Here is a 45,189-nt window from a genome sequence, read left to right as displayed (position 1 = left end):
ATTTTATTGCTATAATTTTAAAGGGACTTATACTAAAAAAAGAATATAATAAAGCAGAGAATATTCTTTTTGAAGAAATAGAAAAAAATAAATCAGATCAAATGTACAAAATTGCTCTTGATTTTTACGAAACATTATCAGAAAAAAGTAATGAAGAATTACTAGCAGGAAATTTTTCAAAAGATGAAATTTTTCAAGGACTAAAAGATATAGAAGCTATTTTTAAAAAATAGAATAAAATATAGTTATGAAAATACCGTATTATTCTAAATAGGATATACGGTATTTAGTATTTTTATAACAAAATAAATTTGATTTATATATTTTTTGCATTTTAATTAAATATAATTTATATTTAATTATATAAATGAATTAAGAAGAGGTAAATTATGAGATACTAAGCAGCAATGAAATACATAACAGAGGTTGGGAATTTTGGGTCTAATTATGGATTAGAAAGAACTCATAAATTATTAGAATATCTAGGTAATCCAGAAAAAGATTTAAAGCTTATACATATTGCAGGTACAAATGGTAAGGGTTCTACAACCTCAATGATAACAGAAATTTTAATGGGGGCAGGATATAAGGTTGGAATGTATACATCTCCATTTATTGAAGAATTTGAAGAGAGAATTCAAATAAATAGACGAAATATTCCTAAAGAAACTTTAGCTAATTTAATAGATGAAGTTAAAGTTGCTGTAGATAGAGTTATAGAAGAGGGATATAATCATCCTACAGAATTTGAAATAATAACTGTTTTAATGCTTTTATACTTTAAAAAAGAAAAAATAGATTTTGGAGTAATAGAAGTAGGATTAGGAGGAAGACTTGATTCAACTAATGTTATTATACCAATACTTCAAGTTATAACATCTATAAGTTTTGATCACACTAATTTATTAGGAAATACTTTAGAAGAAATAGCAGGAGAAAAAGCCGGAATTATTAAGAAGAATATTCCTACAGTAATATACCCACAAGAAGAAGAGGCTTTAAAAGTAATAAAAAATAAATGCGTAGCTATGGAATCAGACCTTTACACTGCAGATAAAGATAATATGAAATTTGTTAAGGTAGTAAATGAGGATAAGCCATATCAGTTATTAAAATATAAAGAAGAATTTGATATATTTCTTCCTTTATTAGGAGAACATCAAATACTTAACTTAAGTGTTGCAATGAAAGTTATTGAAGTTTTAAATAATAGGAAAATAGTTAATATAACTACTGAAAGTATTATAAAAAGTATAAAAAATGTTACTTGGAAAGGAAGATTAGAAGTTTTATTAAATAATCCTTATGTTGTTATTGATGGTGCACATAATATACAAGGAATAAAAACATTAAGTAGAAATATAAAGAAATATTTTAAATATGAAAATTTACATTTAATTTTAGGAATTTTAGCTGATAAAGATGTTGAAGAAATGGTTAAAATAATAACACCTATGGCAAAACAAGTATATGCAGTTACTCCAAATTCAATAAGAGCCGAACTAGCTGATGACTTAAAAAATGAAATAGTTAAATATAATGCAAATTGTAGAGCATTTGATGAATATGAAGAAGCTTATTTAGAAGCCCTAAAAAATGCCAAAGAGAATGATATTATATTGGCTAGTGGTTCATTATATATGATTGGAGATATGAGAAAAATAATTAATAAACTTTTAATTAAGTAAAGAGTCGCTTTAGCGGCTCTTTTATTTTTAAGTGATTAGAAAATATTTTAAAAAATATACACTAAAATAAAATACTCTTAAATGATGATAAAACAAAAAAACTAAAATTTTAGACTTATTGAAAAACTGATTATTTACTATTATTAAAGAATATACTATACTAATAAATAATAAAATAAAGGAGGTAATGTTTATGTCAAAGCATTTACATATTATGGCACCAGAGGGAGCTATAGCAGAAACAGTATTATTGCCAGGAGATCCATTAAGAGCTAAGTTCATAGCAGAAAACTTTTTAGAAGATGCAGTTTGCTATAATGAAGTTAGAGGTATGTATGGATATACTGGAACTTATAAAGGGAAAAGAGTTTCTATACAAGGAACTGGAATGGGATTACCTTCACATTCAATTTATGTAAATGAATTAATTCAATTCTATGGAGCTAAAAGACTTATAAGAATAGGTTCAGCAGGTTCTTGTAATGATAATGTTAATGTTAGAGATATAGTTCTTGCTCAAAGTGCTTCTACTAATTCAGGAATTAATAAAAGAAGATTTAATGGTCTTGACTATGCACCAAGTGCTAATTTTGATTTATTATATAATGCATATAATGTAGCAAAATCAAAAGGAGCTAATGTTAAGGTAGGAAATGTTTTATCAAGTGATTTATTCTATGATGATACAAATCATTTTTCATTAAAGACTTGGGCTGATTATGGAGTTTTAGCGGTGGAAATGGAAACTGCAGAATTATATACATTAGCAGCGAAAAATGGTGTTGAAGCATTATCTATATTAACAATATCAGATCATATTTTTAAAGGTGAAGAAACATCACCAGAGGAAAGACAAAATACTTTTACAGAGATGATGGAAATAGCATTAGAATTAATTAAATAGATTTAAAAATGACAAGCAAAAGCTTGTCATTTTTTTAGAATAATATTAATTATTATTGTTTTTATATTCTATTAAAGCTTTTGATAATTGATCAGGGCAAGAAGTTCCTTTTCCTCTGCAATCAATACCTTGTAATTTTTGAATTGCATCATCAATATTCATACCTTTTACAAGCATTGAAATACCAAATAAATTACCTGGACATCCTCTCACAAATTCAACATTTTCAATAACGTTATCTTTAATTTCTACATGTATCTCTGTAGAACAGACTCCTGCAGTTTTATAAACAAACATTTTTACTCCTCCTAATAAGTAATAATTTACTTTTTAATTATATATTGAGTTTGTAGAAAAATAAAGAAAAACAAGAAATAATGCAATAGTAGCCAATTTATTGAAAGCTGCATATATTAAAATACATAGAAGTTTTAAGGGGGTGTAGTTAATGAGTTCTATTGTTTTATGCAATACAGGTGCAGATTCACTTTCTAAAATTGATTTAGATACATTTGAGGTAAAAAAAATACTATTTAAATTTTCTGAAAGACCAGTTGGACCTCATGGTATAAGAAAATATGGTAATGAGATTATAACTGCAAATAATTACAGTGATTCTATATCTATTTTTTCAGGTGTAATTTTTGAAGAAATAAGAAATATCAAGATCGGACCTAAACCTAATGATTTAGTTAAAGTGGGGAATACAATTTATACAATTTGTGGAGAATCAAATGCTATAGTTGCTTATGATTTAAATCAAAATAGGGTGTTATGGGAGCTTAATATAGGTAATTGGCCTCATAGTATTGATTATTTTGATGAAAAAGGATTATTATTTGTATCAAATTTAGAAGAAAATTGCACTAAAATTATAAACTTAGAAAATTATCAAATTGTTAAAACCCTCTTAACTCCGGAGTACCCTACAAAAGTAAAAATATCAAATGATAAAAAATACATTTATATATGTGAGAGCTATTTAGGTAGTGATGATAATGGATATTTAGATGTTTTTTCTATAGAAACATTTAATAGAATAGCAAGAATTGAAGTGGGAACATCTCCAATTGATATGTATGAAGATGATAAAAATATTTATGTTTCAAATTTTACAGAGGGTAGTATAAGTATAATTGATAAAAATTCATTTAAAGCTGTTAAAACATTATATATAGGTGGAATGCCAAAAGGTATTTTAAAAAAAGATAATAAAATTTATATAGGGGATTATTTAAAGGGAAGATTGATTGTTGTTGAGGGAGAAAAGGTGAAAAAAATCATAGCAATCGAGTCAGAACCCAATGCTATGATTTTATTTTAGTTTTCATCAGAAAAAAGTACTTGAACTATTTTAGTATAAATATCTGAAGGATTTTCTTTCCATCTATTGCAAAGTGATGTTGCTTGCTTTTTAGTTGGAACAGAAATTTTTAGATCTATAAGTAGTGTTTCATCCTCAAGAGCTTTTAAATCAACAATAAAAGAATTGTTCTTTTCTATAGTGTAATCACTATGAATAGTTAATTCTTTTTTTATACTGTCTATTGTTTTGGAGATATAATTATCGATTATATCTCTTTTTATTGGAGAAATTCTATCATTAAATATTGAAAGAACATTTTCTCCTTTTGTAGTTATAGTTATTAATTTTTTATCATTCTTTTCAATATATTCAACAAATTTAGCTGTTTCTAATTCGCTAATATATTGTTGAAGAGTAAAGTAATTAATAAAATTATTTTCAAGAATTATTTCAGTAAGTTGTGTTTTAGAAATCGCTTGTCTTAAGGATTTTATAACGTATAATACTAAAAGTTTATTTTCTGCTAGTTCAGCTGAATTTTCGTACATATTAAACCTCCAATATGAAAGTGTCTATTTAATTATAACATAAAATTTGTTAGATGGAATATTGTAGTCATAATATTATAAATTAAGAATATAAATTAATAAAAATTAAGTTTAGGAGCAATGCAATGAAATTAAGTAAAAGAATTAATATTAATATTTTTATAATGTTTATGGTTATTATTGTATCTATAATTTATAGTGGTAAAATTCAAAATACAATAGCAAGTCAATCTAAAAAGGTTCCCATATATAGAGTCTCAACTGAAGAAAAGAAAATAGCATTAACTTTTGATGTGAATTGGGCGGAAAATGAATACATATACGATATATTAGATGTACTGAATGAAAATAATGCAAAAGGAACTTTTTTTATTATGGGTGGATGGGTAAATTATTCTGATGAGAATAGGGAAAAACTAATGAAAATAAATGAAGGTGGACATGAAATAGGAAATCATAGCTATATACATCCTAGTTTTACTAAAATTAGTCATGAAAGAATGGCTGATGAGATAAAGAAAACTGAAGACATTGTTTATGCTGCAACAGGTAGTAAAATTAAGTTATTTAGATTTCCAAGTGGAGATTATAATGAAGATGCTTTAGAGTATGTCCGAAGTTTAGGTTATGAATGTATTCAATGGGATGTTGATTCAATAGATTATAAGCAATCAGGGGCAGAAGTTGAATACAATAGAGTAATGAAAAATATTAAAGAAGGATCAATAGTTCTTTTTCATAATAATGCAAAATATACACCTCAAAATTTAAAAAAAATTATCACTAAATTAACTGAAGAAGGATATGAATTTGTTACTGTAAGTGAGTTAATTTATGATGATAATTACTATGTAGATGAAAAAGGTGAACAAATAAAAAAATAAATATTAGAAAAATATTGAAAGTTATGAGGTATTTGTATTATAATGGAAATAAATCCTTGATATTTTTATAACAGCAATAAGAATTTTTATTAATTACTAAGGGAGAGAGGGGTAAAGATGGACAATTTGATGTTAAATAACAAGATTTATCTTGAAGGAAAAATTGTAAGTGGTATGGAGTTTAGTCATGAGATGTATGGGGAAGGTTTTTATACTTTCTTAATGGAGGTAACAAGATTAAGTGATTCTGTAGATTTATTAAACATCACAGTATCTGAAAGACTTATTAGTAATATGGATTTATCAATAGGTAAAGAAATAGTAGTATTAGGTCAACTAAGATCTTATAATAAGTTTGTAGATGGAGCAAATAAGTTAATATTAACAGTTTTTGCTAGAAACATAGAACCATGCATAGAAAAGAGTAAAAATCCTAATGAAATATTCTTAGATGGTTATATATGCAAAGAGCCAGTATATAGAAAAACACCATTTGGAAGAGAAATTGCAGATGTATTATTAGCTGTAAATAGAGCTTACAATAAGTCAGATTACATTCCAACAATCGCGTGGGGAAGAAATTCAAGATTCTGCCAAACATTGGAAGTTGGTGATAATATTAGAGTATGGGGAAGACTACAAAGTAGAGAATATCAAAAGAAGATAAGCGAAACTGAAGTAGTTAAAAAAGTCGCTTATGAAGTATCAATTTCTAAGATGGAAAAAGTATCTGCAGAAGAAACATCACAAAACACTAATACTAACCATGAAGAAGGTGCAGTATAAAAAAAAGGACTCCCAATTGGGAGTCTTTTTTTATTTTCTTAAATCATCTAAGATTTGAGTTTTATCTTTTGTCTTATCATCAACATTTTTAATTATTCTTGCAGGTGAACCGGCAACAACAACACCAGCTGGAACATCTTCAGTAACAACAGAACCAGCAGCAACAACAGCACCAGCTCCAATTTTAACACCTTCTAAGATAACAGCGTTAGCTCCTATCATAGCGTCATCTCCAATTTGGCAAGGTTCTTTACTAGGTGGTTCTAAAACACCAGCAACAACAGCACCAGCACCTAAGTGAACTCTTTTACCTAATTGTCCTCTTGCTCCAATTACAGCATTCATATCAACCATAGTACCTTCACCAATTTCTGCACCTATATTTATTACGGCACCCATCATGATTACAGCATTTTTACCGATAGAAACTCTATCTCTAATTATTGCACCAGGTTCAATTCTTGCATCTATTGATAAAAGATCTAACATTGGTATAGCAGAATTTCTTCTATCATTTTCAACTCTGAAAGAATTTATTTTGTGCTTGTTTTCTAATATTATTTCAGTAATTACATCACTTTCTCCAAATAATATGTAAAAATTATTGTTTCCATAATGTTCAATATTATCTAGTGAAGCATCGCTTAGGTCTCCATTAACATATACTTTTACTGGAGTTGTTTTTTTTGATTCTTTAATAAATCTTGCGATTTCATATGGATCAGTTAAATTATAATTCATAAAATCATCCTTTCTTCATTAGCCCCAATATTTTTATTTAAGCATTTATATTATAATAGAATTGAAGGGTATTTTAAAGAGACATTAGTAAAATAGTAGAAAAAACTTTACTGAATAGTATATTTGCTATAAAATTACTTGAGAGTAAATTGAGGTTTTATAATATTTGTTAAGGGGGCAATAAAATATGAATAAAAATCTAAATAGTGTTAAAATATCAGGAATTAGAAAATTTTACAATGAAGTTCAAAAGGTAGATGGAGCAATCTCATTAACATTAGGTCAACCAGATTTTAAATTACCTGTATCCATTGAAGAAGGATTAATAAATGCAATAAAAGAAAATAAGACTACATATACAAGTAATCTAGGCATAGTTGAATTAAGAGAAGAAATAAGCAATTATCTTTTAAATAAGGATATTAGTTATGAAGCCGATGAAATTTGTATAACAGTTGGTGGTAGTGAGGCCTTATTTAATATATTTACAGCATTATTAAATAAGGGGGAGAAAGTTTTAATACCAACACCTGCTTATCCAGCATATGAAAGTATAGTTACAATATTGGGTGGAACTGTAGTAAATTATTCTTTGGACGATGAATTTAAAATTGATGTAGAGGATATAAAAAGAAAAATAAAAGATATGAATATAAAATATTTGGTATTATCATTACCAAGTAATCCTACAGGAGCAATATTATCAAAAGAAGAGAAGGAACAGTTAGTAGAATTAATTAAAGAAAATGATATATTAGTAATTACAGATGAGATATATGAATCTTTATGTTATGATAAATATTACAGTGTTGCACAATGTAGAGATATTAAAGATAAAGTGATTTATGTAGGTGGATTTTCAAAGATGTTTTCAATGACTGGTTTGAGAATTGGATATTATGCTTGTTCACAGGCATTAATGAATGAAATTATAAAAATTCATCAATATAATGTGTCTTGTGCTCCATCTATTTGTCAATGGGCGGTTTATAATGGATTAAAGTATGGTTTAAAAGATGTAAGTCATATGAAGGAAGTCTTTAATAATAGAAAAGAGCTAGTTGTAAATAAGCTTAAGGATATGGGGTTAGATGTTGTTATACCAAAAGGTGCATTTTATGTATTTCCATCAATAAAGAAATTCAATATTCCTTCTGAAGAGTTTGCTTTAAGATTATTATATGAAGAAAAAGTCGCTTGTGTACCAGGAACTGCATTTGGTATTGGTGGTGAAGGATATCTAAGAATATCATATTGTTATTCAGATGAAGAATTAATAGAAGCATTAAAAAGGATAGAAAAATTTATTAATAAAATTTAAAAAGATTTTATAAGAAATATATATTATTAAATTTCAATAATGTATATTTCTTTTTTTATGTAAATTTTATACATTAATGTCCGTATATGATAATACAAAAAATGAAAAGTGTTCGTTTGCTAAGTTAAAAGTAAAATTATTTATTTAACAAATTGTTAAAATATTCATAATAATAAATTGGAAAAAATACTATACCTTAAAGAGGAGGAACTGGCTAAATTAGTAAATGTAAACGTTGCCTATAAAAATAATATAATATTAACATATTAAAAAAAATACATATAATTAATTAATAATATACTAAATATAAAGTGTTAATATTAACGATATCTTTTGACAAAACAATTCAATGTATTATAATTAATATAAATTATTAAGATTTAGCTTTAAAAATTTAGATGGGGGTTGTACACAAATGTTAAAGTATGTTGGAAAAAGAATTTTAACTAGTATAGTTACAATTTGGGCAGTTATTACAATTGTGTTCTTTCTTGTAAGAATAATGCCAGGAGGACCTTTTGAAGGAGAAAAAATTACTGCTGAGATGAAAGAAGTATTAAATGAAAAATATGGATTAGATAAACCAGTAGGTGAACAATATGTTATTTACATGAAAGGTTTATTAAAAGGTGATTTTGGACAATCTATGAAATATAAAGGTAGACAAGTTATTGATACTATAAAAAATGGATTCCCTAAATCAGCACAAGTTGGGGCGGTAGCTATTGTTGCTTCTGTAGTAATTGGTATTTTATTAGGAGTAGTTGCAGCATTAAATGCAGATAAATGGCCAGATAGAATATGTATGATTATTGCAACATTAGGAATTACCATACCAAGTTTCGTAATAGGATCCTTGTTAATATTCATATTTACAGTGAAATTAAGGGTGTTAGGAGCTACAGGTCTTAGCAAACCTTCAAATTATATAATGCCAGTTATTGCATTATCAGGAAGTTCTATGGCATTTATAACAAGATTAACAAGAAATAAATTAATCGATGTATTAAAATCAGATTATATAAGAACAGCAAGAGCTAAAGGGTTAAGTGGTGGAAAGGTAATATTTAAACATGCACTAAGAAACTCATTAATTCCTGTTGTAACATATTTAGGACCTTTAACAGCAGGTGTACTTACAGGTTCATTTGTTGTTGAAAAAATATTCGCAATTGCTGGTCTTGGTAATGAGTTTACATTAACTATAACTAATAGAGACTATACAGCATTATTAGGAGTTTTAGCATTCTATTGTACATTTATAGTAATTTGTAATCTGATTGTTGACTTATTATATGTTGTAGTAGATCCAAGAATTAAACTAGAAGGATAAAAGGAGGAGAGTTAATTGAAAAATATAGTTGTAGAAAATTTAGATTTAGATATAGATAGCGAATTATTTTCTCCTTTAAGTTCAGAAGAGAAAAAGGCTAATGAGATAGTAAGGCCTAGTGTAGGTTATTGGGCTAATGCATGGAGAAGGTTAAAAGCAAATAAAGTTGCATTATTTTCATTAGTATTGATAATTGTGATAATTGCTTTTGCAATATTAGGTCCGATTGTAGTTGAAAAACTTTTTGGTTTTACATATAAATCTACGGACAAAACAGCTTCAAATTTATGGCCAACTGCACAACACTGGTTTGGAACTGATAACTTAGGTAGAGATTTGTTTGTAAGAGTTATGTATGGAGCAAGATATTCACTTATTATTGCATTTGCTGCATCAGTATTAAATCTTGTAATTGGGGTTTTATATGGAGGAATTGCAGGATTTTTAGGTGGAAAAGTAGATAATATAATGATGAGAATAGTAGATATATTATATTCTATTCCTACATTAATATATGTTGTTTTATTAATGAATGTATTAAAGAAGGATGGTTCAAGTGGAATGTTTGCTATTATAGTAGCAATGGCAATTTCTTCTTGGGTTGGTATGGCTAGAATAGTTAGAGGAGATATTCTTCAATTAAAACAACAAGAGTTTGTTTTAGCAGCAAAGACTTTAGGAGCTTCTAAAACAAGAATTTTATTAAGACATTTAATTCCTAACTGTTTAGGATCAATCATAGTAACAATGACATTATTTGTGCCTTCTGCAATATTTACTGAAGCGTTTTTAAGTTATATTGGTTTAGGATTAAATGCACCGCTTGCTTCTTTAGGAACATTAGCAAATGATGCAAAAGGATTATTAACAACACAACCTTATCAGTTATTATTCCCTGCTGCTATGATTTGTTTAATCATTTTAGCATTTAACTTATTTGGTGATGGATTAACTGAAGCTTTAGATCCTAAGCATCAAAAATAGGAGGAGAAACATATGAGTAAATTATTAGAAGTTAAAAATTTAAAAACATCATTTAAGACTCATATTGGAGATGTTCAATCTGTTAGAGGGGTATCTTTTCATTTAAATAAAGGAGAAGCTCTTGGAGTTGTTGGTGAATCTGGATGTGGTAAGTCAGTTACAATGATGACAATAATGAGATTATTAGGTGAAAATGCAAAAATAGAAGCAGAAACTATTACATTTGATGATAAAGATATAACTAAACCTACTGAAAAATTAATGCAAACTATAAGAGGAAATGATATGTCAATGATTTTCCAAGATCCAATGACATCATTAAATCCTTTATTTACAATAGGAGACCAATTAACAGAGCATTTAATTAAGCATAAAAAAATCTCTAAAAAAGAGGCGAAAGAAAAGGCTATTAAGATGCTTGATATGGTTGGAATACCAAGTCCTGAAAAAAGATTAAAACAATATCCACATGAATTTTCAGGTGGTATGAGACAAAGAGTTATGATTGCAATGAGTTTAATATGTGAGCCTAAACTTATAATTGCAGACGAGCCAACTACGGCATTAGATGTTACTATTCAAGCACAAATTTTAGATTTAATGAAAGATTTAAAAGAAAAATTAGATACATCAATTATATTAATTACACATGATCTTGGAGTTGTTGCAGATCTATGTTCAAGAATTAATGTTATGTATGGTGGTCTTATTGTTGAAGAAGGTACAACAGAGGATATATTCTATAGAGGAAGACATCCTTACACATGGGGATTATTAAGAAGTGTACCTAATCCAAAAAGTGAATTAAAAGAAAAATTAATTCCAATTGAAGGTCAACCGCCAGATTTATTAAAACCACCAGTTGGATGTCCATTTACAGCAAGATGTGATTATGCAATGAAAATTTGTAAGGAAAAGCAACCGCCATTATTTGAAATTGCAGAAGGACATAGAGCAGCATGTTGGTTATGTCATAAAAATGCGCCAAAAGTTGAATCACCAATAAGGAGGGAAGAATAATGGAGAATAAAAATGACGTTATTTTAGAGGTTAAGAACCTTTGTAAATACTTCCCTGCAAACAAAGGATTATTTGCTAAGAAGAGCTTTGTTAAAGCAGTAGATAATGTTTCTTTTTCTATTAGAAGAGGAGAAACTTTAGGATTAGTAGGAGAATCAGGATGTGGTAAAACTACTACTGGAAGAACTATATTAAAATTATATGAACCAACATCAGGTCAAATAATTTTTAATGGACAAGATATTACAGGTTTAAGTGAAAGAAAAATGGTATCTTTAAGAAAAAATATGCAAATGATTTTCCAAGATCCATATGCATCACTAAATCCAAGAATGACTGTAGGGGATATTATTGGTGAAGCAATTGATATCCACGGTCTTTTTAAAGGTAAAGAAAGAGAAGAGAGAATAAGATATTTATTAGATAAGGTTGGTTTAAATGGAAGTCATATAAATAGATATGCTCATGAATTCTCTGGTGGACAAAGACAAAGAATAGGTATTGCAAGAGCACTTGCAGTACAACCTGATTTTATAGTATGTGATGAGCCTATTTCAGCACTTGATGTTTCTATTCAAGCACAAGTAATAAATATGCTTGAAGAGTTACAAGAGGAGTTTGGACTAACATATTTATTTATAGCTCATGACCTTTCAATGGTTAAACATATATCAACTCATATAGGAGTTATGTATTTAGGTCAAATGGTTGAGAAAGGACCTGCGGATGATGTATATTCAAATCCTAAACATCCATATACTAAGGCATTATTATCAGCAGTTCCAATACCAGATCCAAAAGTGGCAAAAGCAAATAAAAGAATAGTTTTAGAAGGGGATATACCATCTCCTATAGATCCACCAGCAGGGTGTAGATTTAAAGGTAGATGTAAACAAGCAATGAAAGTTTGTGGTGAAATAAATCCAGAACTTAAGGAAGTTGAACCAGGACATTTTGTTGCATGTCATTTATACAAATAATTTAGTTAAACTGACTAAAACGTTAGTTTAGTCAGTTTAATTAAAAATACTTACAAATATTGGATAACATGCAATTTTTATTAGCAAATTATATTTGCAAGTTAATATAAAAAGTAATTTTACTATAGTTAAAGGTTTACTTAAGTTAACTGAATTTAAAATTAAGTTATTAATTGTATTATGCAATTTAGATAAAAAACGAGGGGGAAACTAAAATGAAAAGTTCAAAACTAAAGAAGTTATGTGCAGTAGTTTTAGCTGCAACATTAGCTACTTCTTTATTCATTGGTTGTGGTGATAACTCAACTAGTACTGGAAGTAGCTCAGGATCAAATCAAAGCTTAGTATTCAATTTAGGAGAAGATCCAGAAACAATGGACCCAACATTAAATAATTCTTCAGGAGCAGGAACAATGATTTTAAATGCTTTTGAAGGTTTAATGGTTCTTGATGAAAATGATCAACCTACAGAAGGAGCAGCTGAAAGTTATGAAGTTTCAGATGATGGATTAGTTTATACTTTTAAATTAAGACAAGATGGTAAATGGAGTGACGGAGAGCCTGTAGTAGCAGATAACTTTAAGTATTCTTGGTTAAGAGCATTAGATAAGGCTACTGCTGCTGAATATGCTTATCAGTTATTCTATATTAAAAATGCAGAAAAATTCTATAATGGAGAAGTTTCAGCAGATGAAGTTGGAATTAAAGTAATTGATGATTATACATTAGAAGTAACTTTAGAAACTCCTACATCATATTTCTTACAATTATGTGCATTTACAACATATGTTCCTTTAAGAGAAGATATAGTATCTGCTAATCCAGAAGGATGGGCTACTAATCCAGAAACTTATGTTTCTAATGGGCCTTTCAAATTAGTTCAATGGGATATGAAAGACCAATTAGTTTTCGAAAAAAATGAAAACTATTGGGATAAAGATAGTGTTAAATTAGATACTTTAACTTTCAAATTAGTTACTGATGAAACTACTGCATATTCAGAATTAAAAGCTGGAAACTTTGATATGGTTAATTCTGTACCAACAAATGAAATTGAACCAGGTATAGCAGAGGGATTAGTACATGTTAATCCTAAGTTAGGAAATTATTACTTTGTAATTAATGTTGGTAAACAAGATACAATGAATGCTGATGTAAAAGAAGTATTAAGCAATAAATTAGTTAGACAAGCTTTAAATCTTGCTATTGATAGACAAGAAATAATTGATAATGTTGGTAAAGCAGAACAAGTTCCTGCATATAGCTTTGTTCCACTAGGTATAACTGATGAAGATGGTAACGAATTTGCTTCAAAAGAGTATTATGATCCATCAGATATGGAAGCTAATATAGCAAAAGCTAAAGAATTATTAAAAGAAGCTGGATATGAAAATGGTGAAGGAATACCAACAATAGAATTAATGTATAACTCAGAAGGTCAACATAAAGATATTTGTCAAATTATCCAACAAAACTGGGCAGAAATTGGTGTTAATGTTGAATTAACTAACCAAGAGTGGGCTGTATTCTTAAACACTAGACAACAAGGTGATTATGAAATTGCTAGACATGGTTGGGTTGGAGATTATATTGATCCAATGACATTCTTAGATTTATGGACAACTAATGGTGGAAATAATGATGCTGGATTTAGTAATGCTGAATATGATGAGTTAATTGCTGCTGCTAAAGTTGAAACAGATTCTGCTAAAAGAAATGAAATGTTAAGACAAGCTGAAGATATATTAATGGATGAAATGCCAATATTACCTATCTATTATTATACTACAGTAACAGCTGCTAATGAAAATGTTAAAGGTGTTCGTATTTCTACATTAGGAAAAATATCTTTCAAATATGCATATAAAGAATAATTAATAAAAGAGAGTCAATTTTGACTCTCTTTTATTAATTCCCTGCAGGATTATAGTGATTACTTGAAACACCTTGTCTTTTTATTGATTTATGTTTAGCATTTGGATTATGGTTATGACCTTCTTCAGTTATTGGAGTTTGATAATTGCATTTCTCCATTCTAGCTTGTTTATTATCTGGTTGACTATCTTTTGCCATAATATAGCTCACTCCTAACATATAAAAATGTACAATCTTAGTATGTACTTTTTATATAGATTTATTCTTTTTATTATTTCAGAATTTAAGGAATAGGAGAATAAAAAAAGAGAGCTTAAAAGCTCCCTTTTTATTTATAGTCCTAATACATCATCCATATTATAAAGACCAGCATTCTTAACTGTAGCCATATATTCACATGCCTTTAATGCACCAATGGCAAATACGTCTCTTGATATTGCTTTGTGTGATAATTCAATAACTTCGCCAGTTCCTGCAAAAATAACGTCATGATCACCAACTATAGAACCACCTCTAACAGCATGAATTCCTATTTCTGTTTTTTCTCTCTTTTTATGTCCATCTCTACCGTGAACATAATGAGTTTCTTCAGAAATAGAATCTTTTATTGTATCTGCTAGAAGAAGTGCAGTACCACTTGGAGAATCTAATTTTTGATTATGATGTTTTTCTATTATTTCTATATCATAATTTCCATATAATAATGGAGTTACTTTTCTTAAAAGTGAATTAATTAAATTTATACCTAAAGACATATTAGCAGATTTAAATAATGGCAATGTTTTGCTCTTTTCATTAATTAAATCTAAATCTTCTTGAGAATAACCAGTAGAACAGATAACTAGAGGTTTTTTTGTTCTTTCTGTTAATTCTAAAAGTTTGTGTAATGTGCTTACATTAGAAAAATCTAAAAGCACATCATATTCTATATTTACATCATCAGGTGTAGTGAATACTGGGTAATTTAATTCTCTAGGGAATCTATCTATACCAGCTATAATTTCTAAATTAGGAAATTCACTAACTAAATTTGAGATAACAGTTCCCATTTTTCCACAGCAACCGCTTAATAGTATTTTAACCATAAGATAAACTCCTTTTAAAGTAAATTGTATTTCTTTAGTGTATTTACTAAAGTTTCTTTATTTTTATCATTCATTTTATAAAGTGGTAATCTTAATTCACCAACATTCATACCCATTACGTTCATGGCGGTTTTAACCGGAATAGGGTTAGTTTCTATAAATAAATTGTTCATTAATTCTAAATAATCTAATTGTAACTTAGTTGCTTTAAAACAATCTCCATTTAAATATAAATCGCACATATCATGAACTATCTTAGGAATTATATTAGCAGCAACAGATATAACTCCAATACCACCTAAAGATAAAATAGGGATTATTTGATCATCATTTCCAGAATAAATATCTATTTTATCTCCGCATAATGCCTTCATTTTAGCAACTTGACTCATATCACCACTAGCTTCTTTAATAGCAACCACATTATTAAGTTCTGTTAATTTTAATAGAGTTTCTGGTGTAATATTCATATTAGTTCTACTTGGAACATTATATAAAATAATAGGAGTTTTAACAGCATCATTTATAGCTTTAAAATGCATTAGTAAACCTTCTGCATTTGTTTTGTTATAATATGGTGTAATAACTAAAATTCCATCTACACCTACACTTTCAGCATAAAGACTCATTTCAATAGATGTTTTTGTATTGTTGCCACCAGTACCTGCAATTACAGGTATTCTTTTATTTACAACATCTACAGTAAATTTAATGGCATCTTTTTTTTCTTGCTCAGTCATTGTAGTAGCTTCACCTGTAGTACCGCAAATAACAATAGCATCTGTAGATTCTTTTATATGCCATTCAAGCAATTCTCTTAATTTTTCATAATCTATACCATTTTCATTAAAGGGTGTAATTATAGCTACACCAGAGCCTTTAAATATTGACATTTTATCCTCCTAAAGCCATTCATTTTTTATTAAAACTTCTGCAATTTGTACAGCGTTTAAAGCTGCTCCTTTTCTTATGTTATCAGCAACAACCCATAAATTTAAACCATTATCTAAGCTGAAATCACGTCTTATTCTTCCAACATATACATCATCTCTTCCAGACACATTTAATGCAGTTGGGTATTTTAACTCATTTACATTATCATAAACTGTTAAGCCGTCTGTTTTTTCAAATAATTTAAATATATCTTCTAATTCAAATGGGCTATTTAATTCAACATTAATACTTTCACTATGACTATTTAAAACTGGTACTCTAACAGTAGTAGCAGTAATTTTTAAGTCATTTGAATGAAGTATTTTTCTAGTTTCTTCAATCATCTTCATTTCTTCTTTTGTATAACCATTTTCTAAGAAAACATCTATATGAGGAAGACAATTCCCTGCTATTTGGTAAGGGAACTTTTTAGGTTCTAAACCTTTTAATCCATCCTCTAAATCTTTAATACCTTGCATTCCAGCACCTGAAACTGCTTGGTATGTTGAATATACAATTCTTTTTATTCCATAATTATCTAATAGGGCCTTTAATGGCACCATTGCTTGAATTGTAGAACAATTTGGGTTAGCAATAATTCCATTATGATTTTTTAAGTCTTCTGGGTTTACTTCAGGAACTACTAAAGGAACATCTTTATTCATTCTCCATGCACTTGAATTATCTATTACTACAGCACCATAAGATGAGAATATTGGAGCAAACTTTAAGCTTGTATCTCCACCTGCAGAAAATAATGCAATATCTATCTTTTTATTTTTTATAGTATCTTCACATGTTTCTTCAACTAAATATTCTTGCCCCTTAAATTTTAAATAAGAACCTGCAGATCTTTTTGAGGCAAAAAGATAAAGATTCTTTATTGGAAAGTTTCTTTCTTCTAAAATTTCTAAAAATTTTCTACCTACATTACCTGTACTACCAACTATTGCTACATTATACATATTGGTTCCCCCTTTTTTATTCTTTAATAAATAGATTTTATAAATTTAATTACTATAGAATGTTCTGTTTTATAATATGATGTGAATATATTTAAATTTTTAATTAAATTTTATGTACAGTATTAATGTTTAATTTAAATATAATGTTAAAAAAACCTTGAGTTATCACTCAAGGTATATATACATCAAAATATATAAAGAATCCTTAAATGATAGCTCACCACATAAATTATGTGACAGAAATATACATATTTTGTATACCCCCAGTTATATAGCTGTAAAGCTTAGGCTATATACTTCGGCGATAAGTCCTTTCTTATTATTTTAACACGCTTTAATCCATAATAGTACTAATACGTATCGCACCTCTATCTATTTATAAACCTATATGGTTATGATTATACCTTGTATATATGAAACTTTCAAGAAATATTTACAAAATAATATTATATACTTGATTTTATTATATGACTATTAAAAGAAAGTGTAACAAAGGATTTTGGGTATAAATATAAAGATATGGGAGAAAATATTTATATAAATTTATATAGGGGGAATTTTTATGAGTAAAACACCATTAAAAAAAATAATAAAAGCAAAAATAAAAACTAATAAAGAACTTACACCAGAAGAAAAAATGCGTGAAAAGATAAAATATGAAATTGCAGAAGAGTTAGGATTAAGTGATAAGGTAGACACATATGGATGGGGAGGATTAACAGCTGAAGAAACAGGTCGAATAGGTGGAATAATGACTAAACGTAAGAAAGAGTTAAAGTTGCCAACTAATGACCAAATTTTAGGAAGAAAATAATAGATTGACTTAATATTCTATTACATAGTATTATAAAACTTAGAAATTTATTTCAGTATAGAAATAACTACATTATTTGTTTTTCAGTGTAGTAAATAAATAGGATAAGGGGGGGAATAGCATGGCGTATGGTGAATTTGCAAAAATATATGATGAATTAATAAATGAAGATATTAATTATGATGAAATGGTAGATCGTATTATAGAAATTTGCAATTCTTATAATGTAGAATTAAATGATTATTTAGATATTGCTTGTGGAACTGGAAATGTAACTATAAGATTAGCTAAATACTTTAAAAATATTTATGGAGTTGATTTATCAGAAGATATGTTAAGAGAAGCTTTTGATAAATTTAAAGAAGCACGAATAAAAGGGAAAATAATTTGTCAAGACATGACAGAACTTTCTCTTAACAAAGAATTTGATTTAATAACATCTGTATTAGACTCTACAAATTATATAACAGATTTGAATGATCTTCAAAATTACTTTAATGGAGTATATACTCATTTAAAGTCAAATGGATTATTTATATTTGATGTTAATTCATATTATAAATTATCTGAAATATTAGGAAACAATATCTATACATATAGTGAAGAAGAGGTTTTTTATACTTGGGAAAATGTTTTTGAAGATAATTTACTTTCTATGTTCTTAACGTTCTTTGTTAAAAAAGGAGATCTTTATGAAAGATTTGAAGAAGAACATCTAGAAAGAGCGTATACTGAAAAAGAATTAGAAAAAGAACTGGAAAAAGCAAATTTAGAGGTTCTTGCTAAGTTTGATGGATATACTGAAAATGATGTACAAGCAAATACTGAAAGAATAGTATATGTAATAAAGAAAAAGCAATAAAAGCAATAGTTGGAGGAAAATATGAGCGATAAAATTATTAGAGCAGTTGCAAAAAATGGAATGGTAAGAATAATAGCTGGAACTACTACAGAACTAGTTGAGGATGCTAGAGTAATACATGAATGTACTCCAGTTGCAGCAGCATCTCTTGGAAGAATGTTAACTGCTGGAGCTCTTTTAGGAGCTACTTTAAAATCATCAAATGAAGTAATGACTTTAAGAATCAATGGTGGTGGAGATGCCAACGGAGTAGTTGTTACTGCATATGAAGGAGCTAAAGTTAAAGGATATATTGGAAATCCATATGGAGATATGCCTTTAAATCCAAATGGTAAATTAGATGTTGGTGGATACATTGGAAAAAATGGTAATTTGATGGTTATAAAGGATTTAGGAATGAAAGATCCTTACGTAGGTCAAGTTCCAATACATTCAGGAGAGATAGCAGAAGATTTAGCTTATTACTTTACTGTATCTGAACAAACGCCATCAGCAGTATCATTAGGTGTTTTAGTTGATAAAGATTATTCAATTAAAGTTGCTGGAGGATTTATAATTCAAATGTTACCAGATGCAGATGAATTCTTAGCAGATATTATAACTTATAGATTAGAAGAAATTCCATCTTTAACAACTATGTTAAATGAAGGAAAGAGTATGGATGATATACTAGACTATATATTTGCAGATATGGACTTAAAAATATTAGAGGAAATAAAACCAGAATTTTCTTGTAATTGTTCAAGAGAAAAAGTTGAAAAAGCTTTAATTTCTATAGGAGAAAAGGATTTAAGAGAGATATATGAAGATGGTAAAAATGAAGAGTTAAAATGCCACTTCTGTAATAAGACATATGTATTTACTCCAGAAGAAATTGGTAGATTATTAGCTAATTCCAATAAATCTGAATAGTATAAATAAAGAAGTAGGTTATTTATAAAAATAGCCTACTTTTTATTTATTTAATATTAAATAAAATACAAATACTAATCAACAATTAGTTAATAGATACGTATGATATAAGAGGTTAAAAAATAAGCAAACTACCTCTATCTATTAGCTTTGTATTACTAAGATATATAGGTTTAATATCATATTTATATAAAAAATTTTTTACTTCATTGCCAAAAGCATAATTATCTAATGATCCAAAGAATGCCATGGAATCATTTGAAATCATACCTCCAACACCTCCGATAAAACCATAATTAAATCCACTTAGTTCTATATCGCCAAATGGTAATAGTAATATATCAAAGTTTTCATTCTTTAATGTGTTATATATACCAGTATCATTAGTTATAATTACTTTTTCTCGTAATGGTAATATAGAGCATTTAGTATATCCTTGATTTACATTTATAGTTTTTTTATTTTTGCAGTACTCTAAGATTTTTTTATCAGTAAACTTTAAATTATGCACTAAGTAATTATCAGTGATATATGCATTAAGTGATATATTACTTGGATATTTAGATGATAAAGTACTATCACTTTCTATAAAATTTATGTTTTTTGTTTTTAAAAGTTCTTTAAAGGACAAATTAATATTCTTATTAATAATTAGAGTATTCTTATTAAGTATATTTAGCTGAATATCTGTATGTCCATTTATTGCTTCATAAAGATTATTATCCTTTGGAATTTTTATTACGTCATAATTCAATTTTTTTAGTGAATTTATTTCATTTTCAGTGGTTCTATAGTCAACAAAACATATCATTAATCTTCTCCTTGTTTAAATATATTTCTTATAACATATAAAATATTCATAAAAAAATCAATATTTTATTAATAAGTGTACAGCCAGGTGAGTATATAGAAAAGATTTTAATACATACTAATATTAAGAAAGGAGTGAAATCCATGCTTGTGATAAGATTAGTGCATAATAATGACTTAGACTTAGTAAAGGAATTACAAGAGCTTAGAGAGTTGTTAAAAAAGAAAAATATCACTATTGGTCTTGTAGAAAGTGGTGAGGGTGATTCACATTTAATAAAAATTATGTGCGAAAAAGAGTGTTATAATGAAAAAGTTAAAAGAATGATATATTTATATATAAGCAATATTCTATATAATATAGTAATTGAAAAATATAGAAAAAAGGAACTTTTTAATTTTTTAACTGAAACTTATTTCTTTCTGAAACATGATGAAATAATAGAAGTAGAAGACATGATAATGAAAGTTCTAAGAAGTGAAGAAAATTTAAAAGATGAAAAAATGATATATTGTATAAGTAAAATAAATTCCATAATAGAAAAAATAAAAACTTGCTTGGAAGAAAATGAAGAAATAAACATAAAAGGTTTTATAACTTTTAGAATGAAGGAACTTAGAGAAGATATAGAAGATATTGTTGATAAAGTTGTAGAAGAATATATGGTTGAAAAAGAGTATAAAGAATTTGTAAAGTTATTAAAATATTTTGTTGATATTCAGGAAAGTAAAATAGAAAAAATTAATATTTACATTCATGAAGGTGGGGGCTATGTATTAAAAGATGGATATGGAAATGATGTTTTTAGTGACTTTATGAAGGAGTTAGCTGAGTGTAGAATAGATACTGAAGCTAAAATAGAAGATATAATAATAAGTGGATTAATAACTAATGCACCAAAGCAAATAATAATCCATCATAAAGAAAATTGCATAAATACAGAGTTTATTGAAACTATCGTTAATGTGTTTGGAGATAGGGTATTTTACTGTGCAGGATGTGCAAATTGTATGCCATCTAAACTTAAAGTTTAAATAAATTTGAAAAAATTAGGGTTGTTATGATTTGAAAACAGCCCTTTTATCATTTAATATTAAAATTTTACATGTTCTATAAATTTTAATATGGAATATCTATGAAAAACAATGTAAAGATGGTAAAATACATGTTGAACTTAATTATAATAAAAAGCGAGAAAAAGAACAAAATAATATTATATATTATTGAAATTAGGAGGTGATGTAATGAAAAAAAAGTTTAAAAGAAATTTTAAACTTAAAGGAGTTCAAATTTTAGCTTTAGGATTTATATTGGTAATATTAGTTGGAGCATTAATATTAACTTTACCTATATCTACTACTAGTGGAGAAAGTACTAACTTTTTAGATGCCTTGTTCACTGCTACATCGGCTGTTTGCGTTACTGGATTAATAGTGGTTGATACAGGTACATATTGGAATATGTTTGGACAAACGGTTATAATGATATTAATAGAAATTGGTGGATTAGGATTTATGTCTTTTACAACATTAATTGCTATTATTTTAGGAAAAAAGATTACTTTGAGAGAGAGATTAATATTACAAGATGCTATGAATACTTTCAATATACAAGGCTTAGTAAAGATGGTTAAGTATGTACTAATGTTTACGGTATCTGTGCAATTTTTTGGTGCATTATTATTTTCTACACAATTCGTTCCTGAGTATGGATTAGGAAGAGGGATATTTTACAGTATATTTCATTCTATATCCGCTTTTTGCAATGCTGGGTTTGATATTTTTGGTAATTTTAGCAGCTTGACATCTTATAATTCTAATGCTGTTGTAATATTAGTGGCATCAGCATTAATTATAATTGGTGGATTAGGATTTACTGTATGGAGTGAACTATATAGTAGTAAAAGTTTAAAAAAAGTTTCCCTTCATTCAAAAATGGTAATATTAATGACTACAGTGTTAGTTTTAGGTGGAACTGTATTAATGTTTTTATTTGAGAATAACAATGTTAATACTATAGCAGATATGTCTTTTATAGATAAAGTTATGAACTCATTTTTTGCATCGGTTACACCAAGAACAGCCGGGTTTAATAGTATTCCTACAGATGGAATGACTACGGCTGGACAGTTCTTAACTATAATTTTAATGTTTATTGGGGGATCACCAGGTTCAACTGCTGGTGGAATAAAGACTACAACTATAGGAATCTTGATTGTAACTATAGTATGTGTAATAAAAGGAAGAGAAGATGCAGAGGTGTTTAAGAGAAGATTCAGTAAGGAGTTAGTGTATAGAGCATTTACATTAATATTTATTGGATTAAGTTTAGTAATAGTTGTTACTATGTTGTTATCATATACTGAAAAAGGTGCAAGTTTTATGGCATTATTTTATGAAGCAGTATCAGCTTTTGGAACTGCAGGATTAACGTTAGGATTAACATCTGAATTAAGTAATATAGGAAAGGTATTAATAATCTTTTTGATGTACTTAGGAAGAGTTGGACCATTAACTGTAGTATTATCTATAACAAGAAAAAGAATAAATTCAGGTATTAAATATCCAGAAGGAAAAATTTTGATAGGTTAGGGGAAGAAACATGGCAAATAGTAAACAGTTTGTAGTTATTGGATTAGGTAGATTTGGAGAATCTGTTGCTAAGACTTTATATTCTTTAGGACATGATGTTTTAGCAATTGATATGGATGAAGACTCTGTACAAGAAATTTCAGACTCTGTAACTCATGCAGTTCAAATGGATGCCACTGATGAAAGTGCATTAAAAACTTTAGGGTTAAGAAATTTTGATGTTGCGGTAGTTACTATTGGATCTAATATACAAGCAAGTGTAATGATAACTTTATTAGTTAAAGAATTAGGAGTTAAGTATATAATTGCAAAGGGTCAAAGTGATTTACATGCAAAAGTATTATATAAGATAGGTGCAGATAGAGTTGTACTACCTGAAAAGGATATGGGTGTAAGAGTAGCACATAATTTAGTTTCAGCTAGTATATTAGATTTTATTGAATTATCTCCTGATTATAGTATTATGGAGTTAAGAGTTCTTAATGAATGGAATGGAAAAACATTAAAAGAACTAAAATTAAGAAGTAGCTACGGAATAAATATTATGGCAATAAAAAGAGGTGATGATATAGATATCTCTCCAAAAGCCGAGGATAGATTGTCTGAAGATGATATTATAGTTGCTATTGGTTCAGCTGATGATTTAAGTAATCTAGAAGACATTTTAATTAGAAAAAAATAAGAGGTGAAACTTTGATAGTCATTGAAAGTAAAGACAACACGTTATTTAAGTATACAAAAAAGTTAAAGGAAAGAAAGCATAGAACAAAAGAAAATAAATATATTATAGAAGGATTTAGATTAGTTCAGGAAGCCTTTAAAGCAAAGTGCAATATAGAGTATATAATAGTAAATGAAGGCGGAAAAGGAAAACTAGAAGATTATTTAAACCAATATATGGATAATATTAAAATCTATGAAATGAGAAATGAATTATTTTCTCAATTAACTTCAACAGAAAATACTCAGGGTATAATTGCTGTAGCTAATATAAATAATTCAATAAGTGATATAAATGGCGACTTTTATTTATTGTGTGATAAGGTTCAAGATCCAGGAAATTTAGGGACAATTATTAGAACTGCTCATGCAGCTGGAGTAAATGCAATTATATTAACAAAGGGTACAGTTGATATATATAATGATAAAACTATTAGATCAACAATGGGCTCTATATTCTATATACCAATTATTTATGATAATGATTTAAGCTTATTAAAAAAGTTAAAAGGTGAAGGTTTTAGTTTAGTAGCTACATCTTTAGAGGAGTCAAAAAATTTCTTTGAAGAAGATTTAAGTGGAAAAGTTATATTATCTGTTGGAAATGAAGGAAATGGCATAAGTGAAGAGATTTTTGAACTTGCAGATAAAAAGGTGAAAATACCTATGCCTGGTGGAGCAGAATCTTTAAATGTAGGTGTTGCAACTTCTATAATATTATTCGAAAAAGTAAGACAAAGTTTATTATAAAATAAATTTTAAATAAAGTATTGAAAAAAATATTGGTTATTTGTATAATAAATTGTAAATAAATATTGAAAGACAGTGAATGAGAAAGTAGATATAATGGAATATACAGGGAGAAAAGACCTTAGACTGTAAGTCTTTTTATATAAAGTTATATTGAAGTTCCCTCAGGAGTCCTAACTGTGAAATTATAGTAGTAGTTAGCGGTTAAAACCGTTATTTAATTAAGATGGATATTTTATTAATAATAAAATATCAATTAGGGTGGTAACGCGGATATTCCGTCCCTTTGTGGGACTGAATATCCTTTTTTTGCGCCAAATTTTAGGAATTAATAAGAAGGGAGAATAAAAATGCAAGAAAAATTATTAGCAATTAAAGAAGCTGCTTTTAATGAAATATCTGCTGCAGAAAATAGTGGAACATTAGAAGAAATAAGAGTAAAATACCTTGGAAAAAAAGGTGAACTTACTACAATATTAAGAGGAATGGGATCATTAAGCCCGGAAGAAAGACCAGTAGTTGGTAAATTAGTTAATGAAGCAAAAAGCGAAGTTGAAGCAAAATTAGAGGAAGCTGTAAAAGAAATAAAGGAAAGAGAAAAAAATGCTAAACTTGCAAGTGAAGTTATTGATATATCTCTTCCAGGAAAAAGAAATGTTATTGGTAAGAGACATCCTTTAGATTTAACTTTAGAAAGTATGAAAGAAATATTCATTTCAATGGGATTCACTGTAGAAGATGGTCCTGAAGTTGAATTAGATCATTATAATTTTGAGGCTTTAAATATACCTAAGGATCATCCAGCAAGAAGTGAACAAGATACTTTCTATATAAATGATAATATAGTTTTAAGAACTCAAACTTCTCCAATTCAAATTAGAACGATGGAAAATCAAGAACCTCCAATAAAGATGATATCTCCAGGTAAGGTTTATAGATCAGATGCTGTAGATGCTACACATTCACCAATATTCTATCAAATGGAAGGATTAGTAATTGATAAAGGAGTTACTTTTGCAGATTTAAAAGGAACTTTAGAGTTATTTGCTAAAAAAATGTTTGGGGATAAGGTTGTAACTAAGTTTAGACCACACCACTTCCCATTTACTGAACCTTCAGCTGAAATGGATGCAACTTGCTTCGTTTGCGAAGGAAAAGGTTGTAGAGTATGTAAAGGAAGCGGTTGGATTGAAATATTAGGATGTGGAATGGTTCACCCTAATGTTTTAAGAAATTGTGGAATTGATCCAGAAGTTTATAGCGGATTTGCTTTTGGATTTGGTGTAGATAGAATGGTTATGCTTAAGTATGGTATTGATGATATAAGAGCATTATACGAAAGCGATATGAGATTTTTAAATCAATTTTAATTAGGAGGTAAAGTAAGATGAAAGTACCATATAATTGGCTAAAGGATTATGCGGAAGTAAACGTAGATCCACATACATTAGGAGATAAATTAACTCTTTCAGGATCAGCCCTAGAAGAGGTTATTATACAAGGTGATAATATAAAAAATGTTGTTACTGGTAAAATTACAAAAATAGAAAAGCACCCAGATGCAGATAGATTAAATGTTTGTCAAGTTAATATAGGGCAAGAAGAAGAAATACAAATAGTTACAGCGGCAACTAATATGAAGGAACAAGATATAGTACCAGTTGCTCTTCATAAATCTATTTTAGCTGATGGAACTGAAATTAAAAAAGGTAAAATGAGAGGGGTAGTATCTAACGGTATGTTCTGTTCTGAAGAAGAACTTGGAATTGCTGGAGATGAGCCAGTTCATGGATTAATGATTTTACCAGCTGATGCTCCATTAGGAATGGATATTAAAGAATACTTAGGATTAAATAAGGCAATATTAGATTTTGAAATAACATCTAATAGACCTGATTGTTTAAGTATGATAGGAATGGCTAGAGAAACAGCTGCAACACTTGGAACATCTTATAAAATGCCAAATTTCAACTATGAAGTTAAATCTTCAAAAAATATTAATGATGAGTTAAAAGTTGAAGTTAAAGATGAGTTATGTAGAAGATACATGGCTAAAGGTGTTAAGAACGTTAAGGTTGAACCATCACCAGGTTGGATGCAAGAAAGACTTTTAGAAGCTGGGGTTAGACCTATAAACAATATAGTTGATATAACTAACTTTGTTATGTTAGAGCTAGGGCAACCAATGCATGCTTTTGATGCAAGACAAATAGAAAGTAAGACTATAGTCGTTGAAAGAGCTCAAGATGGAGAAAAGTTCACAACTTTAGATGAAATAGAAAGAGAATTAGACTCAAGCATCTTAATGATTAAAGATGGTTCTAAGTCTGTAGCTATAGCAGGAATTATGGGTGGATTAAATTCAGAAATTCAAGATGATACTACAGAAGTAATTTTTGAATCAGCTAATTTTGAAGGCACTAACATAAGAGTTAGCTCTAAAAAGCTAAATTTAAGATCTGAAAGTTCTTCAAGATTTGATAAGGATATAGATCCAAACTTAGCTAAACTTGCAATAGATAGAGCTTGTGCTTTAATATGCGAGTTAGGCTGTGGAGAAGTTATGGAAGGAACTGTAGATGTTTATAACAATGTAAAAGAAGAAGGTTCTATAACTGTAAATTCTAATTGGATAAATAAATTCTTAGGAACTGAAATTTCAAAAGAAGAAATGAAAAAAGCATTAGATTCTTTAGACCTAAAGACAAATGTTGAAGGTGATGATTTAGTAATAACTATTCCAACATTCAGAATAGATATTGCTATAAAAGAAGATATTGCAGAAGAAGTTGCTAGAATTTATGGATATGATAAGATTCCTACTACTATATTTAAGGTTTCAACAGAAAGAGAACCAAAATATAAAAATGAAATATTAACAGACAAAGTTATAGAAATAATGGTAGGTAGTGGTGTTAACCAATCTATTAGTTATTCATTTGTATCTCCGAAGGTATTTGACAAAGTTAATATACCAGCAGATAGTGAACTTAGAAATGTGGTTAAAATAAAGAATCCACTAGGAGAAGATTATAGTGTAATGAGAACAACTACATTACCTTCAATGATGGAATCTTTAGGAAGAAACTATTCAAGAAACAATGATTATGTAAGATTATTTGAAGTTGGTAGAGTATACTTACCAAATGAAGATGAAAAACAATTACCTACTGAAAAGAATGTTTTAACTATAGGAATTTATGGTGATTGTGATTACTTAGACCTTAAAGGAATAGTTGAAAACATAATTGATGGATTAGGAATAGCTAAAGCTAAATATGTTAGAGAAAGCGAAAATCCAAGCTATCATCCAGGAAAAACAGCTGCTCTTATGGTAAGAAATAAGAAAGTTGGTGTATTTGGAGAGGTCCATCCAGATGTAACAGAAAATTATGGAATAGATGTAGATTGTTATGTGGCTGAATTAGACTTAGATGCTTTATTTGAAGCTTCAACTACAGTAAAAACTTATAAACCATTACCAAAATTCCCAGCTGTAACTAGAGATATAGCATTACTTTGTGATGATTCTATATTAGTTGCTGAAATAGAGGAAACAATAAGAAAAGCTGGTGGAAACTTAGTAGAAAAGGTTCAATTATTTGATATATACAAAGGTGCTCAAATACCAGAAGGAAAGAAATCTATAGCTTATGCAATTGCATATAGAGATGAAAAGAAAACTTTAGAAGATAAAGATATATCTAAAGTTCATGATAAGATTCTTAAAGCATTAGAGCATAAATTAGGTGCTGTTTTAAGATAATAAATATATTTAAAGGAAGCTGATATTCTCAGCTTCCTTTAAATTATTATTAATGATTTTTTTAGTAAATATAAGGGTTTATATGAAAGTTTAGATTTTCTTAAACCTGGACAACCACAATCTTCTTGTCTATTTATATACTTTGTTTTTGAAAACTCTCTTTTTATAAACTCCCTATTTATGAATGCATAGATTCCCTTATAATCAATGTTACATCTTTCAACATGAATTATAGCAGTATCATTTAAAATTTCTCCAATTGAAAAGCCAACTAAAGAATTTTCGACGTAAACACAAATAGAATATAAATTTAGATAATTAAGATTATAAAGTAAGTCAGTTATCTCTTTAGTTTCTATCTGAAGCTCTTCGCAAAGAGAAGTTCTTTTTGAATGCCAATTTGATAATAGTTTTAAGCAATCTTTAATTTTTTCTTCGCTATCAATAGAAGTAACTGTATAGTCATATGAATTTATAAAAGAATTATAATGATTCTTCTTTTGATGATATTTTTTACCTTCTAAATTTAGTAAGTCATTTGTTAAATAAATATATTCGAAAGTATCTCTATTTTCAATGATTTTAAAAGGTAAATTAGTGAATGCTCTTAAATCATAAATAAAGCTATCTTCTATATCTCCTAACAAGTAAATAGTATCATTAGTAGGTAATTCTTTCAATTTAAGAATTAACTCTTGAAGTGTTACTTTATTGTAACCTATTGGCATCATAAAAAATGATCCATAATTGGTTTCCTTTTTTATTATTAAACAATTATTTATTATAGAGTATTTAGTTTTACATAAATCTCTCCATAAATATAAAGCAGTAAAGGAATATTCATAAGATTTATTGTTGAAATATTTTAAATAATCATTGAATAAATCCTTATCACTTAGAGTTAACTCTTTAAAGTTTTCCAATTTATCATCCCCTTGTTGTTTATAAAGGTATATATATTATCTTATTTTCATTTTATAAAGATGTGTAGAAATATATTAAATAAAAAATATAGGTATTAAATTTTAACTAAAGAATATACTTTTATGAATAAAACTTTAATATTAAAGGAATGAAATGAATGAAATTAAAAAATTTAGTATTAAATTTATCAAAAGATGATATATTAAATTTAATAGCTTTACAGGATAAAACAATAATTAAAAAGCTGAACTTGGGAAATACAATTAATGTAAGTGGAATTTATAAGTTAGTTGGATTAAATATTGACTTTGATACATCAATGACAATATCTAGTTTTAAGAATAATATAATTTATATTGATATTAATAACTTTCAAATTTCCGGGAAAAGTTCTTCTAATCCATTAGTTAAGGGATCTATAGCGCTTTTGACTAAGTCTATAAATGATATAGAGGGAATGAATTTAAAGGATAAGGTGTTAACAATAGATATTGAAAAAATGGTGAAAGCTTATTGTACTGACACATATGGAATTAAATTAGATAAGTTAGATATTAGCACGTTAAAGACTAGTAATGGATGCTTTGAATTTGGAATTAATGTATTAGATATAAATTTAGGAAACTTAAAAAATCTTAATAACTAAAAAGATAAAATTTTAAAGGCTATATTACTTTATTTTAAAAATATTTAGTTAGGTAAAATAAAGTAATATAGCCTTTTACTATTATAAACTAGCAATGATAAAATCTCTATACTAGTATTAAAATATGCTATTATTATGAGTATTAGTATTTAATTAGGAGGTAAGGGTATGGATAAGTATATTTTAGCTTTAGATCAAGGTACTACAAGTTCAAGGGCTATAATATTTGATAAGGAACAAAATATATATGGAATAGAACAAAAAGAATTTAAACAAATATATCCTAAAGAGGGATGGGTTGAACATGATCCTATGGAGATATGGGCATCTCAATATGGTGTACTACAAGAAGTTTTAGCAAAAACTAATATTGAACCAGAGCAGATAGCTGCAATAGGTATAACTAATCAAAGAGAAACTACAATAGTATGGGACAAACAAACTGGTGAGCCTATATATAATGCTATAGTTTGGCAATGTAGAAGAACTGCAGATATTTGTGAAAAATTAAAGAGTGATGGATTTGACAAGTATATTAAAGAAAATACAGGATTATTAATAGATGCATATTTTTCAGCAACAAAGGTTAAATGGATATTAGATAATGTAGAAGGTGCTAGAAAAAAAGCTGATAAAGGAGATTTGCTTTTTGGAACAGTTGATACATGGTTACTTTGGAAACTTACAAATGGCAGAGTTCATGTAACCGATTATACTAATGCTTCAAGAACTATGCTTTTTAATATTAGAGAGTTGAATTGGGATAAAAAAATATTAGAAAAGCTTAATATTCCAATATCTATGTTACCTGAAGTCAAAAGTTCTTCTGAAATATATGGATATGTTAATTTAGGTGGAAAGGATAATATTAAGGTACCGATAGCTGGGATAGCAGGAGATCAGCAAGCAGCTCTTTTTGGTCAAGCAGCTTTTAATAAAGGTGATGCTAAAAATACATATGGAACAGGATGTTTCTTATTAATGAATACTGGGGAAGAGTTAGTTGAAAGTAAAAATGGACTTTTGACTACTATAGCAATAGGATTAAATGGTAAGTTAAATTATGCTTTAGAAGGTTCTGTTTTTATGGGTGGAGCAATAATTCAATGGCTTAGAGATGAGATGGGAATGTTAACTGATGCTCAAGATTCGGAATACTTTGCTAAAAAGGTAAAGAATAATGGGGGAGTTTATGTAGTTCCAGCATTTGTAGGACTTGGTGCACCTTATTGGGATATGTATGCAAGAGGTTCTATATTTGGATTAACTAGAGGTTCAAATAAAAATCATATAATTAGAGCAGCACTAGAATCTATTGCTTATCAAGTCAAAGATTTGATAAATGCTATGGAAGAAGATTCAGGATGTAAAATAAATACTTTAAAAGTTGATGGAGGAGCTAGTAAGAATAAGTTACTGATGCAATTTCAGTCAGATATAACTAATATCGAAGTATGTAAACCTATAATGACAGAAACTACAGCACTTGGTGCAGCATATCTAGCTGGATTAGCTGTGGGGTATTTTAATAACCTTGAGGAAATAGCGGAAAGTTGCTATGCTGGTGAAAAGTATGAGCCTAATATGAATTTTGAAGAGAGAGAAAATTTATACAATGGATGGAAAAAGGCTGTTAGTAGAGCACAACATTGGGAAGAGTAAATACTCACATATGGATAAATAATTATCGGATATAAAAGTAAGGAGAAAATTTAATGCCAAAGTTAATGAAAATACAAAATCCTAAATTTATCGAGGATGTTGAAAATCTTATAAATATAAGAGATGAATTTATATATAGTGAAAAAATACAAAATAAACTTATAGAAAATATTGATATAGAAAGTAAGAATGATATAGGTGTTACTATAGATTCATGCGTATTTAATAATATATCTTTTATAGATTGTAGTTTCGAAAGAGTTGATTTAATAGATACAATATTTAAAAATTGTGATTTATCTAATGTGTCATTTATTGGTGGTAGTATACATAGAACTCAATTTATAAACTGTAAATTAATAGGAGCAAGATTTGATGAGTGCAATTTGAAAAATGTTTTATTTGAAAATATATTAGGAAAATACTCTAATTTTTCTTTTAGCAAAATAAACAATGTAAACTTTGTAGAATGTAATATGATTGAAGCTGTATTACAAGATGCTAAATTAGAAAAAACAGTATTTGAAAATTGTGATTTAACTAATGGATCTTTTAATAAAACATTTTTAGGAAAAATAGATTTGACTACTTGTGATATTACGGGTATTGATGTGGATATTCCTAATATATATGGAACTACAGTAACAACAATGCAAGCTTTGGATTTAAGTAGATTATTAGGATTAAATATAAAATAAAGCATTAAAACTATCTATGATTTTTTCATAGATAGTTTTTTTATAATAATATTTTAGTTTAATGGGAAAAATACTATAGATATTGATATGAATTGGATGTGATATATATGAAGTTTTTAAAATATATGTTGATTTTTATTCCAATCAGCATAGTAGGAAAATTTATGAACTTCTCTCCTGCAGTTATGTTTATTTTAGCGGCTTTGTCAATTATCCCTCTTGCAGGATTAATGGGAGAAGGGACAGAAGAAATATCTTTTTATTCAGGTCCTAAAATTGGAGGTTTTTTAAATGCAACTTTCGGTAATGCAACAGAATTGATAATATCCTTTTTTGCATTAAAGCAAGGTTTATTTGAAGTTGTTAAATCGTCAATAGCTGGATCAATAATAGGAAATATTCTATTAGTTTTAGGGGCAAGTATGCTTGCAGGTGGATTGAAGCATAAAACACAAGAATTTAATAAGAATATAGTTGAAACCACATCAAGTATGTTATTGTTTGCAGTTATAGGCTTATCTATTCCTGCAGTGTTTACTCATACTTTTCCAAGTGATTTGTTAAATACTAGATATGAGGGTCTAAGCATAGCAGTAGCAGTTATAATGTTTATATTATACATATTAAGCTTAGTATTTTCATTTTTTACTCATAAGGAGTTATATGCAGTTAATTATGAAGAAGATGGAAAAGCAAAGTGGTCATTAAAAAAAGCTATAATTATACTAATAGCAGCTACTATTTTTATTGCAATAGAAAGTGAATTTTTGGTTGATGGAGTAGAAGGAATAACAAGTAATTTAGGATTAAGTGAAGCTTTTGTTGGTATTATATTAATTCCTATAATAGGAAATGCAGCAGAACACACTACGGCAATTACTATGGCAATGAAAAATAAAATGGATGTTGCAATTGAAATTGCAATAGGATCAAGTTTACAAATAATATTATTTGTAGCTCCAATTCTTTTATTTTTAAGCTTAATGTTTACTCCAATGAGCATAATATTTAATCAATTTGAGCTTATAGCTCTTATAGTTTCAGTTTTAATAGCTAATAAAGTAGCTAGTGATGGACAGTCAAATTGGTTAGAAGGAGCTCAATTAGTTGCAGTATATTTAATAATTGCAGTGGGATTTTTTATAGTATAAAGGTTATATTACATAATAATACTAATTAGTACTGCAATTACATAGCATTATATATCTATAGATGAGTAAAATAACTTTGTAATGTGAAATAATCATTATAATGTATTTTCTTATAGGAGGAATAATACTATGAGTGAAAAGCATAACTGTTGCTGTTCAAGCCAACAAGAAAAAGAAAAGAAAGCTAATAATTGTGGATGTGAGCATAGAAAAGGTAAAAAAGCTCAAAATATAAAAGAAAATTATTAGAATAATAAATGGCTAGTGTATATTATATACTAGCCATTTATTATTATGATAATTAAAAAAACAATAAAAAATTCAATTTTAAATATACAATTAATAAGGAAAAAATGATATTATATAAATTAAAATGATATTATATTATACATAAACAAGGTGGATGTAAATGGAAGAGTTAAAAAAAGCATTAGATGAAATATTTAAGGATGACATAATAAAGATTGTTATAAGTAATAAGCTTAATAAGGAAGTTAAATACAATAAGATAGCAGTTAATTTAAAGGAAACAAACAAAGGGAGTTTTTATCAAATAGAGAAATTTACAGATAAGCAAGTTTTTCATGAAAATGTAAATATAGAAATTATTAAAGAAAGAGTATATGAATGTTTAAATGGATCATATAAGCAACTTTCAGCATGGTCAGATAATTGTACATATGATATGAAAATATCAAAAAAGGGAAAAGTATTTTTAGGAAAAAAGAAAAGTGATAATTCTAAAGTTGCTAAAAAAGGACATAATAAAGAAAAAAATTATATCTTAAAAGAAGGTATGATTATTGAACCACTTATAGATTTGGGTGTATTTACTAAAGAAGGTAAGGTTATTAATTCTAAATATGATAAATATAAGCAGATAAATAGATTTATTGAAATAATCGATGATGAAATTAAAAAAAATGATTATAAAGAGTTAACTATATTAGATTTTGGATGTGGTAAATCATATTTAACATTTGTTTTATATTACTATTTTGTAAAAATAAAAAATATAAATGTGAAGATGATTGGCTTAGATTTAAAGGAAGATGTAATTAAAAAATGTAATGAAATAGCACAAAGATATAAATATGATAATCTTCACTTTGAATTAGGTGATATTAATGGATTTAAGTATAATAATAAGGTTGATATGGTAATAACATTACATGCTTGTGATACAGCAACAGATTATGCATTATATAATGCTGTTAAATGGAATAGTAAAATGATTTTCTCAGTACCATGTTGTCAACATGAATTTAATGCTCAAATGAAAGCATATGAATTATCAATATTAACTAAATATGGTATAGTTCAAGAAAGAATAGCTGCTTTAATGACTGATAGTGTAAGAGCAAACTTATTAGAATGTGCAGGATATAAGACTCAATTATTGGAGTTTATAGATATTTCACATTCTCCAAAAAATATTCTAATTAGAGCTTCGAAATCAAATGTTTCAAAGGAAAAAAGGGAAAAGTCTCTTAAAGAAGTTAATAATTTAATTGAAACATTTAATTTTAATCCAACATTATTTAAGTTATTAAAAAATGATAATTTAATTTAACAAATAAAGGCAGTAAAGATATAAGTTTATATCTTCGCTTTGAATGTTCTACATTCTTTTATAAAACTAATACTGTAAATGATGTAGAAAGTGATTTTCAAAATACATTATCTTCATGTAAATTGGTAACTATAGAGGATTATAATAAATTAAATATTTTTTATAAAATTGGTGGAGGTCTGTTAAAATTAATTGCTCCATTGATGTAACAAATTAATTTGAAATAATAATGAAAGAGTAAAGCTACTTCATTATTATTTTTTTTTTTATTTGTCTTAAAACATAAAATAATTACATAATAATAGAGTGTATAAGCATTTTAAGAAATACTATTAGGGGGAATGGTTATTTTGGGTAAAAATAAAAAAAGTAGTATAAGCTTTATTATGATTACTACTATTTTTTCTTTATTAATAATATATTTTCTAATTTCAATTTATTTTAATAAGCATTTTTTTATAGGTACATATATAAATGGTGTAAATGTATCTTTTAAAACAGTAGAAGAGGCTGATACTGAATTACTAAATGAATCCTATAATTATGTTTTGGAAATTAGGGAGAGAAATGATGTAGTAGAATATATTGAAGGCGATAAAATTAATTTTAAATATAAAGGGAGTAATAAAATAGGTGAGTTAAAGAAAAAACAAAATGGATTTTTATGGCCTAAGTTTTTATTTACCCAAAATATATATAATATAAATAATGTTTATACATATGAAAAAAGTTTACTTGATGAGGAATTTAATAAATTATTATGTTTTGCTAAAGAGAATATTATTGAACCTTTAGATGCCTGTTTTCATTATAATGGTACAGAATATGAGATAATTAACGAAGTATATGGAAATAAAGTTAATAAAGATTACTTACATGCTTATATATTAAACTCTGTTTTAATAGGAAGAGAAACTATTGATTTAGAAGAAATAAATGCTTATGAAAATCCAGATTTTACATCAACAAGTGAAAAAGTTATAGAAGCTCAAAAACAATTAAATACATTTGTATCTACTAGAGTGTATTATAATTTTGATGATGAAATAGAAATTTTAGATGGAAGTATTATTAATGAGTGGTTAGAAGTAGATCAGTTTATGAATGTTGTATTTAATGAAAAGAAGATTAAAGAATATTTAAATGACTTAAGTGTCAAATATGATACATATGGAAAGACACGTAGTTTTAAAACTACTACTGGAAAAACTGTAGAGGTAGTAGGTGGAAATTATGGTTGGAAAATTGATAAAAGTAAAGAGTTTGATGAATTAATTAATAATATAAAAAATGGTGAAACTATAAAAAAGGAACCACTATATATACAAAAAGCATGGGGAACTAGAGAAAATGATATTGGTAACACTTATGTAGAGATAAATTTGACTAATCAATATTTATGGTTTTATAAAAATGGAGAACTAATTGTACAGGGAGATGTTGTAACAGGAAATGTAAGTAGGGGAAATGCAACACCACAAGGTACTTATATATTAAATTATAAACAGAAGGATGCAACATTAAAAGGTGCTGGATATAGTTCAAATGTTAAGTATTGGATGCCATTTAACTGTAATATTGGTATACATGATGCAAGTTGGAGAGGATCTTTTGGAGGAGCTATTTATAAGAGTGATGGAAGTCATGGATGTGTAAATGCACCTGAATATTTGGCTAAAAAAATATATGAAAATATAGAACCAGGAACGCCTATTGTTTGTTACAAGGAAGAATAGGAAATTTAATAAGTAGGAATATTACAAAATAGGATTTCAGAAGTGATTTCACTAATTTCAATTGAATATAATGATAATAAAAAATTAGAATATGAAAAACAGTATTATGAACTTCTAAAGAAAATAAGATTACTATAATTAAAAATTTAAAATATCAAGAGCAACATGTTAATTAAATATGTTGCTCTTGTTGCAATTTACAACTAATAATTAAATATGGTAACAATTAAATATAATTACATTATTTTCATTATATGGTATAATAAGCGAAGGAGGTTCGTGTAAATATATATTGAAATATAAAATTATAAGGAGATATATTATGGAGATTTGGGATTTATATACGAAAGATAGAATTAAAACTGATGAAAAAATGGTGAAAGGTGAAGAAAGTACTAAAGGTTTTTATAGGCTAGTAGTTCATGTATGTATTTTCAATTCTCAAGGAGAAATGCTAATTCAACAAAGACAACCTTTCAAAAGTAGTTGGCCAAATATGTGGGATCTTACTGTTGGGGGTAGTGCTATTTCAGGAGATACAAGTCAGTTAGCGGCAGAGCGTGAAGTTTATGAAGAAATTGGATACAAGTTATCGCTAGATGGAATAAGACTAGCTCTTACAATAAACTTCCAAGAGGGATTTGATGATATTTACTTAATTCAAAAAGATATAGAAATATCAAATTTATGCTTGCAATATCAGGAAGTTAAAGCTGTTAAATGGGCTTCAAAGGAAGAAATATTAAGGATGATCAATGAAGAAACCTTTATACCTTATCATAAAAGCTTAATAGAATTGTTATTCGTTATTAAAGATAAAAAAGATGCACATACATAACAACTTGATGGATTATATCATTATTTACTATGATATAATCCATCAAATTATTTCTGTAATATTTTATTAGTATACATAATAAAATATATTATATTAAATTATAAAATTAGAATCTCATTAAAGGGGTGGAGATTTATGGGGAATAAGACAGAGACTATAATTTTAAGATTATCAAGAAATGATGAAAGAAAGATTAGAGATAAAGCTATAGAAGATAATAAAAGTATAACTGAATATATAAAACAGATATGTATATATAAGCCTTGGATTGAAAACTATGAGGAATAAGAAATATGGATTTTATAAGTGTTAGTATATTACATAAGTTATTTATTGTTTTTTATAGTTCTATAATAATTTATGGATTTTATTCTGATCTTAAAGAAAAAAATAAAATTGAAAAAAGAATAAAAGAAAAAATATATGATCAATATAAAACTGAAATATTATTAGAGATAGATGAAGATGAAAAATATATGTTAAGTAATTTAGCTTATGATTATGGATATAATTCAATAGAAGATTTTATGATTACAATATTAAATGAAGAAATAAATGAGGAATGAATTATTTAATAATAATTATTATCTATTGATAGTATTCCGATATTGTAGTATATTTAGATTACGGAAACACGCTACTAATATGTATTTGTGGATGTAAATTTACTAAATTAAAGATTTAAAATTTCATTTAGTGTAAATATATAATATTGGAGGTTTACAAATGTTAAACATAGGATGTCACCTATCTACTACAAAAGGATTTAAGAATATGGGAAAGGAAGCTTTATCTATTGGAGCTAATACTTTTCAATTTTTTACTCGTAATCCTAGAGGTGGAAAAGCTAAAGATATAGATGAAAAAGATATTAATGGACTTTTAGAAATAATGAAAGAAAATAATTTTGCAAAAATATTGGCGCATGCTCCATATACTTTAAATGGATGTTCTGCAGATGAAAATACAAGAAAGTTTGCTACTGAAATGATGGCAGATGACTTAGTTAGAATGGAGTACCTACCTAATAACTTATATAATTTTCATCCAGGTAGCCACGTTAAACAAGGCGTTGATGTTGGGATAGATTATATTGTAGAAATGTTAAATACAGTATTAAAACCTGAACAAACAACTACTGTTTTACTTGAAACAATGGCTGGAAAAGGTACAGAAATAGGAAGAAGTTTTGAAGAAATAGCACAAATTATTGAAAGAGTAGAGTTAAAGGATCATTTAGGTGTATGTTTAGATACATGCCATGTATATGATGCTGGATATGATATAGTAAATGATTTAGATAATGTTTTAGAAGAGTTTGATAGAATAATAGGATTAGATAGATTAAAGGCTATACATTTAAATGATAGTAAAAATCCTTTTAAGAGTCATAAAGATAGACATGAAAAAATTGGTGAAGGAACTTTAGGACTTGAAGGAATAAGCAGAATAATTAATCATCCAAAGCTTAAACATTTACCATTTTTCTTAGAAACTCCTAATGAATTAGATGGATATAAAAAGGAAATAGAGTTATTAAAAGAGCAATATAAATAAAATAAGATAAGTGAAAGTATTTTTTTAGGTACCAAATTAGGTAAATAAGAAATACTTTCATTTTTTTTATAAAAAATAGATAAGCATAATATAAAACAATAAAAAAGACTAAAATAATGTTATAAATATTATTTTAGTCTTTTAATAATATACATATAATAAAGGTTAAAATATTAGGGGTGATTTTTATGAGTGAAAATAATGGAAAAGAAACTAAAGCTATTGAGGTATTATTTCAAAAATTAATAAATGATACTTATAAACAAAAAGAGTATAGAGATATTTATGTAATTGATATACTACCTAGAAAAGTATCTAATATAGAAAAATATAGTGACTTTAAAAATATTATCTTAAAAAACAATAGTTATAACGTTTTAAATAAGTTTGTTTTGGCAATGAGTAAATTATATCTTTATGATAGTCATATTTTTAAATTAGTGCATGAAGTTGGAGATAGTTTATCTTTTGAACCATATAATAATGATTTAAATAGATTTATAGATGATGTTATTTATAATTTATCTGTACCTGAAAAAAGAATGGATATTATATTTAATGAATTAAAAATTGGGCTAGAAGTAAACTCATGGTGTATAAAGATTATGGACTTTGGTTGTATAGATTTAAGATTTGTTATGGATATGTTTAAGTCAGAAGGTCTTTTTATAAGAAGACCAATTTTATAAACTATAAAAATATTATTATACATTATTTACCAAACATCTTAATTATATTATAATTGAAGTAACGTATATTGATATTGTTTACAGTGATTGTGAGGATAAAATATAGAGGCGAGAGGTGAGTTAATGTCTTATAAAATTTTAGGTAATGATGTTAATAGGGTTGATGCTGTTGCAAAGGTAACAGGAAAAGCTAAATATACAGATGATTTTATAGAAAGAGATATGCTTGTAGGTAAAGTTCTTAGAAGTCCTTATGCACATGCTTATATTAAAAATATAGATATACAGGAAGCATCAAATTTAGAAGGTGTATATGCGGTAATTACACCTAAGGATTTACCAAAGATAAAATTTGCAACAGCAGGACATCCCTATTCATTAGATCCTAGTCATAGGGATGTAGAGGATAGATTAATATTGACTGATAAAGCAAGACTAGTTGGGGATGCAATTGCAGCGGTAGTAGCTAAAGATGAAATAATAGCTGAAAAAGCATTAAAGTTAATAAAAGTCGATTATGAAATTTTACCTTCTGTATTTGATGCAGAAGAAGCGATTAAAGATGATTCTCCTAAAATTCATGAAGATAGAAAAAATAATATAATTGCCTCTTCTGTTATAGATATAGGAGATATTGAAAGTGAATTAAAAAATGCAGATTTTATATTTGAAGATGAATATGAAACTAGTATAGTTCAACATTGTCAGTTAGAAAATCAAACAGCATATGCTTATGTTGATAGTGATAATAGAATAGTTATAGTTACATCAACTCAAATACCTCATATAGTTAGAAGAATAGTAGGGCAAGCATTAAATATACCATGGGGGCGTATTAGAGTTATTAAGCCATATATTGGCGGTGGTTTTGGAAATAAACAAGATGTGATAATAGAACCATTAACAGCAGCCATGACATTAGCGGTTAATGGAAGACCAGTTAGATTTTCATTAAGCAGAGAAGAAGTCTTTATTGATACAAGAACTAGACATGCTATGAAGTTTAATATTAAAAGTGCAGTTTCAAGAGAAGGTAAATTATTAGGAATTTATATGAAAAATATGGTCAATAATGGTGCCTATGCTTCTCATGGACATTCCATTGCTATGAGTGCAGCAAGTAAGTTTAGACCACTATATGATTTTAAATCTATAAGGGTTGAACCAAAAACTGTGTATACAAATTTACCAACTTCAGGTGCTATGAGAGGTTATGGAATACCACAAGTCTGTTTTGCTTTAGAATCCCATATTGATGATATAGCAAGAAAGTTAAATATTGATCCAATAAAATTTAGAAAAGATAATTTTATATCACTTGGCCATATTGATCCTTTAAATGAAATCAAAGTAAGATCTTTTGAATTAGATAAATGTATTGAAAAAGGAAAAGAATTAATAAGATGGGATGAAAAAAAGAAAATATATAAAGAACAATCATCAAATAAAAGAATAGGTCTAGGAATGGCTTGTTTTAGTTATTTCTCAGGTACTCACCCTGTATCTTTAGAATTGGCTGGTGCAAGAATTGTAATGAATCAAGATGGTTCTGTTCAATTGCAAGTAGGTGCAACAGAAATAGGACAAGGTAGTGATACTGTATTTTCTCAAATGGTAGCAGAAGTTTTAGGAATAAGTATAGAGGATGTTCATATTATTACAACTCAAGATACTGATATTACTCCATTTGATACAGGTGCATATGCTTCAAGACAGAGCTTTGTTACAGGAGCAGCAGTTAAAAAAGCAGCACAAGAAGTAAAGGAAAAGGTTCTTTCTATTGCAAGTAAAAAATATGGTTTAAATATTGAGGAATTAGATATTGAAGATGGAAATATAATTGAGAAAAAATTAGGAGATGTACTATGTCCATTAGGAGATATAGCATTATATTCTTATTATGATAGGATAAATGCAAAACCAATAACAAGTGATACTTCAGAAAATGTAAGGATTAATGCAGTTGCATATGGGGTAACTTTTGCAGAGGTTGAAGTTGATATTGAAACAGGGAAAATTGAGGTTTTAGAAATATACAATATCCATGACTCAGGAAAAATATTAAATCATAAGCTTGCAGAAGGACAAGTTCATGGAGGAGTAAGTATGGGACTTGGTTATGCATTATCAGAGCAATTGTTATTTGATAAGAAATCAGGCAAACCATTAAATAATAATTTATTAGATTATAAGCTTCAAACAATATTAGATACTCCTACTATTGGTGTAGATTTTGTAGAAGAGGCAGACCCAGCAGGTAGCTTTGGACAGAAATCTTTAGGAGAAAATCCTACTATTTCTCCTGCTCCAGCAATAAGAAATGCGGTATTAGATGCAACTGGAGTAGCATTTAATAAAATACCTATGAATCCACAAAGTGTTTTTGAAAAATTCAAAGAAGTTGGATTAATTTAAGGGGGATGTCTATATGTTTGATATAAAGGAAATAAAGGAGCCAAAATCTTTAGATGAAGCACTAAAAGTATTAGATAGTAATACTAAATTAAAGATAATAAGTGGAGGTACTGATGTATTAATAAAATTACATCATGGTAAATTTAATGATGCAGAACTTTTAAGTATAAAGAATTTAGATACATTAAGAGATATTAAGGTTTTAGAGGATAATACAATTTCAATAGGAGCAAATGTAACATTTTCTGATATTTTTAGAAGTGAAGTAATTAATAATAATATTCCTATATTAAGTGAAGCGGCTGTATCAATGGGAGGTCCTCAGATAAGAAATATGGCAACCATAGGGGGAAATATATGTAATGGAGCAGTATCAGCAGATAGTGCACCAGCTTTATTTTCACTTAATGCAGAACTTAAGCTTAAGAGTTTGAATAATGAACGTATAGTTAAAATTACAGAATTTTATGATGGACCAGGTAAAGTTAAAATTCAAAGAAATGAAATATTAACTGAAATTTTAATAAAGGAAGAAAATTATAAAAATAAGAGGGGTAGATATATTAAGTTTGCTAATAGAAAAGCACTTGATATATCAATGTTAGGAGTAGCTCTTTTATATGAGATAGAAGATAATAGCTTTAAAGATTTAAGAATTTCTTTAGGAGTAGCATCTCCAACACCTATACGCTGTAAAAATGCTGAAAATTTTGCTATAGGGAAAGGTGTAACTAATGAAGTTATTAATAAAGTTGCTGAATTAGCAAAAATGGATTCTAATCCTAGAAATTCATGGAGAGGTTCTAGGGATTATAGATTACATCTGATAAGTACTTTAATCAAAAGAATATTAAATGATGATTTGATAAAAAGTGAGGTAAAGTAAGATGAATGATCCTATTATGAAAAAGATTAATATTATAGTAAATGATACTGAATATAACATAGAAGTTGATATTAGAGAGTCTCTTCTAGATGTATTGAGAAATAGACTTTTTTTAACTGGAGTAAAAAGAGGATGCTCCGTAGGGGAATGTGGAGCTTGCACAGTCCTTATAGATGGTGTGCCAGTAGATTCATGTATTTATCTTGCTATATGGGCAGATAAAAAGAGGATATTAACTATTGAAGGTGTAGCTAAAGATGGGAAATTAAGTAACGTTCAACAAGCTTATATAGATGAAGGTGCTATTCAATGTGGATTTTGTACACCTGGACTCGTTTTAACAACAACAGCATTAGTTAATAGTGGAAAAGAGTATACAGATGAAGAGATTAAAAGAGAGTTATCAGGTCATTTATGTAGATGTACAGGATATCAAAAAATATTTAAGGCAACTAAAAAATCTTTGCAGAAAAGATAATTAAATATTGACTAAGGGGAGATTTAAAGTGAAAAACGTTTATGGAATAAAAGGAAATATAATATATACAAAAATATTTGGAAAATATGAGGTTGTAAGTAATGGAATAATAGTAGTAGAAAATGAAAAAGTTAAAGGCGTTTATAATGACTTACCATTAAAGTATAAGAATATTGGTATAAAGGACTATGGAGATAAATTAATTATTCCTGGATTTATTGATTTACATTTACATGCTCCACAATTCCCTAATATGGGATTAGGCTTAGATAAGGAATTAATGCCATGGCTAAATAAATATACATTTCCTGAAGAAGCAAAGTATGAAAACTTACAATATGCTGAGGATGTATATAAAAAGTTAATAAAAAAGATATGGAGTGTTGGTACAACTAGATGTTGTATATTTAATACAATTCATAAAGAAAGTACAAAGTTACTTTTAGATTTATTTAATAAATCTGGATTAGGAGCATATATTGGAAAAGTTAATATGGACAGAGAATCTCCAGATATATTAATAGAGGATACTAATAAATCAATTTCAGAAACTATAGAGTTAATAAAAGAGTATAAAGATAAGTATAAATTAGTAAAACCAATAATAACTCCACGATTTGTTCCAACCTGTAGTTTTGAATTACTAAAAAGTTTAGGAGAAATAGCAGGTAAATATGATATACCAGTACAATCTCACCTTTGTGAAAATTCAGGTGAAATAGAATTAGTCAAAAAGCTACATCCTGAATGCAGAAATTATACTGAAGTGTATGATAAAGCAAATTTATTAAAAGAAAATAAGACTATAATGGCTCACTGTGTATTAGTAAATGAAGAGGAAATAGATTTATTAAGAGATAAAAAGGTATTTATAGCTCATTGTCCAACATCTAATTTAAATTTATCTAGTGGAATAGCTCCAATTAGAAGATTAATTGAAAGAAAAGTTAATGTTGGATTAGCTTCAGATATATCGGGTGGACATACTTTATCAATACCAGAAGTTATAACCTCTTCAGCTCAAGTATCAAATTTAAAATGGCTTAATAGTAATAAGGTTGAAGAAAAACTTACAACAGCAGAATTATTTTATTTAGCAACTAAGGGTGGAGGAAAATTCTTTGGTAAAGTTGGTAGCTTTGAAGAGGATTATGAGTTTGATGCTTTAGTTATAGATGATAGTGATTTACTTATTGAAAATAATCTTTCTATAGAAGAAAGATTACAAAAATTTTTATATATAGGAAATTCTAATAACATTATTTCAAGATATGTTTCTGGAAATCTTATTAATGAACCTATTTTATAGAGTTATAAAGCCTTAAATAATGATATTTTATTTGTCAATGGATTATAT

General features: G+C 27.5%; 45 protein-coding genes, 1 riboswitch and 1 other annotated feature. Of the genes, 36 read left to right on the top strand and 9 right to left on the bottom strand.

All coding sequences use genetic code 11. The annotated features are described in order from the left end of the window. The 3 genes from EJJ37_RS20345 to deoD form a co-directional block, all read left to right on the top strand. The coding region (locus tag EJJ37_RS20345; protein ID WP_166484788.1) for a DUF6483 family protein at positions 1-233 on the top strand (233 nt) is incomplete at its 5' end. 174 nt (positions 234-407) lie between these two features. After that, positions 408-1,688, top strand: a complete 1,281-nt coding sequence (locus EJJ37_RS15340; protein WP_133016404.1) for a bifunctional folylpolyglutamate synthase/dihydrofolate synthase — start codon at positions 408-410, stop codon at positions 1,686-1,688. Positions 1,689-1,881: 193 nt separating this feature from the next. Further along, a complete protein-coding gene (gene deoD, locus EJJ37_RS15335) occupies positions 1,882-2,592 on the top strand; it encodes a purine-nucleoside phosphorylase (protein WP_133016403.1) in 711 nt (236 codons plus the stop codon). A gap of 45 nt (positions 2,593-2,637) precedes the next feature. On the opposite strand, the gene EJJ37_RS15330 is transcribed toward deoD, so the two are convergent. Continuing rightward, the gene (locus tag EJJ37_RS15330; protein ID WP_133016402.1) at positions 2,638-2,889 is read right to left on the bottom strand and encodes a TIGR03905 family TSCPD domain-containing protein; all 252 of its coding nucleotides are present in this window, start codon (positions 2,887-2,889) and stop codon (positions 2,638-2,640) included. 151 nt (positions 2,890-3,040) lie between these two features. On the opposite strand from EJJ37_RS15330, the gene EJJ37_RS15325 reads away from it, so the two are divergent. Beyond that, the gene (locus EJJ37_RS15325) at positions 3,041-3,916 is read left to right on the top strand and encodes a YncE family protein (protein WP_133016401.1); all 876 of its coding nucleotides are present in this window, start codon (positions 3,041-3,043) and stop codon (positions 3,914-3,916) included. Here EJJ37_RS15325 and EJJ37_RS15320 read toward each other — a convergent pair. Beyond that, entirely contained in the window at positions 3,913-4,446 is a 534-nt protein-coding gene (locus EJJ37_RS15320; RefSeq protein ID WP_133016400.1) for a DUF4364 family protein, read from the bottom strand. The genes EJJ37_RS15325 and EJJ37_RS15320 overlap by 4 nt on opposite strands. Positions 4,447-4,571: 125 nt before the next feature. Between EJJ37_RS15320 and EJJ37_RS15315 the strand changes: the two genes are divergently transcribed. Beyond that, positions 4,572-5,330 (top strand): polysaccharide deacetylase family protein, encoded by a 759-nt coding sequence (locus EJJ37_RS15315; RefSeq protein ID WP_133016399.1) that lies wholly within the window; start codon positions 4,572-4,574, stop codon positions 5,328-5,330. Positions 5,331-5,447: 117 nt separating this feature from the next. After that, entirely contained in the window at positions 5,448-6,116 is a 669-nt protein-coding gene (locus EJJ37_RS15310) for a single-stranded DNA-binding protein (RefSeq protein WP_133016398.1), read from the top strand. Positions 6,117-6,146: 30 nt separating this feature from the next. On the opposite strand, the gene dapD is transcribed toward EJJ37_RS15310, so the two are convergent. Then, positions 6,147-6,857, bottom strand: a complete 711-nt coding sequence (dapD, locus tag EJJ37_RS15305; protein WP_133016397.1) for a 2,3,4,5-tetrahydropyridine-2,6-dicarboxylate N-acetyltransferase — start codon at positions 6,855-6,857, stop codon at positions 6,147-6,149. Positions 6,858-7,044: 187 nt separating this feature from the next. Between dapD and EJJ37_RS15300 the strand changes: the two genes are divergently transcribed. The 6 genes from EJJ37_RS15300 (at position 7,045) to EJJ37_RS15275 (ending at position 14,369) form a co-directional block, all read left to right on the top strand. Then, a complete protein-coding gene (locus tag EJJ37_RS15300; RefSeq protein WP_133016396.1) occupies positions 7,045-8,178 on the top strand; it encodes a pyridoxal phosphate-dependent aminotransferase in 1,134 nt (377 codons plus the stop codon). 415 nt (positions 8,179-8,593) lie between these two features. Further along, the gene (locus EJJ37_RS15295) at positions 8,594-9,511 is read left to right on the top strand and encodes an ABC transporter permease (protein ID WP_133016395.1); all 918 of its coding nucleotides are present in this window, start codon (positions 8,594-8,596) and stop codon (positions 9,509-9,511) included. 15 nt (positions 9,512-9,526) lie between these two features. Next, entirely contained in the window at positions 9,527-10,495 is a 969-nt protein-coding gene (locus EJJ37_RS15290; RefSeq protein WP_207739619.1) for an ABC transporter permease, read from the top strand. A gap of 12 nt (positions 10,496-10,507) precedes the next feature. Then, positions 10,508-11,515 carry an ABC transporter ATP-binding protein gene (locus EJJ37_RS15285; protein WP_133016394.1) on the top strand — a complete coding sequence of 336 codons (1,008 nt, stop codon included), beginning with the start codon at positions 10,508-10,510 and terminating at the stop codon, positions 11,513-11,515. Further along, entirely contained in the window at positions 11,515-12,495 is a 981-nt protein-coding gene (locus EJJ37_RS15280) for an ABC transporter ATP-binding protein (RefSeq protein WP_133016393.1), read from the top strand. Before EJJ37_RS15285 ends, EJJ37_RS15280 begins: the two co-directional genes overlap by 1 nt. Before the next feature lie 215 nt (positions 12,496-12,710). After that, complete coding sequence (locus tag EJJ37_RS15275) at positions 12,711-14,369, top strand: peptide ABC transporter substrate-binding protein (protein WP_133016392.1); 1,659 nt, start codon at positions 12,711-12,713, stop codon at positions 14,367-14,369. 34 nt (positions 14,370-14,403) lie between these two features. Here EJJ37_RS15275 and EJJ37_RS20340 read toward each other — a convergent pair whose 3' ends face one another. The 4 genes from EJJ37_RS20340 to EJJ37_RS15260 form a co-directional block, all read right to left on the bottom strand. Further along, positions 14,404-14,568: a hypothetical protein gene (locus tag EJJ37_RS20340; protein ID WP_166484787.1), complete on the bottom strand. Its 165-nt coding sequence runs from the start codon at positions 14,566-14,568 to the stop codon at positions 14,404-14,406. A 134-nt stretch (positions 14,569-14,702) separates the two neighbouring features. Next, on the bottom strand, positions 14,703-15,455 hold the full coding sequence (gene dapB, locus EJJ37_RS15270) for a 4-hydroxy-tetrahydrodipicolinate reductase (RefSeq protein WP_133016391.1): 753 nt from the start codon (positions 15,453-15,455) through the stop codon (positions 14,703-14,705). 14 nt (positions 15,456-15,469) lie between these two features. Then, positions 15,470-16,348: a 4-hydroxy-tetrahydrodipicolinate synthase gene (dapA, locus tag EJJ37_RS15265; RefSeq protein WP_133016390.1), complete on the bottom strand. Its 879-nt coding sequence runs from the start codon at positions 16,346-16,348 to the stop codon at positions 15,470-15,472. Between the two features lie 9 nt (positions 16,349-16,357). Next, positions 16,358-17,353 (bottom strand): aspartate-semialdehyde dehydrogenase, encoded by a 996-nt coding sequence (locus EJJ37_RS15260; RefSeq protein WP_133016389.1) that lies wholly within the window; start codon positions 17,351-17,353, stop codon positions 16,358-16,360. Between the two features lie 205 nt (positions 17,354-17,558). Further along, positions 17,559-17,732: riboswitch (Lysine riboswitch) on the bottom strand. A gap of 183 nt (positions 17,733-17,915) precedes the next feature. Here EJJ37_RS15260 and EJJ37_RS15255 point away from each other — a divergent pair. From EJJ37_RS15255 to hslO, 3 genes are all read left to right on the top strand, one after another. Next, the gene (locus tag EJJ37_RS15255; RefSeq protein ID WP_133016388.1) at positions 17,916-18,167 is read left to right on the top strand and encodes an alpha/beta-type small acid-soluble spore protein; all 252 of its coding nucleotides are present in this window, start codon (positions 17,916-17,918) and stop codon (positions 18,165-18,167) included. A 121-nt stretch (positions 18,168-18,288) separates the two neighbouring features. Further along, positions 18,289-19,029, top strand: a complete 741-nt coding sequence (locus EJJ37_RS15250) for a class I SAM-dependent DNA methyltransferase (protein WP_133016387.1) — start codon at positions 18,289-18,291, stop codon at positions 19,027-19,029. 21 nt (positions 19,030-19,050) lie between these two features. After that, entirely contained in the window at positions 19,051-19,941 is an 891-nt protein-coding gene (gene hslO, locus EJJ37_RS15245; protein ID WP_133016386.1) for an Hsp33 family molecular chaperone HslO, read from the top strand. A gap of 115 nt (positions 19,942-20,056) precedes the next feature. Here hslO and EJJ37_RS15240 read toward each other — a convergent pair whose 3' ends face one another. Then, on the bottom strand, positions 20,057-20,752 hold the full coding sequence (locus EJJ37_RS15240; protein ID WP_133016385.1) for a DUF6873 family GME fold protein: 696 nt from the start codon (positions 20,750-20,752) through the stop codon (positions 20,057-20,059). Positions 20,753-20,895: 143 nt separating this feature from the next. Here EJJ37_RS15240 and ytxC point away from each other — a divergent pair, with 143 nt between their 5' ends. The 6 genes from ytxC (at position 20,896) to pheT (ending at position 28,579) form a co-directional block, all read left to right on the top strand. Then, positions 20,896-21,786: a putative sporulation protein YtxC gene (gene ytxC / locus EJJ37_RS15235; protein ID WP_133016384.1), complete on the top strand. Its 891-nt coding sequence runs from the start codon at positions 20,896-20,898 to the stop codon at positions 21,784-21,786. 210 nt (positions 21,787-21,996) lie between these two features. Continuing rightward, entirely contained in the window at positions 21,997-23,343 is a 1,347-nt protein-coding gene (locus EJJ37_RS15230; protein ID WP_133016383.1) for a TrkH family potassium uptake protein, read from the top strand. A 10-nt stretch (positions 23,344-23,353) separates the two neighbouring features. Next, the gene (locus tag EJJ37_RS15225) at positions 23,354-24,025 is read left to right on the top strand and encodes a potassium channel family protein (protein ID WP_133016382.1); all 672 of its coding nucleotides are present in this window, start codon (positions 23,354-23,356) and stop codon (positions 24,023-24,025) included. Between the two features lie 11 nt (positions 24,026-24,036). Next, positions 24,037-24,813, top strand: a complete 777-nt coding sequence (locus EJJ37_RS15220; protein ID WP_133016381.1) for a TrmH family RNA methyltransferase — start codon at positions 24,037-24,039, stop codon at positions 24,811-24,813. Between the two features lie 66 nt (positions 24,814-24,879). Beyond that, positions 24,880-25,102, top strand: a binding site (T-box leader). A gap of 61 nt (positions 25,103-25,163) precedes the next feature. Beyond that, on the top strand, positions 25,164-26,183 hold the full coding sequence (pheS, locus tag EJJ37_RS15215) for a phenylalanine--tRNA ligase subunit alpha (protein ID WP_133016380.1): 1,020 nt from the start codon (positions 25,164-25,166) through the stop codon (positions 26,181-26,183). 17 nt (positions 26,184-26,200) lie between these two features. Next, entirely contained in the window at positions 26,201-28,579 is a 2,379-nt protein-coding gene (gene pheT / locus EJJ37_RS15210) for a phenylalanine--tRNA ligase subunit beta (protein WP_133016379.1), read from the top strand. A gap of 38 nt (positions 28,580-28,617) precedes the next feature. On the opposite strand, the gene EJJ37_RS15205 is transcribed toward pheT, so the two are convergent. Then, a complete protein-coding gene (locus EJJ37_RS15205) occupies positions 28,618-29,502 on the bottom strand; it encodes a DUF2156 domain-containing protein (protein WP_166484786.1) in 885 nt (294 codons plus the stop codon). 158 nt (positions 29,503-29,660) lie between these two features. On the opposite strand from EJJ37_RS15205, the gene EJJ37_RS15200 reads away from it, so the two are divergent. From EJJ37_RS15200 to guaD, 15 genes are all read left to right on the top strand, one after another. Further along, positions 29,661-30,149: a hypothetical protein gene (locus tag EJJ37_RS15200; RefSeq protein WP_133016377.1), complete on the top strand. Its 489-nt coding sequence runs from the start codon at positions 29,661-29,663 to the stop codon at positions 30,147-30,149. 168 nt (positions 30,150-30,317) lie between these two features. Beyond that, positions 30,318-31,811, top strand: a complete 1,494-nt coding sequence (gene glpK, locus EJJ37_RS15195) for a glycerol kinase GlpK (RefSeq protein ID WP_133016376.1) — start codon at positions 30,318-30,320, stop codon at positions 31,809-31,811. A gap of 53 nt (positions 31,812-31,864) precedes the next feature. Beyond that, positions 31,865-32,509: a pentapeptide repeat-containing protein gene (locus tag EJJ37_RS15190; protein WP_133016375.1), complete on the top strand. Its 645-nt coding sequence runs from the start codon at positions 31,865-31,867 to the stop codon at positions 32,507-32,509. Positions 32,510-32,616: 107 nt separating this feature from the next. Beyond that, a complete protein-coding gene (cax, locus tag EJJ37_RS15185) occupies positions 32,617-33,660 on the top strand; it encodes a calcium/proton exchanger (protein WP_133016374.1) in 1,044 nt (347 codons plus the stop codon). Between the two features lie 409 nt (positions 33,661-34,069). Continuing rightward, positions 34,070-35,233, top strand: coding sequence for a class I SAM-dependent methyltransferase (locus EJJ37_RS15180; protein ID WP_133016373.1), 1,164 nt, complete (start codon positions 34,070-34,072; stop codon positions 35,231-35,233). A 350-nt stretch (positions 35,234-35,583) separates the two neighbouring features. Then, a complete protein-coding gene (locus tag EJJ37_RS15175) occupies positions 35,584-36,969 on the top strand; it encodes a L,D-transpeptidase family protein (RefSeq protein WP_243124903.1) in 1,386 nt (461 codons plus the stop codon). Between the two features lie 322 nt (positions 36,970-37,291). Beyond that, a complete protein-coding gene (locus EJJ37_RS15170; protein ID WP_133016371.1) occupies positions 37,292-37,807 on the top strand; it encodes an NUDIX hydrolase in 516 nt (171 codons plus the stop codon). Positions 37,808-37,942: 135 nt separating this feature from the next. After that, positions 37,943-38,095, top strand: coding sequence for a hypothetical protein (locus EJJ37_RS20335; RefSeq protein WP_166484785.1), 153 nt, complete (start codon positions 37,943-37,945; stop codon positions 38,093-38,095). 5 nt (positions 38,096-38,100) lie between these two features. Continuing rightward, complete coding sequence (locus EJJ37_RS15165) at positions 38,101-38,373, top strand: hypothetical protein (RefSeq protein ID WP_133016370.1); 273 nt, start codon at positions 38,101-38,103, stop codon at positions 38,371-38,373. A 160-nt stretch (positions 38,374-38,533) separates the two neighbouring features. Beyond that, complete coding sequence (locus EJJ37_RS15160) at positions 38,534-39,364, top strand: deoxyribonuclease IV (RefSeq protein WP_133016369.1); 831 nt, start codon at positions 38,534-38,536, stop codon at positions 39,362-39,364. A 188-nt stretch (positions 39,365-39,552) separates the two neighbouring features. Then, on the top strand, positions 39,553-40,053 hold the full coding sequence (locus tag EJJ37_RS15155) for a hypothetical protein (RefSeq protein WP_133016368.1): 501 nt from the start codon (positions 39,553-39,555) through the stop codon (positions 40,051-40,053). Between the two features lie 123 nt (positions 40,054-40,176). Further along, complete coding sequence (gene xdhA, locus EJJ37_RS15150) at positions 40,177-42,468, top strand: xanthine dehydrogenase molybdenum-binding subunit XdhA (protein ID WP_133016367.1); 2,292 nt, start codon at positions 40,177-40,179, stop codon at positions 42,466-42,468. A 13-nt stretch (positions 42,469-42,481) separates the two neighbouring features. Continuing rightward, positions 42,482-43,354, top strand: coding sequence for a xanthine dehydrogenase subunit XdhB (gene xdhB, locus EJJ37_RS15145; protein WP_133016366.1), 873 nt, complete (start codon positions 42,482-42,484; stop codon positions 43,352-43,354). A 1-nt stretch (position 43,355) separates the two neighbouring features. Then, positions 43,356-43,832, top strand: coding sequence for a xanthine dehydrogenase subunit XdhC (gene xdhC, locus EJJ37_RS15140; protein ID WP_133016365.1), 477 nt, complete (start codon positions 43,356-43,358; stop codon positions 43,830-43,832). A 28-nt stretch (positions 43,833-43,860) separates the two neighbouring features. Continuing rightward, on the top strand, positions 43,861-45,141 hold the full coding sequence (gene guaD / locus EJJ37_RS15135) for a guanine deaminase (protein ID WP_133016364.1): 1,281 nt from the start codon (positions 43,861-43,863) through the stop codon (positions 45,139-45,141). Positions 45,142-45,189 lie beyond the last annotated feature (48 nt).

Origin of the sequence: Clostridium cuniculi (assembly GCF_004353185.1) — a bacterium.
In the GTDB taxonomy this organism is placed as follows: Bacteria; Bacillota; Clostridia; order Clostridiales; family Clostridiaceae; genus Clostridium; species Clostridium cuniculi.
This window is presented reverse-complemented; position numbering and strand designations above follow the sequence as displayed.

Excerpts from the sequence above, each read along its gene's own strand:
- EJJ37_RS15330 (WP_133016402.1), bottom strand. The coding sequence starts at position 2,889 with ATGTTTGTTTATAAAACTGCAGGAGTCTGTTCTACAGAGATACATGTA.
- xdhA (WP_133016367.1), top strand. The coding sequence starts at position 40,177 with ATGTCTTATAAAATTTTAGGTAATGATGTTAATAGGGTTGATGCTGTT.
- EJJ37_RS15325 (WP_133016401.1), top strand. The coding sequence starts at position 3,041 with ATGAGTTCTATTGTTTTATGCAATACAGGTGCAGATTCACTTTCTAAA.
- EJJ37_RS15240 (WP_133016385.1), bottom strand. The coding sequence starts at position 20,752 with ATGATATGTTTTGTTGACTATAGAACCACTGAAAATGAAATAAATTCA.
- EJJ37_RS15160 (WP_133016369.1), top strand. The coding sequence starts at position 38,534 with ATGTTAAACATAGGATGTCACCTATCTACTACAAAAGGATTTAAGAAT.
- dapB (WP_133016391.1), bottom strand. The coding sequence starts at position 15,455 with ATGGTTAAAATACTATTAAGCGGTTGCTGTGGAAAAATGGGAACTGTT.
- EJJ37_RS15275 (WP_133016392.1), top strand. The coding sequence starts at position 12,711 with ATGAAAAGTTCAAAACTAAAGAAGTTATGTGCAGTAGTTTTAGCTGCA.
- EJJ37_RS15315 (WP_133016399.1), top strand. The coding sequence starts at position 4,572 with ATGAAATTAAGTAAAAGAATTAATATTAATATTTTTATAATGTTTATG.
- ytxC (WP_133016384.1), top strand. The coding sequence starts at position 20,896 with ATGCTTGTGATAAGATTAGTGCATAATAATGACTTAGACTTAGTAAAG.
- pheT (WP_133016379.1), top strand. The coding sequence starts at position 26,201 with ATGAAAGTACCATATAATTGGCTAAAGGATTATGCGGAAGTAAACGTA.
- EJJ37_RS15190 (WP_133016375.1), top strand. The coding sequence starts at position 31,865 with ATGCCAAAGTTAATGAAAATACAAAATCCTAAATTTATCGAGGATGTT.
- EJJ37_RS15170 (WP_133016371.1), top strand. The coding sequence starts at position 37,292 with ATGGAGATTTGGGATTTATATACGAAAGATAGAATTAAAACTGATGAA.
- EJJ37_RS15340 (WP_133016404.1), top strand. The coding sequence starts at position 408 with ATGAAATACATAACAGAGGTTGGGAATTTTGGGTCTAATTATGGATTA.
- dapA (WP_133016390.1), bottom strand. The coding sequence starts at position 16,348 with ATGTCAATATTTAAAGGCTCTGGTGTAGCTATAATTACACCCTTTAAT.
- deoD (WP_133016403.1), top strand. The coding sequence starts at position 1,882 with ATGTCAAAGCATTTACATATTATGGCACCAGAGGGAGCTATAGCAGAA.
- EJJ37_RS15300 (WP_133016396.1), top strand. The coding sequence starts at position 7,045 with ATGAATAAAAATCTAAATAGTGTTAAAATATCAGGAATTAGAAAATTT.
- EJJ37_RS15310 (WP_133016398.1), top strand. The coding sequence starts at position 5,448 with ATGGACAATTTGATGTTAAATAACAAGATTTATCTTGAAGGAAAAATT.
- glpK (WP_133016376.1), top strand. The coding sequence starts at position 30,318 with ATGGATAAGTATATTTTAGCTTTAGATCAAGGTACTACAAGTTCAAGG.
- pheS (WP_133016380.1), top strand. The coding sequence starts at position 25,164 with ATGCAAGAAAAATTATTAGCAATTAAAGAAGCTGCTTTTAATGAAATA.
- EJJ37_RS15200 (WP_133016377.1), top strand. The coding sequence starts at position 29,661 with ATGAAATTAAAAAATTTAGTATTAAATTTATCAAAAGATGATATATTA.
- cax (WP_133016374.1), top strand. The coding sequence starts at position 32,617 with ATGAAGTTTTTAAAATATATGTTGATTTTTATTCCAATCAGCATAGTA.
- EJJ37_RS15230 (WP_133016383.1), top strand. The coding sequence starts at position 21,997 with ATGAAAAAAAAGTTTAAAAGAAATTTTAAACTTAAAGGAGTTCAAATT.
- EJJ37_RS15285 (WP_133016394.1), top strand. The coding sequence starts at position 10,508 with ATGAGTAAATTATTAGAAGTTAAAAATTTAAAAACATCATTTAAGACT.
- EJJ37_RS15320 (WP_133016400.1), bottom strand. The coding sequence starts at position 4,446 with ATGTACGAAAATTCAGCTGAACTAGCAGAAAATAAACTTTTAGTATTA.
- EJJ37_RS15260 (WP_133016389.1), bottom strand. The coding sequence starts at position 17,353 with ATGTATAATGTAGCAATAGTTGGTAGTACAGGTAATGTAGGTAGAAAA.
- EJJ37_RS15155 (WP_133016368.1), top strand. The coding sequence starts at position 39,553 with ATGAGTGAAAATAATGGAAAAGAAACTAAAGCTATTGAGGTATTATTT.
- EJJ37_RS20335 (WP_166484785.1), top strand. The coding sequence starts at position 37,943 with ATGGGGAATAAGACAGAGACTATAATTTTAAGATTATCAAGAAATGAT.
- EJJ37_RS15295 (WP_133016395.1), top strand. The coding sequence starts at position 8,594 with ATGTTAAAGTATGTTGGAAAAAGAATTTTAACTAGTATAGTTACAATT.
- EJJ37_RS15180 (WP_133016373.1), top strand. The coding sequence starts at position 34,070 with ATGGAAGAGTTAAAAAAAGCATTAGATGAAATATTTAAGGATGACATA.
- xdhC (WP_133016365.1), top strand. The coding sequence starts at position 43,356 with ATGAATGATCCTATTATGAAAAAGATTAATATTATAGTAAATGATACT.
- EJJ37_RS15225 (WP_133016382.1), top strand. The coding sequence starts at position 23,354 with ATGGCAAATAGTAAACAGTTTGTAGTTATTGGATTAGGTAGATTTGGA.
- xdhB (WP_133016366.1), top strand. The coding sequence starts at position 42,482 with ATGTTTGATATAAAGGAAATAAAGGAGCCAAAATCTTTAGATGAAGCA.
- EJJ37_RS15250 (WP_133016387.1), top strand. The coding sequence starts at position 18,289 with ATGGCGTATGGTGAATTTGCAAAAATATATGATGAATTAATAAATGAA.
- EJJ37_RS15280 (WP_133016393.1), top strand. The coding sequence starts at position 11,515 with ATGGAGAATAAAAATGACGTTATTTTAGAGGTTAAGAACCTTTGTAAA.
- hslO (WP_133016386.1), top strand. The coding sequence starts at position 19,051 with ATGAGCGATAAAATTATTAGAGCAGTTGCAAAAAATGGAATGGTAAGA.
- EJJ37_RS15255 (WP_133016388.1), top strand. The coding sequence starts at position 17,916 with ATGAGTAAAACACCATTAAAAAAAATAATAAAAGCAAAAATAAAAACT.
- dapD (WP_133016397.1), bottom strand. The coding sequence starts at position 6,857 with ATGAATTATAATTTAACTGATCCATATGAAATCGCAAGATTTATTAAA.
- EJJ37_RS20340 (WP_166484787.1), bottom strand. The coding sequence starts at position 14,568 with ATGGCAAAAGATAGTCAACCAGATAATAAACAAGCTAGAATGGAGAAA.
- EJJ37_RS15165 (WP_133016370.1), top strand. The coding sequence starts at position 38,101 with ATGGATTTTATAAGTGTTAGTATATTACATAAGTTATTTATTGTTTTT.